Raw genomic sequence first — 57,671 nt, forward strand, 5'->3', positions numbered from 1 at the left:
CCTTCGCAGCCGTAATCATTATGACGTCCGTCTGCGGAGATTTATCACGAATACGGGGGAGCAGATGCGAACCGAGTTCATCCGGCATGTATACGTCAAGAAGGAGGAGGTCCGGCTGTTTTTCTTCTACAAGAGCGATTGTTTCTTCTGCATTCGCAGCTTTCGCAACGACCTCTATATCATCTATCGTATTCAGAAACTGTTCATGTAAATTCGCCACTCTGAAATCGTCTTCGCTGATCATTACTTTCATCATCTATCCCTCTCTTTCGGTAAAAATACGGAGAAAACAGTGCCTCCTCCTGTGTTATCGAGAATTTCAATAGTCCCTCCGAGTTTTTCAATGATCTGCTGCACGTTCCAAAGACCGTATCCCCGCATCACACCATCTTTGGTGGAAGAGCCTTTCTGAAAAATAGATTCATACATATCTTCCGGTATCCCCGGCCCGTTATCTGTCACAGAAAATATGATGTCGTTGCCGATATCCGTGATAAAAATTTCAACCAGCTTTTCTTTCTGATTCTGCACCGCTTCAAAAGCATTATCTACGATATTACCGAGAATCGTTATAAGATCCGCTTTGTTAATGTGCTCAGGCAGATGCTCCAGAGAAGAATCTTCGTCAATTTTGAATCTGACCTTTTTCTCGGATGCCTTACTGATTTTCCCTGTGAGGATGGCCTGCGTCGTTTCATCATGTATACGCTGGAATATGATTTTCTGCTGTGGCTCCGATTCTGTAAACTCCTGTTCTATCATTTCCGTAGCTTCTTTTGTATTACCGAGCTGCATCAGGCCAAGTAAAACATACATTCTGTTCGTGTATTCGTGCGTCTGAGCACGTAGACTTTCCGAATAACGCTTTACTTCGGACAACGTGTTGACCATTTCTCTGACTTCCGTTTTATCCCGGAGACTGGAGACTACTCCTACTGTCTCTCCCTTTTCCCGGATAGGAGTACGGTTTACGATCACCACTTTGTTATTCAGAACTATTTCCTCATCCTGCTCCGCTTTACCGCTTTGTAACGTACGAAGCATCCCCGTATTCGGAAAAATATCAATTATATTTGCACCGGCATCTGCATTTTCCAATCCAAGCAGGTCTATGGCGGACTGATTAATCATCGTCACACGCCCCTGACTGTCGATCGCTATGATCCCTTCTTTTACGGATGATAAAATCGCTTCCCGCGTCTGATAAAAAGAAGTCACTTCATAGGGTTCAAGTCCAAGGGTATCTTTTCGGATGCTGCGGGCCAGGAGTAAGCTTCCGATTACACCCAGCAGAAGAACGCCGGTGGCGATAAGTATGATGGTTTCCATTTCATTCCATACCATCGTACGTATATCTTCAATAAGGAATCCGACCGAAACGAGGCCGATGATCTCCCCGCTGTCGGAAATGATTGGTGCTTTCCCCCTAAGCGATGGTCCAAGCGTTCCTTCCGCTCTCGACGTATAATATTCACCGTCTTTGAGAGCCCGGCTGTTATCTCCGCCTACCATCTTTTTCCCGATCTTCCATTCGTCGGGATGAGCGTAACGAATCCCATCCTTATTCCCCACTACTACGAATTCTGCACCTGTCTCTCCCTGGACGCTTTTCGCTATAGGCTGGATGATTTCCGAAGGATTTTCCGATGCGAAAGCTTCTTTCACTGTCGGCATAAATGAAATGGTAGAAGCCACCTGTAATGCCAACTGCCCTACGTCCTGCTCCACTTCTTCTTTTTCCATAAAAGCGTAAGCACCCGTAAAAGTTACAGTAACCAGGAGAAGTAAAGACAGCACAAGGCCCAGAATCTTCGTTTGCAATTTTACATTCATGCCGGATCCCCCTCACGTGATCTCTCTTCGATATAGTAACATATGCATCTACGGGGACGGGTGATTATTATTAAAGAAGCGCTGGTAAGTCTTAGGGGAAGAAAAGCTGCTTGATAGTTTAATTCGCGAGGCTTTCGTTCCCTTGGGATGGAGTTTTGAGCCGTGAAGGGCACGATTGTTCAGTAATCGTTACTTTCGAAGGCTTTCAACAGGTGTGAAGGGAACGATTCGAGCCTTTTCCTTACCTTCGGCCGGATGAAGGGCTCCTGAAGGGCACGCAAATCCTGAAATCGACCATACAAAAAGTCTGCCTTATACTAAGGCAGACCCTCTTTTACATAATCATTTTTGAAGAAGTTCCATCAACTGTTGGATGACGTCCTGGGAAGTCGCCAATTCGGACGTTTCAGCCTTCTGGATGACGTTTTGCAAAACTTCCTTCAACTGTTCTTGCTGTTGCACAATACTCACCTTTTTCTTCTGATGTTTTTATCTTTATAAATCAGTAATCCGTGAGGACCCTTCTACAAATCTCTCACTGGAGTGCTCCATATCCCGGGGTGTATGAATCAGCCCGGAACTGGTCCGTTCGTTCAATATCATTTCACATTATATCATAAACCACTGCAAAAACCAGATATTTCCTCGTAAAAATTCCTGCCTCTGTCTTCCTATTACTGTTTCCTGGCTGTTTGTACTCTAAACATGTTTCTTTATTAAGAACATTATATTATTAATCACGAATGAAGTCTATAGTTTTTCACAAAAAAATAAGTGCCGCCTTGCCGGGCGCACTTATTCCTTATCGCTTTTATTCAACTTCCATTTATTGAATTCCAGATAGTCTTTGAACTGTTCCTTGGAGAGTCCCGAACTCATGGCGTCTTTCACCAGGTTCACCCATTCGTCATCCAGCGGCTCGTTGACGTCCTGCTGTTCTCCATGCAGAAGATAGTTCATGGAGACATCGAGTTCTTTTGAAATCTTCTCCAGGAATAAAACCGACGGGTTCTTCTGAATGTTGCGTTCAATCGAGCTTAGGTACGATTTGGCAACGTTCGCCCTTTCGGCGAGTTCAGACAGGGAGTACCCCCGGTTTTTCCTTATATGCTGTATACGATCGCCTATCATATCTCTCACCTTCTTTCTAAAAAAGTATAGCACATTATTTCATGATGTTCTATATAAAGTACCATTCAAGTTATAGATGAAATACTTCACAAAAAATCCGTGCATAGCGAATTACTTCACACTCTCCATAATTCCTTTATTAACAACCTTCAAAACCTTTTTGTAAATAAAATTTAATAGTCTTAAAAAAGAAGCCTTCCTTCAGTGAAGGAAAGCTTTATTCAACTCTTTTCTGAAAAAAGTTGTTGATTTTAACAGATAGGTCATCGAAATACGTATAGACGACCGGGATCAGCACCAGCGTAAAGAAGCTGGAGACCGTCAGTCCGAAAATGATGGTTACCGCAAGCGGCTGCTGGGCTTCCGCGCCCTGGCCGATTCCGAGAGCGAGCGGCACCATGCCGAGCACCGTAGTCACCGTCGTCATGAGAATCGGCCGCAGACGGTTAGGTCCCGCTTCCAGAATCGCATCGTACCGGCTGTACGAACGCCGCCTCAAAATGTTGATGTAATCCACGAGAACGATAGCGTTGTTCACTACGATTCCCGCGAGCATAATTATTCCGACGAACGCCGGCATGCTGAGCGGGAGACCGGTAACAAACAGGCCGACCGCTACACCGACGATGGTCGCGGGCAGGCTGAACATAATGATGAACGGAAACAGGAAGTTCTCGAACTGCACGGCCATCACCGCATATACGAGAAACAGCGAGAAAAGGAGCGCGACAGATAAGTCTCCGAAAGCCTCTTCCATATCCTGGGCCTGTCCGCCCACTTCATACGTATAGCCTTCCGGGAAGTTCAGCTGGTCGATTTCCTCTTCCACATCAGCCGTGACACTGCCGAGGTCCCGCTCCCCGATATCTGCCGTGACGTTCACCTGCGGCTGCTGGTTCTCCCGGTTCAGCGCTACCGGCCCCTGCACCTGTTCAATCTCTGCGATGGAGGATAAGGGAACCGTGTCTCCGGAAGCTGTCGATATCGGTGTACCTTCCAGTTCTGCGATGCCCGCACTCTCATCGAGCGGCGTGACGAGACGTACTTCAAGCTCTTCCCCGCCTTCACGGTAACGGGTGGCCGTCTGTCCCTGGAACGCCAGCTGCACCTGTGAAATGACCTGCTGTTCCGTAAGCCCGTATCCGCTCGCTTTGTTACGGTCGACCTGGATGTCGAGCTGTGGTTCGGAGTCTTCCGTCGACGAGGAGGGAGCGACTACCCCTTCGACATCTTTCATAATCAACACGATCTGTTCTGCCAGTTCGTTCAGCACCGCGTTGTCCTGGCCGTTAATCTGCACCTCGAGCGGAGCCCCGGTTCCGAGTCCGGCACTCATCTCCGTCACTTCGACCTCGGCTCCGACGACGTCACTGAGATCATTCTCCATATCTTCCATCACTTCCTGCGTGGACCGCTCCCGGTCTCCCGGGTCCACGAGCTGTACGGTATAACTGGCCCGGTCAGCACTGCCGCCGGCCAGCCCCATTTCTCCGCTGCCGATTGACAGGTAATGGACGTCGACAACGTCACTGAACTCATTCAGACGCTTGCTTATCTCCGAAGTAACGGTTTCTGTTTCTTCAAGAGATGTCCCACGCTCAAGTGAAACGTCGACTTCTATCTGCCCCTGATCGGATTCCGGGATGAAAGAAGTTCCGACGAGCGGGATGAGCGCTATACTTCCTCCTATGGAGAGAATCGTGAGCAGCACGGTCGTTTTGCGGAATTTCAGCACTTTCCTCAGCACCCGCTGATACCCCCGGTTCATTTTTCCAAGGAGCCGGTCAAACCAGTTCCGCTTCCCGTCGCGCATCGCTTTCGTCAAAAGTTTGGAGGACAGCATAGGTATAAGCGTCACCGAAACGGCGAGAGAAGCGAGCAGGGCGAACGAAATGGTCAGGGCGAGCGGCGTGAACAGCTCGGAGGCGATTCCGTCCACCAGCATGATCGGCAGGAATACGACGAGTGTCGTAGTGGCGGAAGCGATAACGGCCGGAGCCAGTTCGGAGGCCCCTTTCTCCGCTGCTTCCTTCATCGAGAATCCTCGCTGCCGGTAGCTGACGATATTTTCAAGGATCACGATGGAACTGTCCACCATCATCCCTATACCGAGCGCCAGTCCGCCCATCGTCAGAACGTTGAGCGTCTCCCCGGTAAAATACATGAGAGTGAACGTCGATATGATCGCGATCGGAATGGAGATTCCGATGACGAGCGTCGCCCGTATACTCTTCAGAAACAGAAGCAGTACCGCGACGGCGAACAGACCACCAATAATGATGTTCACGATGACGCTGTTGATTGAAACTTTGATGAACTCCGACGTATCGAGCACGGTTTTCATCTCCACGTTCTCCGGCAGTTCGGGAGCTACTTCATCCATCGCGGTCTGGATGTTTTCAGCCGTCTCCACCGTGTTCGCATCCGTCTTTTTCAGAGCGGACAGTACGACGGCCGTCTCCCCGTTCACTTCCGAAACAGTCCCGGTGTCTTCGATCCTTTTTTCCACCATGGCAATCTGGTCGAGCTTCAGACGATCTCCGGACTCCGTGGTCAGAACGGTGTTCTTGACGTCATCGATCGAATCGAATTCCCCGTTCACACGGATACGGAGGTTCTTATCCCCTTTATCGACGGACCCTGCTGTCGCCGCCTGATTGGAAGCGTTCAGAGTCTGGATTATCGTCTGACTATCGATGCCTAATCGGGCGAGTTTTTCCTTTTCGATTTCAATCTGAACTTCTTCGGTACGGCCGCCCTCGACGGAAATCGAGGCGACTCCTCCCTGCCGCTCCAGATAAGGAACGAGCTGGTCTTCGGCGATCTGCTGAAGTTCCGCCGGCGTATCCCCGGATAATCCGATGGTCATGATCGGCAGGGCCTGAGGGTCGAAGCGGAGGACGCTCGGCTCCCCGGCATTCTCCGGCAGCACTCCCGATACCCGGGAGACCGCTTCTCTCACTTCAAGAAGGGCACTGTCAAGATCCACTCCCGTCGAAAACTGCATGAAAATAAGCGAGGCTCCCTGCTGGGACTGGGACTGCAGCACTTCGAGTCCTTCGAGTGAGCTGACCGCCCCTTCGATTGGACGGCTGACGAGCTGTTCCACATCCTGCGGGGCCGCTTCCTCATAGGAAGTCGACACGACCGCAACCGGCAGGTCGATGTCCGGGTACAGATCGATCGTCAGGTTTCTGAGGGAGACGAACCCGAGAGCGAGGATGGCAGCGACGATCATAATGACACCGACGGGGCGCTTGATGGACGTCTGTACGAGCTTCATCTATTCATCCTCCCCGATGATGCGGATCTCCGCCCCGTCCGTCAGGGTGACCTGACCGGATGTGACGACGCTGTCCCCTTCGCTGACATCACCGGTGACAGCCGATTCTTCCGTCTGCGAGGACTCCACCGATACCGGCACTTTGACAGCTTTCTTCTCTTCCACTTTATAAACGAAAGTTTCGTCCGACGTCTCAACGAGCGCTTCCGTAGGAATGATCGTCGTGTTCTCAACGACCGTCTCCGGCAGCTGAAATACAGCCGTCGTGCCCGGCTTTATGGAACCGTCCGGGTTGGAGATTTCCGCTTCCACGCTGTAAAGTCCCGTATCCCCGGGCACGGTGGCGACATTCGTCAGCTGTGCTTCCACCGGCTCGTCGGATGCTTCCACGTCCACCTGATACTTCGCTCCTTCTTCGAAAAGAGATGTCTGTTCCGCCGTAATCGAAGCAGTAATGAGAGCAGGGTTCAGCGACACTACCGTTGCGAACGGCTGCTGGTTCGTAGCCATATCTCCGACGTTCCCCTGTATGGAGGTGACTACGCCGCTCCTCGGGGAGGTGAGCGTCTCCGGTCCCGACTGCTCCCGTGCCTGCTCCAGCTGAATTTCCGCCTGTTCCACCTGCAGCCGTGCCGACTCGACGGCGGAGCTGGCCTGACTGAGCTGCTGTTCGGCCTGGGCCACCTGACCTTCTAGTTCCTGTTCCGAAGGACCGAGCAGCCCGCTCAGTCCTTCCGGTGCTTCCTGATTCTTCGCTCTTTCGACAGCTTCTTCCGCGTCATCACGGGAGGCGATTGCCTGATCCAGCTGCTGTCGTGCCTGAGCCAGTGCGTTTTCCTGAAGTTCCACCTGAGACTCTCCCTGGCCGGGAGTAATTTCAGCCAGCGCATCGCCTCTTTCCACGCTGTCTCCTTCTTCCACACTGATAAACGTAATTTCTCCGGGGGCGCCGGGGACGACAGGGGACGTGGCAGAAGGCTCGGCCCGGGCGAGAATTTCCCGCTCCACGGTGAATGTGCCTTCCCTTATTTCCTCTGTTTCCACCGGGGTGACCCGTGTCTTTTCTTCTTCCGTTTCGTCACTTGAACAGGCTGCCAGCAGTATCAGCAAAAGCGAAAGTAAAATTCCTCGTTTCATGGGGGCATACTCCTTCAGTGTGAAAAATATTAAAACGCTCTCATTTTATCAGAAAAAAAGCTGCCGCCTGTACGCGACAGCTCACCATTGTTTATAGCGTAGAGCCCAGCTGTGATACGATCAGATCTATTTTTTTCTCGACGGGAAGCTGATACCCTCCGAACCGTTCGTCGAAATGATCGAACACCGGCTGCATTTCTTCGAGATCGATCAGTTTCTGGTACGTTTCGTACATGTGACGGTACTGATCGATGTACCGCTTCATCTTCTTGTAGAACCCGGACAGGTGGTACGCAGATGAGAAATCAAAAGCTTTGAATACCTGGGTATCATAGTGCGGGAAGGCCGGGTTTATCGCGTGCAGCATCGCTGTCGCCAGAGGGAACTGCAGCGTGTAAGCACCCTTGTGGTTCGCCACTTCGTACAGGCTTTTCGTAATGTGGTAGACATTCGGACGCGTCTCTCCGCGCACGCCTTCCATCAGATCGAAGAACCTGTCCTTGAAATCCTGAGTAAGGCTCGGGTTCTCCAGTCTGTAAAAATGACGGAACACAAACTGGTACAGCCCGTCTTCCGGCACGTATGTAGAATGATACATGCGGTTCGTGTACAGATATACTGCGACTTTCTCTTCCGGAATAGCATTGATCAACTCTTCATAATCACCAATGATCATTGATGTAAGTTCCTGTGATGCACGATATTTCATAATTATTCTCACCCCGACTTTAGTTTTCGAATCCTCTACTGTTCCCTATTTTACAGAAGGTTACGGGTTTTTCCAATCTATTTAGGAAATTTACCCCGCTGTGACAAAATTTCTGCCATTCGGAGCACGAATCGTGCCCTTCGGGTGCTTATTTTTTCGCTGAAGGTAACGTTTCTGCCGTAATCGTGCCCTTCGTGCCGGACCAGGCGCTCTGAAGGTAACGATTCCCGCTGTTTCGTGACCTTCGGACAGGAAAAGGGAAGCTGAACGGCACGATTCCACGCTTCAGGTGAACTTTCCGCACTCATTCCTTTTCCTTAAGGTATAATAATGAAGAAACATACAGAAAGGATGATGCATTTGATCAGAAAAAAACGGGACAAGCCGGTCCAGTTGAAGATTCTGCACGCGCTGGAGAAAAGAAAAACGCTGACGGAGCAGGAACTGCTGCAGAAAAGCCGGCTCGAGAAAGGATGGGAAGGGGAGCAGCTTTTCGACCGGATGACCGGGACCGTGTCCAAAGAGACACTTCAGCTTCACGACCTGCGGCTGACCTGCCGCGGTTCCACCTTTCAGCTGGATACGCTGCTCATCCGCCCGGATGCGATTTACCTGTACGAAGTGAAGTACTATAACGGCGAGTTCGTGTATGAGGATGGGGACTTCAAACTCTCCGGCGGTAAAGTGATCCTCAATCCCCTGCATCAGCTTCTGCGCGCCCGCACCCTGCTGCACCAGCTGCTCGAAGAACACGGATATTCTTTTCCGGTCCGGGCCTACGTCGTTTTCCCTCACCCCCATTTCTTCCTGTACCATGCCCCTGTAACCGATTCTTTTCTTTTTCTCCCGCAGTGGAAAAGTCATATCACCCGTCACGCTGCTGCCGGGGTTCTGACGGCCACCCACCACAAACTGGCGGACCTGCTTTGTTCTCTGCACAGAAAAGAGCCGTCTGCGACACAGGATGTTCTCTACGGGGAACTGCACAAAAATCTATTCTGTCCGGGCTGTGCCGGACCCGTGTGCCGCCAGTTCAAAACATTCTTCTGTCCGGACTGTGACAACCATTACCCGGCGGGCCGGCTCATTTATGAAGCGCTGAAGGAATTCCGTCTTCTCTTTCCGGAGATGCGTCTCACCCTTTCTTCGGCACGAAATTGGTGCCGCGTCGCTTCCGACAAACAGATCAGACGCGCGCTCGCTCGTCATTTTAACGAAAAAGGACAAGGGCGGGGTGTACACTACGTGTGAACCGTTTTTTTCCAAACAAAAACGACCTCCCTGAGAGAGGTCGCTTCCTTTTATTTCAGGGCGAACATGATTTCCGCTTCGCAGGCGACTTCGCCGTCTACGGAAGCAACAGCTTTCCCTTTACCCATCGGGCCTTTGAGCCGGACGATTTCCACTTCCAGCTTCAGTCGATCCCCGGGCTTCACCTGACGTTTGAAGCGGCACTTGTCGATGCCGGTGAAGAAGGCGAGTTTCCCCTGGTTCTCCTCTTTCTTCAGCATAGCGACAGCACCGGTCTGGGCCAGCGCTTCCGTGATCAGTACTCCCGGCATTACCGGATAGTCGGGGAAGTGGCCCTGGAAATACGGTTCATTGACGCTTACATTTTTATAAGCGACCGCCCGCTCGCCTTCTTCGAGCTCCTCGACTTCATCGATGAGCAGAAACGGGTAGCGGTGCGGAATGACTTCTTTGATTTCATTAATATCAAGCATATGTATACTCTCCTTTTTTTCTACATTATAAGTATGTTTTCTGTGGAACGCAAAAAGGTTTGCCGATTCTCCCAGTAAGGGTATAGAACGTTAAGAAGGAGGTGGAAAGATATGTTATGGACAATAATAGTTATTCTCCTGATACTGTGGCTGGTCGGCTTCGTCATCGATCTTGGAGCTATCATTCATCTGCTCGTCATCGCAGCCATCGTTCTTATCGTCATCAGACTTATTCAAATGGTTACAGGGAAAAAGTAGAGCAGAGTGATCCGTCACTCTGCTCCTGTCATGATATCGATGATCTGCTGCCACAGCGACCAGTCGAACACTTCAAGCGGATTGCCTCCGCCTATGACGCCGTAACCGATCATCAGCCCGACGACGAGCGCAAGCAGGCATAGAAGCACGACAATGATGAGACGCAGCCAGATCGGGAGTGCTCTCCGTCTCTTATTCCGTGTCTTCGCTTCGTTCGTTTTATTCTTTCTGTAGTTCTTTCTCGTATTTTCTACCATACATAAATCTCCTTATATTCAGGATCGCAACTGATTGACGAGTCCCATCATTTCATCCGACGTCGATAAAGCCCGGGCGTTGAACTGATAGGCCCGCTGCATCTGGAGCATCCCGGTCATCTGCTGTCCGGTATCCACGTTCGATGCCTCCAATGAATTGCTGCGGACGGAGCGATCTTCATTTTCCACAGCAGCAAGTATTTCCTCTTCGTTAAATCCGAGAGCCTCTGTATCAGGCAGACGGAAACGGTTCCCCTCCGTTGTCTCGAGCATGCGCGGACGGATGGCCTCCGCGATACCGATACTTGCTTCCGTCTCTTCACGGTCGCCTCTCTTCACGGAAATCGAGCCGTCTCCCCGGATCGTGAAGTCGTCAAAACCGTTATCGAGGCGGATCTCCTCCCCGTCCTCCCCGAGAACCGGGTGGCCTTCCCCCGTCGTCAGCATAAGCTGATCGTTTTCCACCGGCAAAAAATAAAAGTTCCCGGCCCGTGTGTACTGCGTTTCGTTTCCTGCCTCCGTCGGCACCTGAACACGGAACAGATGACGCTCTTTCAAAAGCGCGAGATCGAGTTCCCTGTCCGTCGTCCGGACCGTCCCCTGCTTCAGATCGAGGTTCGTATGTCCGAGCCGGGCACCTGATCCGAGACGGATTCCATCCGGCGTCCGGCGTCCGACAGCAGCTTCTTTATCTTTCAGGTTGTCTATGTTCTGAGTGAGAAGTGAAGTGAAATCGGCCTGCCTGGATTTGTATCCGGCCGTGTTCGCATTTGAAATGTTCTGTCCGATGATATCAAGCTTTCGCTGCACCTGGCCCATCGTTACGGCTGACTGCATCACTGCACGATTTACCACAGTTTCCCTCCTCCTCTATTCTTCCCCGGTTTCCCGTTCAATAAGTTCATCACTGGACTCTGCCGATTTCGGTGACGGCCGACTGTAGGTTCTGGTCGTAGGCACGCAGCACACGCTGATTCAATTCAAAGGACCGGTAGTTACTCATCATTTCGGTCATCGTGGCCTGAGCATCGACGTTCGACCGTTCAAGCATCCCCTGCCTGACTTCGAACTCCATATCCTCTTTCCCCCGGGCCTCTTCCGTTACAGCATCTTCCCCTGCCCGGAACAGGTCATCCCCTTCTTTTATAAACTGGGAAGCATCCGGCGTGTACGTAATGCCGAGAGGTTCTTCTTCTCCGTCTATTTCAACTGTACCGTCATTTCGTACCGTAAACTCCATGCCTCCGGTCTGGACCGGGTTCCCTTCGGCGTTCAGTACGTAGTTGCCTTTATTCGTGGTAAGAAACCCTTCCCCGTCCACGGTGAAATTTCCGTTCCGCGTATAGCGCGTCTCACCATCTTCATTCCGGACGTTGAAAAACGTGAACCCTGTTTCATCCGGCGCGCCCTTCTGGAGAAGAGCCATGTCTGTCGCGGTCCCTGTTTCCCTGAGCCCCCCCTGCGTAAAAGAAGGTACGGTTTCCTGAAGATACATTCCCGTGTGCATTGAGCCGATACCCCGGTCCTGCGGGAGGCTCAGGCCGCTTTTTACAGGAAGCTGCAGCCGGCCCGACTCTTTAATGAGCATTTCCGGGAAGGCCCGTTTCACTCCCTGATCCTGCTTGTACCCCGGCGTATTTGCATTTGAAATATTGTTGGTCAGTGTCTCCTGATATCGCTGATTCGCCACCATCGCCGATGCAGAATTGTAAAATCCACGAAGCATGAGCCTCCCCTGCCTTCCCTTTTTAAGTTTACGTCCTTCTATTTCTTCTGAAATTACCCTCAAGCATCATTCCGGCGCCTTTTGCTGCGCTATGGAGCGGATCTTCAGAGACAAATACGGGCATATTAAGTTCTTCCCGAAACCGGATCCCGAGTCCTTTCATCAGAGCTCCTCCCCCCGTCAGAACGATGCCGCGTTCTTTTACGTCAGTCGTCAGCTCCGGAGGTGTATCTTCCAGAACGGCTTTTATCGTGCGTGTAATCATCCCGAGCGACTCTTCGAGAGCTTCTGTCAGTTCACCGGAAGTGACCGTAATGACCCGGGGCAGTCCGGTGATGTTATCAAGACCTTCCACCTGTATATTATCGCTCTCACCGGCGTCCGCGTTTATAGCAATATTTTTCTTCACTTTTTCGATTGTATGCTCCCCTGTCTGAAGAGCGTATCGTTTGTTTATGTACGTAGTGAGATCGGTGCTGAATTTATCCCCCGCTCCTCTGATCAGACGGGCCGACACAATTTCTCCCATGGAAAGCACGGCGACCCCGGTCGTTCCTCCTCCAATATCGACGATCATGTTGCCATCGGGCTGAAAAATATCTATTCCGGCGCAAAGGGCTGCCACTTTCGGCTCTTCGGCCAGCTCGATCTTCTTCCCGCCGGCTTTTTCTGCCGCTTCCAGCAGGGCTTTCTTCTCTATTTCCGTTATATCGGCCGGATGACAGATGAGCACGCCGGGTTTGCTTAACAGACGCTGAACTTTTATTTTTTCGAGAAAATATCTGAGCATTTTTTCGGTTGTGTCAAAATCTGCAATGACCCCTTCCCGGAGAGGATGAATCACTTCAATATGCTCCGGCGAACGGCCGAGCATCCGCTGTGCGGGTTCACCTACTGCGATTACGGCATCCTTTCTCCGGTCCACCGCAACTGCAGAAGGTTCTTCAAGCAGAATCCCTTTTCCTTTCACATATATCACTGCATTGGCAGTACCCAGATCCACCCCTATCTCCTCAGCAAACATGAGTGAAGAACCTCCCAGTCTTGCCATACTGAACAACCATCCTAACCGAGCGACTGTTTATATGATATTAAGAACGCATCTATTCCATTATTTTATCATAATATAAAGAATTTCGTCTTATTTTTCCAAAAAAATAAACGTCCACCCGCAGATTATCGAAAAAAAGCACCGCCACGGGGGCGATGCTTCAGATTTGTTATGAATTATGATGTTGATAATGATTCCTGAGGCTCAGACTTTGGGACAGCAACACGTTCTATATCTGCTCCGAGACTTGCGAGTTTTCCTGCTAAATCAACGTAACCGCGGTCGATGTGACGAAGCTCCGTTACACGGGTGGCACCTTCGGCAACGAGTCCTGCGAGTATGAGTGCTGCTCCGGCACGAAGGTCGGTCGCTTCGACTTCCGCTCCCTGCAGGTTCGAAGGGCCATCAACGATGACACTTCTGCCTTCAATCCGCAGTTTAGCGTTCATACGGCGGAATTCTTCCACGTGCATGAAACGATTCTCGAATACCGTCTCCGTAATGACACTCGTACCTTCCGCCCTCAGCATGGCCGCCATCATCTGCGACTGCATGTCTGTCGGGAAACCGGGGTGCGGCATCGTTTTGATATCTGTCGCTTTCAGCTGTTCCGGTCCAATGACACGTAGACCGTCGCCTTCTTCTTCGACAGATACGCCCATTTCCTCAAGTTTTGAAATAACGGCTCTCAAATGCTCCGCTTCCGCACGCTCAAGCAGAATGTTTCCGCCCGTGACGGCCGCTGCGACCATGAAAGTCCCCGCTTCGACGCGGTCCGGGATAATCGTATGTTCCGCACCGTGGAGTTTTTCGACCCCGTCGATTTTTATCGTTTCCGTTCCGGCTCCGACGATGTTGGCCCCCATCTTGTTCAGGTAGTTGGCCAGGTCGACGATTTCCGGTTCTTTCGCTGCGTTCTCAATTACGGTCTTTCCATCCGCGAGAGCTGCTGCCATTACGAGATTCTCAGTGGCACCGACACTCGGGAAATCCATATAAATCTTCGCGCCTTTCAGACGGCCGTTTGTGTTCGCTTCGATATAGCCGTCTCCGACCGTCACCTCGGCGCCCATAGCTTCAAAACCTTTCAGATGCTGATCGATCGGGCGTGACCCGATGGCACATCCGCCGGGGAGAGCTACTTTAGCGTGCCCGTAGCGGGCAAGGAGCGGGCCGAGTACGAGTACGGAAGCGCGCATTTTACGCACGTATTCGAAAGGAGCTTCCGTCTTAAGCGGCTGGGACGCATCCACTGTCACCGTATTTCCGGAAGTTCTCACTTCGGCATTCATGTGAGAGATGACCTGATTAATCGTCGTTACATCCGCCAACTCAGGGACTTCATGCAATACACTTTTTCCTTCACTTGCAATAATACTTGCTGCGATCACAGGCAACACGGCGTTCTTGGCACCTTCTACTTTTACACTACCGTTCAGTTTGCCGCCACCGCGGACGATGATTTTTTCCACCATACATTCTCCTCTGCGTCGAGATTCTTAGTTATCATATTCACCCATCATTAATTACAGTTCCAATTTTCATCAAAAGTTTCTTCAATTCACATTAGTGACCTTTTTCACACAAACAAAACAACACTAATCGTATCACCACTGTCAACAAAAGCGCAAGGGCTAAAAGTGGGATATTTGGCGATGGGATGTAAAAATTGCTTTTTCCTTTAAATGTTGTTTAATAAACAGTTTCCCTACATGTTTTTCTGATAAACGCTTTTCTGTCAAAACAGATAAGTGAGACTATTCGACCACGAAAGAAAATCCAGGAAGAATCTGCTCACGGTCGTTCCTATTGCAATCGTAAGAAATATCACCAGTATTCTGGCTTCGAACACTTTCCCCTTCCGGAACAATCCATCCAGATTCAGCGACTGGAGAGCGTACCAGCTGATTACTATAAAAATAAGGTGAGAAGTCATACTCATCAGTGCTTCCTGGACAAACACATCTTCCATCGTAAATTTCCTCCTTCGACATTTCCCGGGAAATAGTAAATCATTTCGGGACGTACCCGCTCTTTCTTGGGGGTGTATGTTTTTCTTTCCGCATTGATGAGGAGAGAATCCCCGTTCCACACGGTCACGGTCATTTCATTAGCTTAGAGGATGTGAAGAGAAGTTGCAACAAAAAAAACTGCTCTCCCTCGGGAAAGCAGTTTAAAAATTATTATTGTATACATCCAGACGGTTCATTGCCCGTTTAAGTGCCAGTTCTGCCCGTCGAAAATCAATATCGTCCTGTTTTTCTTTCAGGCGGCGTTCCGCACGTTCTTTCGCTTTTCGGGCACGTTCCACATCGATATCCGAGGGAAGTTCTGCCGACTGCGCCAAGATCGTTACTTTGTCGGGACGAACTTCAAGAAATCCGCCGCTTACAGCTATTCTCCGGGAATCGCCGTCCCCTTTCAGTCGCACCGCGCTTATCGTAAGCGGAGCTACCATTGGGATGTGACCGGGCAAAATACCGAGTTCACCGCTTTCCGCCTTGGCACTGACCATATTGAAATCTTCCTCTAATACCGGGCCGTCAGGAGTAACAACACTCACTGTTAGTGTGCTCATGGATCTACCTCCTTCGGCAATGGAATAACAAGTGCCTGCTTAAGAGACACCTGTCATCCTTCCTGTACTTACTCCATGTTCTTCGCTTTTTCTACAACGTCCTCAATACGGCCGACAAGACGGAAGGCGTCTTCCGGAATATCGTCGTGTTTACCGGAAAGGATTTCTTTGAACCCTTTCACAGCTTCCGATACAGGAACGTAGGACCCTTTCTGACCGGTGAACTGTTCGGCAACGTGGAAGTTCTGGGAAAGGAAGAACTGAATGCGGCGTGCACGGGAAACCGTGAGTTTATCCTCATCCGAAAGTTCATCCATACCGAGAATGGCGATGATATCCTGAAGTTCATTGTATTTCTGCAGCGTCTGCTGCACCTCACGCGCAACGTTGTAATGCTCTTCTCCCACGATATCTGCGTCAAGGGCACGGGACGTGGAAGCAAGCGGGTCCACGGCAGGATAAATACCCTGCTCGGACAACTTACGTTCCAGGTTCGTCGTCGCATCGAGGTGGGCGAACGTCGTCGCAGGAGCCGGGTCTGTATAGTCATCGGCAGGTACGTAGATTGCCTGGATCGATGTTACGGAACCTTTGTCCGTGGACGTGATTCTCTCCTGAAGCTGACCCATTTCCGTTGCCAGAGTCGGCTGGTAACCAACAGCGGAAGGCATACGTCCAAGCAGGGCGGAAACTTCCAGACCTCCTTGGGTAAAACGGAAAATGTTATCAATAAACAGCAGTACGTCCTGCCCCTGTTCATCACGGAAGTGCTCAGCCATCGTAAGTCCTGTAAGCGCGACACGCATACGGGCGCCAGGCGGTTCGTTCATCTGTCCGAACACCATCGCTGTCTTCGAGATAACACCGGAGTCTTTCATTTCGTAGTAAAGGTCGTTCCCTTCACGGGTACGCTCCCCTACACCTGCGAATACGGAAATACCTCCGTGCTCCTGTGCGATGTTGTTGATCAGTTCCTGGATAAGTACTGTTTTCCCTACGCCGGCACCGCCGAAGAGACCGATTTTACCACCTTTTACGTAAGGGGCGAGCAGGTCTACGACTTTAATACCCGTTTCAAGAATCTCTGTTTCTGTCGCCAGATGTTCAAACGTAGGCGCCAGTCTGTGAATCGGTTCCCGGCGAACGTCACTCGCAAGCGGTTCGTCGAGGTCGATGTTGTTACCAAGTACGTTGAATACGCGGCCAAGCGTTACGTCCCCTACTGGTACGTTGATTGCACCGCCTGTATCTTTCACTTCAAGTCCTCGCTGCACTCCGTCTGTCGAGCCCATGGAAATGGTACGAACAGCATTGTCACCGAGGTGAAGAGCTACTTCGAATGTCAAATCTTCGCTGCCATCCCGTTCCACAACGAGAGCGTTGTTAATATCAGGGAGTTGGCCATCGTCGAAAGTGACGTCTACGACCGGTCCCATAACCTGTGTTATGCGTCCAACACTCATCTGCTATTCCCTCCTAACTTAACTTCTCCCCCGTCTTACTATTCGAGGGCGGATGCACCACCGACAATTTCGGTGATTTCCTGTGTGATTGCTGCCTGACGGGCACGGTTATACGTGAGTGACAAGTCGTCGATAAGATCGTCGGCGTTGTCGGTCGCACTTTTCATTGCCGTCATACGTGCAGCATGTTCACTGGCCTTACTGTCTATAAGTGCTCCGTAAATCAGACTTTCCGCATACTGCGGCAGAAGCACTGACAAAATTTCTTCCTGGTTCGGTTCATATTCGTAGGAAGCAGACGATGATTTCGTTGCCTGCTCAGCAGAGATATCGTTGAGCGGAAGTACTTTCGTCTTCTTCACTTCCTGGGTAATCGCACTGACGTAGTGGCTGTAGTAGACGTAAAGTTCATCGATGTCTTCTTCGGTGAAAAGATCGACCGTTTCGGAGGCCAGTTCTTTGATATCTTCAAAGTCAGGCTGGTCGGCCACACCGGTGATTTCTTTATCCACTGCCATATTCCGTTTCCGGAAAAAGTCCCGGCCGATCCGGCCGATGGCTATGATTCTGTACTCGTCGGCAGAGGTATGATTGTTCCAGATGTCCTGATAAGCTTTCCGCAGAATACTTGCGTTGTATGCTCCTGCAAGACCGCGATCCGAAGTGACGATAACGTAGCCTCTACGTTTCACTTCCCGCTCCTCAAGCATCGGGTGGGATGCATCTCCTCCCCCTTGAGCGATACTGGCGACGACTTCCTGGATTTTCTCACTGTACGGTACGAAGGATTTTGCGTTCTCTTCCGCACGGTTCAGTTTGGAAGCTGAAACCATCTGCATCGCTTTCGTGATCTGTTTCGTTTTTTTCGTGGAACTAATACGACCTTTAATCTCTCTAAGGGATGCCAAGCTGATTCACCACCCTTTCTTAAAAACTCTGTCCGTCCGTGCAGGAAGGAAGTGTGTTGCGGTCTTCCTTCCTTTTTTAAGACGAAGGTTTTCTGAATCCTTACTGTTTATTCGGCAACTACGAAGGTTTTCTTGAATTCAGTAACCGCTTCGGCCATCACTTCATCGTCCTGAAGTTTGCCTGTTTCGCGGATTTTTTGAAGAAGATCTTTACGGTTGTTATCGAGCCAGTCGTGGAACTCACGCTCGAAACGGGTTACTTCTTCAGTCGGAATGTCATCAATGTACCCTTTTGTAAGAGCATAAATGATCATTACCTGTTTCTCGACGGATATAGGCTGGTGCAGTCCCTGTTTCAGAACTTCCACCGTGCGTGCCCCGCGATTCAGTTTCGCCTGTGTCGCTTTGTCCAGATCCGAACCGAACTGGGCGAATGCCTCAAGCTCACGGAAGGAAGCAAGGTCCAAACGAAGTGTACCGGCCACTTTCTTCATAGCTTTAAGCTGGGCGGAACCACCTACACGGGATACGGATAGACCCGGGTTGATCGCCGGTCGTACACCGGAGAAGAACAGGTCGGACTGCAGGAAGATCTGACCATCCGTAATCGAGATGACGTTCGTCGGAATGTAGGCGGAAATGTCTCCGGCCTGTGTTTCGACGAATGGAAGTGCGGTAAGCGAGCCTCCGCCTTTGGCGTCACTCAGTTTTGCCGCACGCTCAAGAAGACGGGAGTGAAGGTAGAATACGTCTCCCGGGAATGCTTCACGGCCTGGCGGACGACGAAGGAGAAGGGAGAGTTCACGATAAGCGGACGCCTGTTTCGACAGGTCATCGTACACGACGAGTACGTGTTTTCCGTTATGCATGAATTCTTCTCCCATGGATACACCGGAGTATGGCGCCAGGTAAAGAAGTGGTGCCGGCTGGGAAGCACTGGCGGTCACGACGATCGTATAATCAAGTGCTCCGCGACGGCGGAGTGTTTCTACAGTACTGCGGACAGTCGATTCTTTCTGACCGATGGCGACGTAGATACAGATCATGTCCTGGTCGTGCTGGTTCAGAATCGTATCCAGTGCTACAGACGTTTTACCGGTCTGACGGTCTCCGATGATCAGCTCACGCTGGCCACGGCCGATCGGTACAAGTGCGTCGATCGCCTTAATACCGGTCTGAAGCGGCTCTTCCACGGACTTACGGTCCATAACGCCTGGAGCCGGAGATTCGATCGGACGGGTTTTCGTCGTTTCGATGTTCCCGAGGCCGTCAACCGGCTGTCCGAGCGGGTTGACGACGCGGCCAAGAAGTTCCTCGCCTACCGGTACCTGCATGATGCGGCCGGTACGACGGACTTCGTCGCCTTCTTTGATATCTGTGAACGGTCCCAATATAACGAGACCGACGTTACTTTCTTCCAGGTTCTGTGCAAGTCCCATAACACCGTTTGAGAATTCAACGAGTTCCCCGGCCATGACGTTATCCAAGCCATGAGCACGGGCGATGCCGTCTCCGACTTCAATGACGGTACCGACATCGGTAACTTCCATGTCTGCTTCATAATTTTCAATCTGTTGTTTAATCAGACTACTGATTTCTTCAGCATTGATGCTCATGCGGTTTCACCCCTATCCTCTATTGTTCGCTGAGAGCAGCTTACGTTCCATTTGATCGAGTTTGCCACGGAGGGATCCGTCGAAAATCCGGTTCCCGATACGTATACGCATTCCACCGAGAAGATCCGGATCCACGCGGTTATCGATAATAAGGGAATCCTTTCCTACTTTCGGTGCAAACGTTCTGGACAAACGCTGTTTCTCATCCTCCGACATTTCCCTTACTGTGTAAACGACAGCTTCCTGCACGCCCTGGTAATCGTTCACCCTGACAAGGAAACGGTCCGCAAGCGGAACCATAAGGTCCGTACGGTGACGGTCGATAAGAAGGTGAAGCGTGTGAAGCACTTCTTCGGAGAAACCTTTGAAGCTGTTCGTCATGACTTCCTTCTTACGGTCGGCCGGAATGCGTGGATGCTTGAGAACATTTTCTAACGAAGGGTTCTCGCGCGCCACTTTTTTCAATATGTTCATTTCTTCCTGAAAAACATCAAGTTTCGATTTTTCCTGTCCGAGCTCAAAGAGGGCATCTGCGTATCTTTTTGCTACGACTGTCTCGCTCATCGCTCTTCTCCCTGTTCATTCACGTATTGTTCGATAAGCTGTTTCTGATCCTCTTCGGACAGTTCTTTTTCGATAACTTTCGATGCAATCATGACGGACATGGAAGCGACTTGATCTTTAAGCTGCTGTACAGCTTTTTCTTTCTCCTGCTCGATTTCCTGTCGTGCCGATTCTTTCATACGGTCGGACTCGTTTCTTGCAGAAGCGATAATATCTTTCTCCTGTTTTGTAGCCGTCTGACGCGCATCTTCGATGATCTTCTGTGCATCCTGACGCGTCTGTTTCAATTCTTCGGAGGCTTCACGCTGAAGGCGTGCTGCTTCTTCACGGCTTTTCTCCGCTGTTTCTATCTCACCGGAAACGTAATCTTCCCGTTCTTTCATCATATTCATGAGCGGGCCCCACGCAAATTTGCGCAACAGTGCCAGCAAAATGATGAAGAAGAATAACTGGATAATCGCATCTCCGAATGCAAAACCACTTGCCTGAACAATCAGGTTATCAGTCAACCCGTACACAGCTCTCACTCCTTTCTTTCCTCAACATACCTAAACATACATAAGAATAGCGCCGACACCCGGCCCGTTCCCCGATTAACCGTCGGCTTAAAAAGGCGTCAGGTACAAGCGCTAGTGCCAGAAATATATCGTTTCCTACATGTTCTTACCGGGTACCAAACAGATATAAGAAAGGCGAAGATAGACTCCGCCCTGTTCAGATGGACGACATTAGCCGCCGATTACGATAAACGCGATTACAACACCGATGATCGGAACCGCTTCAACCAGAGCCACACCAATGAACATTGTTGTCTGAAGGGCACTGCGAAGCTCCGGCTGACGTGCAATTCCTTCTACCGTACGACTTACGATCAAACCGTTACCAATACCGGCACCAAGTGCTGCCAGTCCTACTGCGATAGCTGCTGCTAAAAGATTCATAATGTAAATCCTCCCCAAATATTTTATTAATGATTATTTGTTTCAAAAAAATATGTTAATGGTCTTCGCTCACTTTGTGAGACATATAAACCATCGTCAACATAACGAAAATGAATGCCTGGATAAAACCGATGAATGTACTGAAACCCATCCAGGCGACCATCGGCACTGACGCTCCAAGGAAACCGAAGAAACCGCTTGATGCCAGTCCCAGAAGCAGGCTGATAAGAATCTCGCCTGCGTAAATGTTCCCGTAAAGACGCAGACCGAGCGTCAAAGTGTTCGAAAATTCTTCAATGATATTGAAGGGCAGGAGGAACGGCAACGGACGTACATAATCCTTTGCGTACTCTTTGGATCCCTTCAGTTTGATCCCGTAGTAGTGGGTAAGCACCACTACCATGACAGCTAATGTCATCGTTATCAGAGGATCTGCAGTCGGTGACTTCCACCATAACGTGTGTCCGACAGTTCCGGTAACGATAACCCCCAGCATGTTTGAGACAAATATGTAGAGGAATAACGTTAAACCAAGCGGCAGAAACATCTTTCCTGTTCGCCAGTCCATGTTGGTACCGATGATATTCTTTATAAAATCGACGGTCCACTCAATCACATTCTGCATGCCTTTCGGGTGTCGCTGCAGATTCCTTGTTGCTGCAACGCACACAATAAAGACTATGAGAGACGCGACAAACATCATGAGGACGTTCGACAGGTTAAAAGTTAACCATGGTATGCCAAACGCTTCATTCCACATTGGTGCTTCGTGATCCAATCTCTTCACCTCTCTTCCATCTTACTATCCTTGCTAGAATTAATGAAGGCATCTATAAAAATGACAACCGTAGCTGTCATCAGGCCCGATACTACGCCAATTAAATGGAAGTATTCTTCGAATTGAAGGGCGACAACGACGGCGAGCGCTCCGCTCGCAAGTCTCGTGAACGTGCCGATCCCCTTCATCGACTTATTGGCGGCTACTGTTTCCCCGAGCTGCTTCATCTTGCGCTGCATCAACCACAGATTGTAGAAGCTGAGTACGGTGCCGAGAAGTGTCCCGAGGAAAAATGCTTTCCATGGAGTAAGTCCATAGGCGAGAACCAATAGTGCGAGAAGGTAGAACATCCATTTACGTTGACGGGTCGCCATAACATCAAAGTCTTTCAAGTTAATCGTCCCCCGTGTACTTCCTTACTAAATGAATCGTTCCGTATGTACCTGCTGAAAGACCGGTCAGGAGACCGAGAATCAGAAACAGCGGGTCACTCCCGAACTGTCCGTCCACCCATTTGCCGGCATAGATACCGACGAGGATGCCTCCTGCCAGCTGTGATGATATGGCGCTGACAAGACCGATTGTCCGGAACGAACCGTTCGATTTTCCCATACACCGTCTCACCCGTTCCCTTTGTGTGCAAGCTTTTCTTTGCATGAAAACCTTATCATTCCACACTATGTAAGATTACATTAGCACTGTTGTAGTGTCAATAATTTGTGGAATAAAAGTGTAAACAATAAACCCGGTTTTTTTCACATTTCTGCCACATTTCAGCAAGGAAATTTAAAAGGGTGTGCAAACGTTTGTTCCATAAGGGGTCATCCCTCCTGCAACAGGGGGGATCAGAGATAAACACCCGAACCTGTCCCGGGGTCAGACGGCTTTCATTCGATTTCGAACGGGGCCGGTTTTCTGTCGGTCTTTCCGAAGAAATACCGGAGTCCTTCCGCGATACGGGCAGACGCCTGGCCATCCCCGTACGGATTGGAGGCTCCTGACATTTTTGCATAGGCCTCCGGGTCCGAAAGTAACTCATCGGCCAGTCTGAATATGTTTTCCTCGTCCGTCCCGGCCAGTTTTATCGTGCCCGCATCTATCCCCTCCGGACGTTCCGTAGTATCACGGAGGACCAGTACAGGGACGCCGAGAGAAGGGGCTTCCTCCTGCACGCCGCCGGAATCGGTAAGGATAAGATGGGCCCGGGAGGCGAAATTATGAAAATCAATGACGTCGAGCGGAGAGATCAACTTGACCCTCTCCCAGCCTCCGAGAATATCTTCTGCGGTTTCCTGTACTTCCGGATTCAGGTGAACCGGGTATACGACTACCACGTCCTTATGAGTCTCAACGATCCGCTTCACAGCCCTGAACATTCTTTTCATATTCATACCGAGATTCTCGCGCCGGTGGGCAGTCATAAGTACGAGGCGACGTCCTTCCAGCGAATCGAACACTTTACTGGAATACGCCTCATCCACCGTCGTTTTAAGGGAATCAATCGCCGTGTTTCCGGTGACGAAAATCTGATCTTCCCTTTTGTTTTCAAGAAGCAGATTGTCCCTTGCCTGATTGGTGGGGGCAAAGTGGAGATCGGCGAGCACCCCGGTCAGCTGACGGTTCATCTCCTCGGGAAAAGGGGTCTTTTTATCCCAAGTCCGGAGTCCCGCCTCCACGTGTGCCACCGGAATCTGATTGTAAAATCCGGTAAGGGAGGCGACGAACGTCGTCGTCGTATCTCCGTGGACAAGTATGATATCCGGAGCTGCCTCCTTCATCACTTCATCCAGCCCCTCCATCGCACCGGTGGTAACGTGGGCAAGCGTCTGTTTCTTTTTCATGACGTTCAAATCGTAGTCGGGTCTGATATCGAAGATCGACAGTACCTGGTCGAGCATTTCCCGGTGCTGGGCCGTGACGGCCACTGACGTTTCGAAATCATTGCTCCGCTTTTTCAATTCAAGAACGAGAGGAGCCATTTTAATAGCCTCCGGTCTCGTTCCGAACACTGTCAGCACTTTAATCGGACGTGACATAGCCACTTCCTACTTCGTTCCGTACAGACGGTCGCCTGCGTCCCCGAGACCGGGTACGATGTATCCTTTTTCATCAAGCTTCTCATCGAGAGCCGCTAAATAGATATCCACGTCAGGGTGGGCTTCCTGCATCAGCCTCACGCCTTCCGGAGCTGCCACGAGACACATGAGACGGATCTGTTTCGCCCCGCGTTTTTTCAGGGAGTGAATAGCTTCGATTGCCGAACCGCCGGTAGCAAGCATCGGGTCGAGAACGATGAGTTCGCGTTCGCTGATATCACTCGGCATTTTCACGTAGTACTCTACCGGTTTCAACGTTTCCGGATCACGATAAAGTCCCACGTGGCCGATTTTAGCTGCCGGAATCATATTTACCATCCCGTCGACCATGCCGAGACCGGCACGCAGAATAGGTACCAGACCGACTTTCTTTCCGGACAGGACTTTCGCTTTTGCATCATCGACGACCGGAGTCTGGATATCCACTTCCTCGACCGGAAGATCCCGGGTAATTTCAAACGCCATCAGTGTAGCCACTTCGTCCACAAGCTCCCGGAAATCTTTCGTTCCCGTCTCTTTTTTCCTTATGTACGTCAGTTTATGCTGGATCAGCGGATGGTCCAGTACGTAAACGTTACTCATCGAAGCACTCTCCTTCGTTAATTTTATTCATATCTGTCTTATTGTACTGAATAATAAGCTGTTTTGCAACGAGGGACAAAAGGTTTAAAAATTCGTAATTAAACCGTGTCTAAGTGCTTACAGAACTTACGATTTTCCACACAAAAAGCCGCTCTCAGGCGAGCGACTTTTCGTTCATTCGTATTATTCATCCGCACTTTCCAGGGAGGGGTAAAGCGGGAAGCGGGACGTAAGCGCACGTACACGTTCCTTCGCTTCTTTCAGTTTCCCGGGCTCTTCATGGTGATCGAGGGTGAATGCGATCAGATCCCCGATCTCCTTCATCTCTTCCTCTTTGAAACCGCGCGTCGTTACGGCTGCCGTACCGACACGGATACCGCTTGTCACGAACGGGCTCTCCGGATCGAATGGAATCGTATTCTTGTTCGTAGTGATACCTACTTCGTCCAGCGCCTTTTCGGCCACTTTTCCTGTCAGGCCTTTATTGCGCAGGTCAAGAAGAAGGAGATGATTCTCCGTACCGCCGGAGACGAGACGGATATCATTCTGCTGCAGTGCTTCTCCGAGTTTCTTCGCATTACTGATGATCTGGCTCGAGTAGTCCTTGAAGGAACTGTCGAGAATTTCTTTGAATGCGACGGCTTTCGCAGCGATGATGTGCATCAGCGGGCCGCCCTGCATGCCAGGGAATACGTTTTTGTCGAGTTTCTTCGCGAATTCCTCCTTGCAGAGGATCATCCCTCCACGTGGACCGCGAAGAGTTTTATGCGTAGTCGTCGTTACAAAGTGAGCATGCGGAACGGGATCGGAATGATGCCCGGTTGCCACAAGTCCGGCTACGTGTGCCATGTCCACGAGCAGGTACGCGCCTACTTCGTCCGCGATTTCACGGAAACGGGCGAAGTCGATGTCGCGGGGATAGGCACTTGCTCCTGCAACGATAAGTTTCGGCTGAACTTCTTTCGCCCTTTCGAGAACGGCGTCATAATCGATCAGTTCCGATTCCTTATCCACCCCGTACTCTTCGAAGTTGTAGAGGGAGCCGCTGAAGTTCACCGGGCTGCCATGCGTCAGGTGACCGCCGTGGTTCAGATTCATTCCGAGCACGGTATCCCCGGGATTCAAAACGGTGAAATAAACTGCCATGTTCGCCTGGGAACCGGAGTGGGACTGGACGTTCGCGTGTTCTGCGTTAAAAATCTCTTTCGCCCGGTCCCGGGCCAGGTTTTCCGCTTCATCGACGAATTCGCAGCCGCCGTAGTAGCGTTTACCCGGGTATCCTTCGGCATATTTGTTCGTCATTACAGAGCCCATCGCTTCCATAACCGCTTCGGAAGTGAAGTTTTCGGATGCAATCAGTTCGATATTATAGTCCTGACGGTGGTGTTCCTTCTGGATAGATGCAAACAGTTCCGGGTCTTGCGATTTCAGTTGTTTCATCGATTCGTATTCCCCTTTCGTCTTTCCCTCGTTATTTTCTCTTCCTGGCTATGCCTCGTTTCATTCGTACTCCGCACGCGGTCCGCCTATCATAGGCGGTCTCGTTCTGGCAGCCCGGGCCCTCGCTTCTCCTACTGAGGTCTGATCGAGGCGGAGCGGTACGGCGACATGTTTCAAATGCATGCCGATCATCGTTTCACCGATATCCACACCGGCTTCCGCTTCCATACTCTCAACCAGGACAGGGTCCTCCATCTCGCGGTAAGCATGCGCCGCCATCGCCCCTCCTGCTTTCGGTACCGGTACAGCAGCGACGATACGGCCCCCGCAGCGCTCAGCCGTCTGCCTTTCAACGACGAGAGCGCGGTTCAGATGCTCACAGCACTGAAAGGCAAGCGACATTCCGGTTCTTTCCCTGAAACGTAAAAATTCCGTGTACAGGTCCCGGGCGACTTCCCCGCTGCCGGACGTGCCTATTTTACGGCCGTGGACTTCGCTTGTGGAACATCCGACCACGAGCGTGCCTCCGGTCATATATCCGGTGTCCGAGAGCTGCTGCAGGAGGGCGGTTATATCCTGTTGTATATTCATAAAGCTGTCCCTCCCTCTCCACGCGAAAGTGTATTGTTCCTTCTTCAAAAAAAGAGAAGCATGCGCTTCCCTATAAAACTTTCCTTTATTGTATTACTAATTTCTGTTTTCGGCAATGTTCGGGTTTTGGCATCATGCCGCCTGAACGGCTCTCTCCGGAACTTTATTTATCGCCGGTCTTATCAATAAGCAAGTCGATATACTTCTCCAGTTCGCGGTAGGTTTCCCTGTACATTTCCACATCCGCTCCGAACGGATCCGACACGTTCACATCCGGAAAAGAATCTTCCAGTTCCTCGATTTCTTCGAGCTCTTCACGACATGCTTCCTGCCATTTTTCACTTACATCTTCTGTTTCTTCCTGCCGAAGCTGATTTCTTTTCTCTTCCACCCGACTGTACAGTGATTTCAGACGGTCCCATTTCTCTTCGGGCACGAGAACGTATTCCTTCAGGGTGAACAGTTTATCTTCATACCCCTGATACTGCATGGCGATCGTCTGTTTGTGACCCTCCGTCATCGTAAGAACGAGATCCGCCCAGGAAAGGAGCTCCGGCGATACAGGCTGGGAAATGCCATCGGTACTTACTCCTTCTTCTTCCATCACCTGCATGGCTCCCCGGGACACAGGGGAACCGTGGCCGGCGAACATTCCGGCGGAACGGACGTCGTGTCCTGAGGTTTTATTTTTCAGAATGGCCTCAGCCATCGGACTTCTGCACGTATTACCTGTACAAACAAACAAGATATTCATCATATTTCTCCTCCCGTTCCTCGTAAATTCCGGCTGCGCGGTTACGGCTTCCTCACACGACAGTGTGGTCCGCCGCTTTCCGTAGACGGTTCATGACTGCCGTGCCCATCCCCGCTTCTTTGAACGTTTCACATAAAATAAGGTCGATCTCCGTATCGGAAAAAGAGCGGAGCGCGCTGTACAGCCCTCCGGCCACTTCTCCCATGTCCTCCCGGGAGCCGCACTCCACGAGTGGCTCATGATCCAGTTTCCGTGCCAGTTCCCGGCTTGCGATGACACCTATCTTTTTCTCTTCCTCTTTGTAATACTTCAGGGCAGTGACGAACCTCCCGTCATCCCCTTCCACGAGCCACAGCGGTACATCCGGCGCATAGTGACGATACTTCATGCCTGGAGATTTCGGCCGGTCCCCGGCTCCTTCCAGAGCAGGATCCACCTGCACCTCACCGAATACTCGCTCCAGATCTTCTTTCGTTATTCCGCCTGGACGTAAAATCACAGGGACCTCCGAAGTACAGTCCACAACTGTCGACTCCACCCCGACTCCCGTCGGACCACCATCGACAATGCCCGTGATTTTGCCGTTCAAATCTTCATACACGTGCCCTGCCGTCGTAGGAGAAGGCTTCCCTGAACTGTTGGCGCTCGGAGCAGCTATAGGCACTCCTGCTTTCGACAGCAGTTCCAGTGCGACCGGGTGATCCGGCATACGCACCCCTATCGTATCAAGGTTCGACGTGACGTTCGGTGCCGCCTCATGATTCGAGGGAACAATGACAGTAAGCGGACCCGGCCAGAACGCATCCATGCACTTCTCGGCCGTCTCCGACCAGGAAGAAGCGATTGCACTCAGCTGGCTGCGCTCACCGATGTGGACGATGAGCGGGTTGTCCGCAGGACGGCCTTTGGCTTTGAATATTTTACTTACCGCTTCTTCACTCGTAGCATCCGCCCCGAGGCCGTACACCGTTTCCGTCGGAAAGGCTACCGTTTCTTTCTGGCGCAGAGCCTCTACCGCTCCGCTCAATCCTTCCTCCATCGTCCATATCTTCGTACGCATTTTTTAATCCCCTTTATTCCGGTTTTCTCTACTATCCATTATGGACAAAGCTGAAGATACAGGCAAGCATGAGCACGCCGGGTGGTATAGCGTTCATCCACAGCTTTTTCCACAATAAACGAAGTTATACACAACTATAAATCAAATAATAATAACGTTATCAACTTTTTATACACACTATCCACAAATAACACCGGAGGTTTATCCACTTATCCACAGAATACAATCCGGAGGAAATGCCTTCCGTAAAAAAAAGCCCCTGTCCGAAAAGGGACAGAGGCTCAGGGAACTAGTGACAGGCGGTGACGAAGCGATCTTTTCCGTTCAGGTCTTTATGAACATGTAAACGGTACCCGGGCAGCGCTTCTCCGAGAAGCCGGGCTACCGCCTCCCCTTGAGTATGTCCGATTTCGAAAGCTGCCAGCCGCGGTTTTTGGAGGCGTTCCTTCAGCTCCCGGCACATCGCTGCGTATGCCGCCAGACCGTCTTCTTCCGCAAACAGGGCGAGTTCCGGATCGTAATCCCTGACCGTCGTATCCAGTTCTTCTTTTTCTCTCCAGGAGATATAAGGCGGATTGGAAACGAGAATATCCACATGTTCTCCTTCAAGCGGAGTAAGAAAACTCCCTTCAAAGAAGCGGACCTCTGCCCGGAGACGCTCCGAATTCTGACGGGCGATTTCGAGCGCGGCGGGCGAGATATCGGTTGCGGACACTTCCGCTTCCGTTTCCAGAGCAAGCGTAACGGCGAGCACACCGCTCCCCGTGCCGATATCAGCGATCCGCTCACCCGTCCCTGCACAGGATCTGACAAGATCCATCAGCTCCTCCGTTTCCTGACGCGGAATGAGAACGTCAGGGGTGACCGTGAAGTGCCGGCCATAAAAGTGGGCTTCCCCGGTGATATGCTGGTACGGTTTACCGGTCAGAGCGTGGGTTCTGACTGCTTCCATGAAGGAGTGCTGCTCTTCTGAGGAGAGTGGGCGGTCGCCTTCAAGATGAAGAGCCGGACCTTCGAGCTCCGTATAAAACTCGAGCAGGAGTTCCCCTACTCTCTCCTCTCGTCCGTACTCCCGTAAAAAAGAAGAAGCCCGGTGAAGAGCTTCTCTGATCGTCATCGTATCCATATTATTGCCCGATCTCTTCAAGCTTCTTCGCCTGTTCTTCCATGAGCAGCGGTTCGATGATCTGATCGAGGTTCCCCTGAAGCACCTGGTCGAGCTTCTGCAGCGTGAGACCGATGCGGTGGTCGGTGACACGCGTCTGCGGGAAGTTGTACGTACGGATCCGTTCAGAACGGTCTCCTGTACCGACAGCCGATTTACGGCTTTCATCATACTCTTCCTGTGCTTCCCGCTCGTACTTGTCGTAAATACGGGCCCGCAGAATCTGCATCGCTTTTTCCTTGTTCTTAATCTGGGACTTTCCGTCCTGACAGGAGGCTATGATACCCGTCGGTTCGTGGGTAAGACGTACGGCGGACATCGTCGTGTTGACACTCTGACCGCCCGGACCGCTTGATGCGAACGTGTCCACGCGTATATCTTTTTCGTGGATATCCACTTCGACATCTTCCGCTTCCGGCAGACAGACGACGGTCGCGGTCGACGTATGAATGCGGCCTCCGGATTCGGTTTCCGGCACACGCTGTACGCGGTGTGCTCCGCTTTCATACTTGAAGCGGGAGAACGCTCCTTCTCCCTTGATCATAAACGTAATTTCTTTGTAGCCTCCGACTTCACTCGCCGTGGAATCGATGACTTCCGTTTTCCACCCTTTTCCTTCTGCGTAGCGTGTATACATACGGTACAAATCACCCGCGAACAGAGCAGCTTCATCACCGCCGGCTGCTCCACGTACTTCAAGAATAACGTTTTTGCTGTCGTTCGGGTCTTTCGGCAGCATAAGAACGCGCAGTTCTTCCTCGAGTTCTTCTTTGCGGGAAGTGAGTTCGCTCAACTCTTCTTTCGCCATCTCTTTCATTTCCTCATCCGTTTCGTCTTCAAGCATCTCTTTCGTTTCGTCTATCTGTGAAGTCACACTTTTGTATTCCTGATAGAAGCGGACCGTGTCCGAAAGATCGGACTGCTCCTTCGAGTACTCACGCAGCTTCTTCGTATCGCTGATGACTTCCGGGTCACTCAGCAGCTCGTTCAGTTTATCGTATCGATCTTCCAATGTCTGTAACCGTTCGATCATTTTCTTCACCTCTACTTTTCTCTACCGATTGTCATTATATTATAGGGAGACCCCGGATACAACCGCGCCCCCGTCCTTTACAGTGGGGGATTCCCGTGACATTTACGACAGACCGGGTAGTACGCATCATTTCCGCCGATCTGGATCTGTTCTCCGGAGTAGACCGGCTTTCCGGCTTCATTCACCCGCAGGTTCATCACCGCTTTCTTCTCACAGAACCAGCAGATCGTTTTCATTTCTTCGATTTTATCTGCATACAAAAGGAAATACTTACTTCCGTCAAACAGCTCGTTCTGAAAATCGTTTTTGAGACCGAATCCCATGACCGGGATGTTCAGCCGGTCCACTATTTTCGTAAGCTGCAGTACGTGTTCTTTATCCAGGAACTGGGCCTCATCGACGAGGACACAGTACGGCTGTTCCTCTTCCTGCTTCACCGTTTCGTACAGATCGGTTTCTTCGAAAATCGGATAAGCTTTCCGGCGCAGACCGATCCGCGAAGAAACGTATCCGATTTCATCCCGGTCGTCGAGCCCCGGTGTGAATATGAGCACCGGTTTATTCTGCTCTTCGTAGTTATGGGCGACTTTTATGATTTCGATTGATTTTCCGCTGTTCATTGCCCCGTATTTAAAATACAGTTGTGCCATGTGCAGACTCCCCTTTTTTCTAAGCGCTTCTCCCATTATACACAAAAATAACGGTCGTGCAGATGTCCCCGTTTCTCTCAAAAATTTTTTCCTTCCCTTCAGCACGGTCCGGTGCGACCTGAAGGTAACGATTCTCCCCGAATCGTTACAATGGGTACTGAAAAATGGAGCCGAAGGTCACGATTTCTGCCTAATCCTTCCCTTCGGCTCCGTTTTTTTAAGCTCAAAGGCACGAAAAACACCTTCACCGGTCCTCCGCCAATAAAAAAACAGGCATATGCCGGAAGCGACATCTGCCTGTTCTCTGTAAACTTCCCAAAACGATCAGGAAAGGTTGTATTTTTTCTTGAAACGGTCTACACGGCCACCAGCTTTGTCCGCTTTCTGTTTACCTGTGTAGAACGGATGAGATGCAGAGCTGATCTCTACACGGATCAACGGGTACGAGTTACCGTCTTCCCATTCGATCGTCTCATCGGAAGTCTGAGTAGATCCTGTAAGAATCTTGTAATCAGAGCTTGTGTCTAGGAATACAACTTTCTGGTATTCTGGATGAATGTCTTTTTTCATTACTCTTCCACTCCTTTTTGCCCTGAGCCCTTTTTCAGCACAGAGTTATTGTAAGAGCCGTTTCGGGTGTAATCTGTCCCTTGACTGAAACTCACATAGAGTGATTATAGCAGGTCGCTGTCTGTAATGCAACCTGTGATTGCAGGCTTTACTTTTTAGATGTCTGATTCATCTCCTTATCCATCACGTCGAAGAATTCACGGTTGTCTTTCGATTTCTTCATGCGGCGCAGGAAGCGTTCGTAGAAATCGTGGGAGCTCGTCATCGCCTGACGGATCGCCCACATTTTCTCCAGCTGTTCTTTCGAAAGAAGCAGTTCCTCTTTTCGCGTGCCGGACCGTTTCAGATCGATCGACGGGAAGATCCTTCGCTCCGCCAGATTGCGGTCGAGATGAAGTTCCATATTACCGGTGCCCTTGAATTCTTCATAAATGACGTCGTCCATCTTCGAACCGGTATCCACCAGAGCCGTAGCAAGAATGGTGAGACTGCCGCCTTCTTCGATGTTACGCGCGGCTCCGAAGAACCTTTTCGGACGGTGGAAAGAAGCAGGATCGATACCACCTGAAAGCGTGCGCCCGCTCGGCGGAATCACCAGGTTGTAAGCTCTGGCAAGACGAGTGATACTGTCCATCAGTACAATCACGTCCCGTTTATGTTCCACGAGACGCATCGACCGCTCGAGGACCAGTTCCGAAACTTTGATATGGTTCTCCGGCACTTCATCGAACGTGGAGGAGACTACATCCACATCCGGAGCTACCGAACGTTCGATATCCGTCACTTCTTCCGGACGCTCGTCGACGAGAAGAATGATCAGTTTCGAGTCGGGATGGTTTTTGGCTATACTGTTCGCCATCTGCTTCAGAAGCATCGTTTTCCCGGCTTTCGGCGGAGCGACGATAAGCCCGCGCTGGCCGTACCCGACAGGAGCCATTACATCCATGATCCTCGTTGCCAGCTGATTTTGCGCCACTTCGAGATTCATGTGACGATCCGGATAGAGCGGGGTCAACGCCGGAAAGTGTACCCGCTGCTTGGCGGAGTCCGGGTCTTCCCCGTTCACTGCGTCCACGTGCAGCAGGCCGTAGTACCGTTCGTTCTCCTTCGGCGGACGGACTTTACCGGAGACTTTGTCCCCGTTCCTTAAATCGAATCTTCTTATCTGGGAAGCCGAAATATAGATGTCCTCCGCACTCGGGGAGTAGTTGATCGGCCGCAGGAAACCGAAACCTTCCGAAGGGATGATTTCGAGAATGCCGTCCATGAATAGATAGCCGTCCTTTTCGGCCTGTGCTTTCAGGATGGCAAATATAAGTTCACGCTTTGTCAGTTTGGAGTAATAGGACACTTTGTATTCACGTGCCTTGTCATAGAGTTCTTTCAATTTCAATGTTTCCAAGCTGGAAATGTTCAATTCCGCCACAAAATCACCACTTTAATTAATTTTTGAATCCGTACAATGTCTCGACAGCTTATGAATGTTGAAGAAATATAGAGAAGGTGCTGGAGTGATTGTTCTGAAGCTTACCGAGGCAGGTGTCTTTAAAACACATTCAGTTTACATCTTATCACATCTTCACTTCAATAGGAGGTTTGACGCACTTCCTAAAAAAATCGGGGTAGAAAAATGCTTTTCATAATAAAAAACTCAAAAGGGTAAGCGTACCCCTCTTGAGTTTCGTCAGTACTTCTGGAACTGCTCCTGCTTCGTTTCGCTGATTTCTTCGTACCACATATTGGCACCTATACTGTTCAGTTTCTCCACCATATTTTCGTAACCGCGCTCGATGTGTTCGACGCCGCGAATCTCTGTCACCCCGTCAGCCATCAGGCCGGCGATAACGAGCGCCGCTCCGGCACGAAGAACGGAAGCCCGGACCCGGGCCCCCTGAAGAGGGACCGGACCTTCCACAATTGCATACCCTTCATACTCTTTCACTTTGGCGTTCATCCGTCTCAATTCATCGATATGTTTGAACCGGGATGGGTAAATAGTATCAGTTACCACCGCACTGCCTTCGGCTTTCGTCAGAAGTGAAGTAAACGGCTGCTGCAGGTCGGTCGGGAAGCCGGGATATACGAACGTTTTCACATCCACACTCTTATATGTTTCAGGCGGACGTATGTACAGTTGATCATCCTTCTCTTCAATCGTCACCCCCGTCTCCCTCAGTTTGGCCAGCAGGGAGTCGAGGTGCTGGGGGATGACGTTATCAAGGATGACCCCGTTCCCCTGAGCCGATGCGAGAATCGCGTACGTCCCTGCTTCAATGCGGTCCGGAATGATCGTGTGCCGGCAGCCGGAAAGATGTTCGACACCTTCGATACGGATCACGTCGGTCCCCGCCCCTTTGATATTCGCTCCCATGCTGGACAGAAGGGTGGCGACGTCAATGATCTCAGGTTCTTTCGCCGCATTTTCGATGAGCGTCTTCCCTTCGGCCCTTACGGCTGCAAGCATAATATTGATTGTGGCACCGACGCTGGCCATATCCAGGTAAATCCGTGCGCCCTTCAGTTTCTCGGCCCGGATACAGATGGAGCCCTGTTCATTCGTGACTTCCGCTCCAAGTGCTTCGAAACCTTTAATGTGCTGATCGATCGGACGGGGACCCAGATGGCAGCCTCCGGGCATCCCGAGTACGGCTTTGTTGAAACGTCCGAGCATTGCTCCCATGAAATAATAGGAAGCCCGCAATTTCTTCACCCGGCCATTCGGAAGTGCGAGAGGAGCCATTCCGGAAGGGTCGATGTGAATGGTTCTTCCCTCTTCGGTCACTTCCCCGCCTATCTCCCGGAGCAGTCCGCTCAGCGTCTCAAGGTCCGAAATATCCGGCAGGCCTTCGATGGTCACCGGTGATTCAGCCAGGATGGCTGCCGGAAGCAGAGCTACGGCACTGTTCTTCGCTCCGCTGACACGAAGGGTCCCCTCCAGAGGCCTGCCGCCTTCTATCATTAGTTTATGCATATCGGACTCCTCACTTTACATATTCCTGTGCAACTTATTTATTTTGAGCACTGTTCCAGTCGTTCAGAAATTTCTCGATCCCCTGATCGGTGAGCGGATGTTTCACGAGCTGGTGAAGGACTTTGAAAGGAATCGTCGAAATATGCGCCCCGTTCAAAGCTGCTTCGTGGACGTGCATCGGGTGGCGAACGGAAGCTGCGATAATCTCCGTGTCGATGGCGTGACGGTCAAAAACTTCAGCAATCTGCGCAATCAGATCCATACCATTGTGTCCGATATCATCCAGACGACCGAGGAATGGGGACACGTAGGAAGCACCGGCCCGCGCTGCAAGAAGCGCCTGATTCACAGAGAAAACGAGAGTGACGTTCGTTTTTACGTTCAGGTCTGAAAGTTGCTTCACCGCTTTCAGTCCCTCCATCGTCATCGGAACTTTCACCGTAATGTTCGGGGCGATTGCAGCCAGTTCCTTGGCTTCTTTCATCATACCGTCCACGTCCTCAGAAACGACTTCCGCACTGACAGACCCGTCCACCTCCGAAGTGATTTCACGGAGACGATCGTGGAAGGAAACGCCTTCTTTCGCTACCAGGGAAGGGTTGGTGGTCACACCCGAAAGCAGCCCGAGGGCATTCGCTTCCCTTATTTCGTCTATGTTTGCAGTATCAATGAAAAATTTCATAACTGATTTCCCCCTTATAAGTGTGATTGCGTTTTCAAAATATGGAACACTCTTTTGTTCCACCTGCCAAACCGGCGGAGAGACTGTCGTTCCGTCACCCCGGCAGGGCTTGAACTGATACTTCTAAGAATACCAGTACGTTTATAAAGGTGCAACAGCTCGTGTTTATATCAGCGCTTACATATCAGAATTTTTTCATTTCTCTCACAGCTTCCGAATATAAAAAAAGACACCGGCCCCTTTAGTAAGGGACGGTGTCCTGACTATATGTTACCCGTTGAATGTCGCTCCGATGAAACCGGTGAACAGTTCCTGGGCGCGTGTCGGACGGGATTTGAATTCCGGATGGAACTGACTGGCTACGAACCACGGATGGTCTTTGACCTCGATGATTTCTACAAGGCGTCCGTCCGGGCTGGTGCCTGAGAAAAGGAATCCTTTCTCTTCCATCTCCTCACGGTAGTGATTATTGAACTCGAAGCGGTGACGGTGACGTTCGTAAATCACTTCCTCCCCGTATGCTTCCATCGCTTTCGTATCTTCTTTAATACGGGATGGATAGATACCGAGGCGCAGTGTTCCGCCGAGATCTTCCACATCTTTCTGTTCCGGAAGCAGATCGATGATCGGATCTTTCGTCGACGGGTCGATTTCCGCCGAGTGTGCGTTCTTATAGCCCAGCACGTTACGGGCGAACTCCACCGTTGCCAGCTGCATACCAAGGCAGATGCCAAGGAATGGTACTTTATTTTCACGTGCGTAGCGGATCGCTTCGATTTTCCCTTCGATGCCGCGGTGTCCGAATCCGCCGGGCACAAGTATGCCGTCGGTATCCGCCACGAGTTCCCCGATGTTGTCCTCAGTGACTTCTTCAGCGTTCACCCACTTCACTTCCACATCGGCGTTCTGCTGGTAGCCTGCGTGTTTCAGCGCTTCCACTACAGAAATATAGGCGTCCGGAAGCTCTACGTATTTCCCGACAAGAGCAATCGTACGCTTCTCTTCCAGATGCTTGACCCGCTCCACAAGCTCATTCCACTCCGTCATGTCAGCCGCCTGACAGTTCAGCCCGAAGTGGTCGCATGTAAGCTGATCGAGTTTCTGTTCCTGAAGCGTAAGCGGAACGTCATAAAGTGTTTCCGCGTCCACCATTTCGATGACGGCCTCTTTTTTCAGGTCGCAGAAAAGGGAAATCTTCTCTTTCATATCATCGGAAATTTCCGTTTCGGAACGCAGTACGATCACATCCGGCTGTATGCCGAGGGAGCGCAGTTCTTTCACGCTGTGCTGCGTAGGCTTCGTTTTCAGTTCGCCCGCGGCCCGGATGTAGGGAACGAGAGTACAGTGAAGATACATGACGTTATCGCGGCCGATGTCACTTTTGATCTGACGGATCGCTTCCAGGAAAGGAAGGGACTCGATGTCTCCGACCGTACCGCCGATTTCCGTGATGACGACATCTGCGTTCGATTCGTGTCCGGCACGATATACCCTTTCCTTGATTTCGTTCGTAATATGCGGAATCACCTGAACCGTACCGCCCAGATAGTCGCCGCGACGTTCTTTTTTGATCACGTTCGAGTAGACTTTACCGGTCGTTACGTTTGAGAACTTATTCAGATTGATATCGATGAAACGTTCGTAATGACCAAGGTCAAGATCCGTCTCCGCTCCGTCGTCCGTCACGAATACTTCTCCGTGCTGGTAAGGACTCATCGTTCCCGGGTCCACGTTCAGGTATGGGTCGAACTTCTGGATCGTTACGCTCAGCCCCCGGTTTTTCAGTAGACGGCCCAGTGATGCCGCCGTAATTCCTTTTCCTAATGAAGATACAACACCGCCGGTAACAAAAATGTACTTTGTCACGTTCATCCCTCTTTCCTTGTTTGTTAGTAATGACTTCTTCTGTTTCGGAATAAATATAGAAAGGGCGGCTGTTGCACCGCCCGTCACCGAAGAAAATCCGTTATACTTCCCTGCTGGAATCCGGAACAGGTGCGTCCCGGACCTCCTGCAAAAAAGAAAAGCTCCCCAATCGTAATTGGGGAGCTTCTGTTAAGGTCGTCCTTTTTTAAGAGCCCACATAGAATTATAAAAAGGTTCACCTGTAAAGTCAAGAACAGGAAAAAATTACTTTTCTTCTTTTTCTTCTTCGTCCTCGTCGCCGATAAAGCTGGTGTCTTCATCTACCATTTCTTCCTCTTCGTCGTCAAGGTCGTCCTCTTCATAATCGCCCTCGAAGTCATCGTCGTCTTCGAGATCCAGTTCTTCGTCCGTCAGGTCAAGTTCCTCTGTATTCTCGTCTTCTTCGTCGGCATCGTAATCCGAAATGCCGAGTTCATCTTCAAGCAGCTTGGAAGGCTTCTTTTTTTTCTTCTTCTTTTTCTTCTTGCGCATTTTCGGAAGGTTGGCGATATCTTCTTCCATCTGTTCAATCGGGTACCACTTACGAAGTCCCCAGTGGTTCGTACCGGTCGTCGTAAAACGGCCGTCAAGATTCATATCCGTGTAGAACTGGGCGATGGCCTCTTCTTTCTGCGCTTTCGTATACTTCTTCCTGTCGGCGATCTGTTTGAACAGTTCGTTGAAATCGTACGTCTGATGCTCGTCTTCCAGAATGGTATAAGCCATTTCAAGCATAGAGGTTTCGTCTATCTGTTGTTGGGTCATTTCTTCAAAACTCAACGTCAGCACTCCTTTTTCTCAATTCTGTTCCGACCGTCCCTACCCTTCCATAAGCGGAGGAGACCGGACAGACTTTCGCTTTTTTCGTCAATTACACACGTTTCTCACTGTAACCATACCCTTTATTATAAAAAGAACGGAGAAAAAAATCAATAACAGAGAATTTCTTTGGAATCCCCTCCCGTTTTCCCGTACAATATAAACAGCTATCGAACGAAGGAGAGAGACCGATGAAGCTTAAAGAACTGCACCCTGTGACCTGGGTCATTATCGCCCTGATTCTGATTTTCGTGCCTTCCTGGCTTTATATGAATTACGGGCTCATTCATGAGGAACATGTTAAAGAAGCCACCATCTCGGAAAAATATCACGAAAAGGACGAATATTATATCGTCGCGGATGGTAAAGATATCAAATTGTCCGATTCCAGCCAGTGGATGCTCATCGAACCTGAGGAGAAATATGAAATCACGTATGAATGGTACGGGCAGAAAGAGCCCGAAGTCGTCTCCATCAACCAGGCCCACGATGATGACAGCACCGGCGGCGGTCACTGACAACAGAAACTGCATGATACACACAGAAATCCGAACATTGATGTTCGGATTTCTGTTTTTAAGCTGTCATAAAAGGATAGGGGATGAAAATTACGTCATTCCCCGCCTGCCGTTTTTTACATATTTCTGCGGTACTGACCGCCCACTTCGTAAAGAGCGTGGGTAATCTGGCCGAGACTTGCAACGCGGACGGTTTCCATCAGTTCGGCAAACACGTTTCCGCCTGAACTGGCCGTTTCTTTCAGTCTGTTCAGTGCTTCCTCTGCCTTATCTTCGTTGGACTTCTGGAAGTTACGAAGCTCTTTGATCTGGTGTTCTTTTTCTTCTGTGGAGGCACGGGCAAGTTCCATCGAATCAATATCCTCTTCCGACTGCGGATTAGGGTTAAGATACGTATTCACCCCGATGATCGGCATTTCACCGGAATGTTTCTTACTTTCATAATACAGGGACTCTTCCTGAATCTTACCACGCTGATACTGGCGCTCCATAGCCCCGAGTACTCCGCCGCGGTCGTTCATATTTTCGAACTCCTGCATGACCGCTTCTTCGACGAGATCGGTGAGTTCTCTGATTACGAAGGACCCCTGCAGGGAGTTTTCGTTCTTCGTAAGACCGTATTCCTTGTTGATGATCATCTGGATCGCCATAGCCCGGCGTACGGATTCCTGCGTCGGCGTCGTAATCGCCTCGTCGTAGGAGTTTGTGTGAAGCGAGTTACAGTTGTCCTGGATAGCCAGCAGAGCCTGCAGCGTCGTACGGATATCGTTGAACTGGATTTCCTGAGCGTGCAGGGAACGGCCGGATGTCTGAACGTGATACTTCAGCTTCTGACTGCGCTCGTTCGCTCCGTACTTATTCTTCATCACGATTGCCCAGATGCGGCGTGCGACGCGCCCGAGTACGCTGTATTCGGGGTCCAGACCGTTCGAGAAGAAGAAAGACAGGTTCGGTGCGAACTTGTCGACGTCCATACCGCGGCTCAAATAGTATTCCACGTAGGTGAACCCGTTTGCAAGCGTGAAAGCGAGCTGCGTAATCGGGTTCGCTCCCGCTTCCGCGATGTGATACCCGGAAATCGACACGGAGTAGTAGTTGCGCACGTCGTGGTCGATGAAGTACTGCTGGATATCTCCCATCATACGGAGGGCGAACTCTGTCGAGAAGATACATGTGTTCTGTCCCTGGTCCTCTTTCAAAATGTCAGCCTGGACCGTTCCGCGCACTACGTGGATTGTGTCTTCACGGATCTGCTTCGCTTCCTCGGCAGACGGTTTCCTGCCCTCTTTCTCTTCAAATTTCCGAAGTTCCTTATCGATAGCCGTGTTGAAATACATGGCAAGGATGATCGGAGCCGGTCCGTTGATCGTCATGGATACGGAAGTTTTCGGATCGACGAGATCGAATCCTTCATACAGTTTCTTCATGTCTTCGAGCGTACTGATGTTCACACCGCTCTCCCCGACTTTTCCGTAGATGTCCGGACGCTCGCCCGGGTCTTCCCCGTAAAGTGTTACGGAGTCGAAAGCGGTACTGAGTCTTTTCGCTTCTTCGTTTTCGGAGAGGTAATGGAACCGGCGGTTTGTTTTCTCCGGCGTCCCTTCCCCGGCGAACTGTCTCGTCGGGTCTTCCCCTTTCCGTTTGAAAGGAAACACACCGGCCGTGAACGGGAAAGCTCCCGGAACGTTCTCTTTCCGAAGCCACTCGAGACGGTCGCCCCAGTCCGCATACTTCGGAAGGGCCACTTTCGGAATTTTCGTTCCGGATATGCTTTCTGTCGTCAGATCCATCGTAAATTCCCTGTCCCGCACTTTGTATGTGAACGTTTCTCCTGAGTAGTTCTCATGGAGCGTATCCCAATGTTCGAGCTTTTCTTTCACTTCGCCGTTGATTTCTTTCACTACTTTTTTCTTCGCTCCCGTGATGGTTTCATTCTCGCCGACGATTTTCTCCGTGCCTTCGAGCTGGTACCACTGGCGGGCTTTTTCTGCCTGATCTTCCGTGAATTCATGATAGCCGCGCACTTCTTTCGCGATATCCCGGAGGTACTGCTTCCGGTCGTTCGGAATGATAACGTTCTGCTTTTCGACTTTGGATACCCGTTCAAGCGACGTTTCCGTATCCCAGCCGTACCGCTCATTTATTTCATCAAGAAGGGCAGCGAAAAGGGTGTTCGTCCCCGGATCGTTGAACTGGCTGGCGATGGTGCCGTAGACAGGGAACGATTCATGATCTTCGTGGAACAGCATGTGACTGCGTTCATACTGCTTTCTCACCTGTTTCAGCGCATCCTCCGAACCTTTCTGTTCGAATTTGTTGATAGTGATGAAGTCGGCGTAGTCGATCATGTCGATCTTCTCGAGCTGGGACGGCGCCCCGAACTCGGCGGTCATGACGTACATGGAAAGGTCGGTGATTTCCGTAATTTCGGCATCCCCCTGGCCGATTCCGCTCGTTTCGATGATGATGAAGTCGTAGCCTGCTCTTTTCAGAATCTGTACCGCGTCCGTCACCGCTGTCGATATCTCAGTACGCGCTTCTCTCGTCGCAAGAGATCTCATGTATACGTTCGGGTGGAAGATGGCGTTCATACGGATTCTGTCCCCGAGGAGAGCACCGCCGGTTTTCTTCTTCGTCGGATCCACCGAGAGAATCCCCACTTTTTTATCCGGTACTTCATTCAGGAAGCGGCGTATCAGTTCGTCCGTCAGGGAACTTTTCCCTGCCCCGCCGGTACCGGTGATACCGAGCACGGGTACGTCTTTATCCGTCTGCCACTGCTTCCGGTAGCTTTCAAGTTTTTTCTCATCTGCGTTCTCCGCCTGCGTGATCATTCTTGCGATCGTAACCGGGTCCCCGGCTTCCAGATCCATGTTATCTTTCACCGGCGGAAGGAAGTCGGCTTTTTCGACCATGCTGTTGATCATACCCTGCAGGCCGTGTTCCCGTCCGAACTCCGGAGAGAAGATGTGCGTCACTCCGTATTCATGGAGCTCCTTGATTTCCCGGGGCAGAATGACTCCCCCGCCTCCTCCGAACGTCTGGACGTGCTCTGCACCTTTTTCGTTCAGTAGATCGATCATGTATTTGAAGTATTCCATATGACCGCCCTGATAGGAGGAGATGGCAATCCCCTGGGCATCTTCCTGTATGGCAGCGTTGACTACGTCTTCCACAGAGCGGTTGTGCCCGAGATGAATAACCTCGGCACCTGTCGCCTGCAGAATACGTCTCATAATGTTGATTGAAGCGTCGTGACCGTCGAACAGACTGGAAGCGGTTACAAATCGCACCGCATGTTTCGGTTTATATACTTCCACAATAATTTCCTCCTTTATGGCTATCTGTAGGTTGCAACTCCTTCAAGCAAAAGACTGACCTGATGATCGATGTACTCTTCCAGTGTGAAGGACCTCTGAAGAATCCATCTGCGGAACCCCCACATCTGACCTTCCACGAACACGTTGTTGGCAATGACCGATATTTTACCGCGTGATGCTCCCGGAAGGCTGCACGCCAGTAATTCCTCCAGCATAGCCACCATTTCCTGTTCCTTCTCAAGGATATAATCTTTCGCCTCTTTCGGCAGTGCCTTCACTTCCTGGTAAAGAACGATCACTTCCTCCTGCAGATCATCCATCAGACGGAAATAGGAGCGGACCGCTTCTTCAAGAGGAGCACCGTCCGGCACGGAGGTGTCCACCACTTCTTTCATCCGCTCATTCACCTGTTCGTAGATGGAATCACATACAAGGAACAGCACATCTTCTTTCGTCCTTATATACTCGTAAAGCGTACCGATACTGAAACCGCTCGCTTTCGCGATTTCACGCGTCGTCGTTTTGTGGAACCCTTTATCCCGGAAAAGAGAGACAGCACCGCGGATCATTTCCTGGCGCCTCTTCTCCACGAGAGCCCTGTTCTTAATGGAAGATGGAACCTGTTTACTTCCCACCATCGGCTTTCCCCTCCTGCTTCCATTCACCGAACCACTGTTTCGCGAGTGCATAAGGATCATATTCCTCACGCTCGAGATTTTTGCTGCGGTCGCCGGATTCAATCCAGCGCCTGACGTCCCGCCATATTTCTTCACGGATGAGCTCGTACACTTCCATTTCCCGCTGCATCCGCTTTTTCTCCTGACCGGAAGCCGTTTCTTCGAGGTAAATGCGGTGTTTCTTCATTTTCTCCCACATTTTCAAAATACCCTGCTTTTTCGTCGATACCGTTTTGACGATCGGCGGCTGCCACCCTTTCGGATCGGCGATCATCATGTAGTCTTCGAGTGTAAGTTTCAGTTTCTCGACGTCCGGCAGGTCCGCCTTGTTGATAACGAACAGATCGGCGATTTCCATAATACCGGCTTTGAAAATCTGAAGAATATCTCCGCTGTTCGGCGTAAGTACAAGTCCGGTCGTATCCACCACTTTCATCACGTCGAGCTCCGACTGTCCGACTCCGACTGTTTCCACAAGTACGATGTCAAAACCGGCAGCATCACACATACGGATCGCGTCTTTCGTCGCCCTGGCAAGACCGCCGAGACTTCCTCTCGTGGCCATACTGCGGATGAAGATGCCGGGGTCGACGAAATGCTGGTGCATCCTCGTCCGGTCCCCTAAAATCGAGCCTCCGCTGAACGGACTCGTCGGATCAATGGCAATGACCGCCACACTGAGATGCTGTTCCCGGAGAAGATGAAGGAGCTCGTTGATAAGCGTGCTCTTACCGGCGCCGGGAGAGCCTGTAATACCGATATAGTGAGCCTGTTTTTTAATGGAGAATATATCACTCATCAGCGTGAGTTTTTCTTCGTCTTCCCGTTCTGCCAGCGTAATGGCTCTTGCGAGTGCCCGACGATCTCCGTTATGAATTCTTTCAGCCAGCGAATGCATCGAATCGTCCTTTCTGTATTCCGGTACTTTTACTTCTTATAATCGGTTTACGGTACCGAAAGACCTTTTACTGAACGAAAGCAGTCGCCCCCGCGAAGACGGGAGCGCACAACTTACGCTATCAGCTGGTGACCATACGTCCGATTACGAGACGCTGGATTTCGTTGGTACCTTCATAAATCTGAGTGATCTTCGCGTCACGCATATAGCGCTCTACCGGATAGTCTTTTGTATATCCGTAGCCGCCGTAGACCTGTACGGCTTCTGTCGTTACTTCCATTGCAGCGTCGCCGGCGAAAAGTTTCGCCATTGCGGAAGCTTTTGCGTACGGCTTTCCTTCCGATTCGAGAAAAGCTGCCTTATACGTAAGCAGACGGGCCGCTTCCACGTCTGTCGCCATGTCTGCCAATTTGAAGGAGAGACCCTGGTGTTTGGCGATCGGTTTGCCGAACTGTTCCCGCTCTTTGGCATAGCCGATGGATTTATCGAGAGCACCCTGGGCGATTCCTACAGCCTGGGCAGCGATACCATTCCGTCCTCCATCGAGAGTCTGCATAGCGATTTTGAATCCTTCCCCTTCTTCTCCGAGGAGGTTCTCTTTCGGTATGCGGCAGTTTTCGAAAATAAGTTCCGTCGTCGGCGAAGAACGGATGCCGAGTTTCTTCTCTTTCTTACCGAACGTGAAACCATCCGTCCCTTTCTCCACGATGAAAGCGCTGATGCCTTTATGGCCGGCATCCTGATCCGTTTTGGCGAAAACGAGGTAAATGTCCGCCACGCCGCCGTTCGTGATCCACACTTTGTTACCGTTCAGAATATAATCGTCTCCGTCTTTTTTCGCCTGAGTACGCATGGAGGAGACGTCACTTCCTGCGCCCGGCTCGGACAATGCATAGGCTCCAAGAGCTTCCCCTGTGGCAAGACGTGTCAGGAAGTTTTCTTTCTGTTCCTTGTTTCCGAACGTGTAAATCGGCCAGCTGGCAAGGGAGATGTGGGCAGAAAGCGTCACACCGGTCGATGCACAGACGCGGGAGAGTTCTTCCACCGCAATCGCGTAGCTTACGAAATCGGATCCGATTCCGCCGTATTCCTCCGGCCACGGAATGCCTGTAAGACCGAGCTCGGACATCTGATCGAAAATATTGCGGTCAAACCTTTCCTCTTCGTCCCGTTCCGCCGCTGTCGGCTCTACTTCATTCTCCGCGAAGTCACGTACCATTTTTTTGAGCATCTGCTGTTCTTCTGTCAATTGAAAGTTCATACCTGTTCCCCTTTCTTCGGTTCGACTGCTTATTATTTCATCAAGTGCGTTCCAATGACCATCCGCTGAATTTCACTTGTACCTTCATAAATCTCACAAACTTTGGCATCACGGAAAAACCGTTCTACCGGGTAGTCTTCCGTATAACCGTAGCCGCCGTATACCTGGACAGCTTCAATACTAGTATTAACCGCAGCACGGGAAGCATAAAGTTTTGCCATCGACACTGCTTTGCCGCATGGCTGCTGTGCCTGCTGCAGACGGGCCGCTTCATACACCAGCAATTTGGCGGCTTCGACATCCGTAGCCATATCCGAAAGTTTGAAAGAGAGACCCTGGTGTTTGGCAATCGGTTTGCCGAACTGTTCCCGTTCTTTCGCGTAACCTACCGCATGCTCCAGAGAAGCCTGCGCTATCCCGAGTGCCTGAGCGGCGATGCCGATTCTTCCGGTATTGAGGTTGGCCATCGCAACGTCGAACCCTTTCCCTTCTTCCCCGAGCAGGTTCTCTTTCGGTATCCGGCACTGCTCGAAGTTGATGGCACACGTGCTCGATCCGTGCAGCCCCATTTTTCTTTCCACTTTTCCGACAGTGAAACCGGGAGTGTCTTTTTCCACAATAAAAGCGCTGATGCCTTTGCTCCTCGATTCTTCCGGGTTGGTACGGGCGAATACGATGAAAGTATCTGCCGCCTCGGCGTTAGTGATGTACGCTTTAGAGCCGTTCAGGATGTAGGAATCCCCGTCTCTGACCGCTTTCGTTTTCAGACTGGCAGCGTCTGAACCTGCGCCTGGTTCCGTGAGGGCAAAAGCTCCCAGATACTCCCCGCTTGCCAGTTTCGGAATGTATTTCTTCTTCTGCTCTTCCGTTCCGAAGTAAAGAATCGGGTTCGTGCCCACTGAAGTGTGAACGGACAGAATCACCCCGACTGTCGCGCTGACCTTCGACAGTTCATTGATGGCGATAATGTACGAGGTGAAATCCATCTCGGAGCCGCCATATTCTTCAGGGATCGGTATGCCCATCAGGCCGAGTTCTCCCATCTTTTTGACTACTTCTATCGGAAAGCGGTCTTCCGCTTCCATGCGTTCTATGGCCGCGGCGACTTCGTTCTCAGCGAAGTCCCGGACCATTTTCTTCATCATCTGCTGTTCATCAGTTAAAAACATTCGGTTCTCTCCTATTCATAAACGTAAAAACCGCGCCCGGATTTCTTCCCGAGCCAGCCGGCTGCTACATATTTCTTGAGCAACGGACATGGACGATATTTCGAATCGCCGAATCCGTCGTAAAGTATTTCCATAATGGACAGACACGTATCAAGGCCTATAAAATCCGCCAGCTGGAGCGGTCCCATCGGATGGTTCATGCCGAGTTTCATAACGGTATCCACGTCTTCTTTTGAAGCCACACCTTCGTAAATAGTGAAAACCGCTTCGTTGATCATCGGCATAAGAACCCGATTGGCCACGAATCCCGGGTAATCGCTCACGTCCACCGGTGTTTTGGCCAGCTGTTCCGCCAGCTGTTCCACCCGTTCGAACGTCTCATCACTCGTCTGAATCGCACGGATAATTTCCACCAGTTTCATCACCGGTACGGGGTTCATGAAGTGCATACCTATAACCTGTGACGGACGATTCGTTACCGCCGCCACGTCCGTGATCGGAAGAGACGAGGTGTTCGTCGCAAGAATGGCATGGTCCGGCATAATGTCATCGAGCTGACGGAATACTTTTTCCTTCACATCCATCCGCTCTACTACGGCTTCGATTGCAAAGTCACAATGGGCAGCGTCTTCCATACCGGAAGCGGTCTCGAGGTGAGCTTTCGCCTGCTCCGCGCCTTCCTTTGTCATACGTTCCTTTTCGACAGCACGGTCAAGACGCTTATAGATTCCTTCGATCCCTTTTTTCAACGCTTCTTCGTTTACATCAAACAACTTCACGGAGAAATTGTGCGAAGCAAATACCTGTGCAATTCCGGCGCCCATCTGACCGGCACCTATAACGAAAATATTCTTCATGATTAAGCTCCCTCCACTTCGATCATAACCGCATCACCCTGGCCTCCGCCGGAGCAGATAGCAGCGATTCCGGTACCGCCGCCGCGACGACGAAGTTCGTAGGCAAGTGTAAGAATGATTCTGGCACCACTTGCACCGATCGGGTGACCAAGCGCCACGGCACCGCCGTTGACGTTCACTTTATCCGTATCAAGTCCTGCAATCTTACCGCCGGCCAGTGACACGACCGCAAAAGCTTCGTTCACTTCGAACAGAACGATATCTTCCATTTTTTTGCCTGTTTTTTCAAGAATTTTGTTAATGACGAGTCCCGGTGTTTCAGGAAAATCCTGAGCTTCCACTGCAATTTCATCGTGGGCGATGATTGTGGCAAGCGGCTTAACGTTCTGCTGCTTCGCTTTCTCATCACTCATCAGTACCATTGCGCAGGCTCCGTCATTCACACCAGGTGCGTTGCCTGCCGTAATACTGCCATCCGGGTCGAAAGCAGGTTTCAGCTTCTTAAGTTTCTCCGCTGTCGTATCCAGTCTCGGTGCTTCATCGGTATCGACACTGATCGGATCACCTTTTCGCTGCGGTACTTCAACCGGTACAATCTCTTCTTTCATCACGCCGGATTCGATCGCTTTACCGGCAAGTTCGTGACTGCGCGCCGCCCATTCGTCCTGGGCTTCTCTGGAAATGTCGTGCTTATTAGCCGTACGGTTGCCGTAGCTTCCCATGTGGATGCCCTCGAAAGAGCAGGTAAGACCGTCGTGAAGCATCATATCTTTCACGGCACCATCGCCCATACGATAGCCGAACCTCGCTTTTGGAAGGAAATACGGAGCACTGCTCATACTTTCCATGCCGCCCGCGACGATGATCTCCTCTTCTCCGAGACGGATGAACTGATCACCCATCGTTACACTGCGCATACCGGAAGCACAAACTTTGTTGACGGTTTCCGTCTTCACATGCCACGGTATATTCGCATTCCGGGCCGCCTGTCTTGAAGGCAGCTGTCCCTGTCCGCCCTGAAGTACGCTTCCCATAATGACTTCTCCAATATCCTTACCTTCTACGCCGGCACGCTGCATAGCTTCCGCAATGACTTTTCCGCCAAGATCCGAAGCAGATAAAGAAGAGAGACTTCCTCCGAGTTTGCCAAACGCGGTACGTGCTCCATCAACAATCACTGTTTTTACCATTAATTATTCCTCCTCTGTAGCGGTAACGCTTTCAAACAATCCTATTGAACGCTCGCTCAATTTCCTCTCATAAGGAAAGTCTACAAAACTTTCTGTACACTTTCCGCAATTTTTTGACTTTTTATTTTACGGATCGGACATTTTTCGCTTTAGTGTTTCCAAGCGGAAGCTCCCGCTTTATCTTTTTCATGCCAGCTCACGGGCTTCCAGAAACTCACGTTATAAGCCCTCCGGACCACCGGAAGGAAAACCTCTTCCGGATGGCCGGCCTGCTTATTCCGGTGTTTCTAAGCGGAAGCTCCCGCTTTATCTTTTTCAAAGATGGATTTTGCAAGTATTTCCGCGATGTCCATCGTGCTGACTGTTTCTTCGACTTCCTTCGCTTTCGTACCATCGGAGAGCATAGTCAGGCAGAACGGACAGCCACTGGAGATCATAGTCGGTTCCACTTCAAGTGCCTGTTCGGTACGGGCTTCGTTGACGCGGTTTCCGGTCTTCTCTTCCATCCACATCATTCCACCACCCGCTCCACAGCACATGCCGTTGGAACGATTACGCTGCATCTCCACAACTTCTACACCCGGAATCATTTCAAGTACTTCACGAGGCGGTTCATACACCTCGTTGTATCGACCGAGGTAACAGCTGTCGTGATACGTAATTCTTTCATTGACCGGTGCTTCCGGTTTCAGGCGGCCTTCTTCAAGCCACTCTGCAAGCAGTTCCGTGTGGTGATACACTTCCGCTTCGAAACCGAAGTCCGGGTACTCGTTTTTGAAAATGTTGTAGGCGTGAGGATCGATCGTGACGATCTTCTTCACGTCGTTCTTTTCGAATTCTTTGATGTTCTTCTCCGCAAGTTCCTGGAACAGGAATTCGTTCCCCATGCGGCGGGCCGTATCTCCGGAGTTCTGTTCCTTGTTTCCGAGAATAGCGAATTTGATGCCCGCTTTGTTCATAAGTTTAGCGAAGTCCATAGCTATTTTCTGACTGCGGTTATCATATGATCCCATAGAGCTTACCCAGAACAGATACTCGAATTCTTCGCCTTCTTTCTTCAATTCCTTCACCGTCGGAATGTATGCTTCTTCATCAAGGTCACGCCAGTTTTCGCGTTCTTTCTTGGAAAGTCCCCACGGGTTCCCCTGACGCTCGATATTCATAAGAGCACGCTGACCATCCTGATCCATTTTCCCTTCGGTCATTACGAGATAGCGGCGCAGGTCGATGATTTTATCGACGTGTTCGTTCATGACCGGACAGGCGTCTTCACAGTTCCGGCACGTCGTACATGCCCAAAGTTCTTCTTCGGTGATGACGTCCCCGATCAGGTTCGTTTCGTTCACGCGGTCGACAGCATCGTTCTGTTCATTGCGGGCCATCGACGCGAGCATATTACCTTCGGTTCCGGAGAATGCGTAGGATGGCACCCACGCTTCGCGCCCTGTGACCGCTGCCCCTTTTTCGGTCAGGTGGTCACGGATCTTAACGAGAAGGTCCATCGGAGACAGCATCTTCCCGGATACGGAAGCGGGACAGACGTTCGTACAGCGCCCGCATTCCACACACGCATACAGATCGATCATCTGAAGCTGGTCGAACTCTTCCACTTTTCCGACACCGAAGGACACATCTTCCTCGTCCGTTTCATCATCAATGTCGAAATTGATCGGCTTCAGCTTCCCAGGTGCATCCTCACGACTGAGGAAGACGTTGACCGGAGCTGCAATAAGGTGAGCGTGTTTCGACTGAGGTACATATACAAGAAAGCTGAGCAGAGTAATCAGGTGAATCCACCACATAACGAAAAATACTGCGGCTGCCGCTGTTTCCGGAAGCCATCCGAATCCGAGTGCGATAGCACTGGCCACCGGTTCCCAGACGCTTGCTTCATGGCCATGCCAGATAATGTTCATACCGTTTCCGGCCAGTACCGTCACCATCAGTGTTCCGATGAAAATAAGTACAAGACCGGCTTTCCAGCCGCGCTTCAGGCGGACGAGCTTCTCTATGTAACGACGGTAGAAAGCCCAGACGACGGCAACGATGATAGTGAGTGTTACGAGTTCCTGGAAAAACGTAAAGGCAGGATACAACGGACCCAGCGGCAAGTGTGAATCAGGCGCCAGCCCCTTCCAAATAAAATCGATCGCTCCGAACTGTACAAGTATAAATCCATAAAACATCATGACGTGAATTGCTCCGGATTTCTTATCTTTGAGCAATTTTTTCTGACCGAAAACGTAAATACCTATCTTTTGAAGACGACGTTTGATCTTTCCGTCGAATTCAAACTTCTTCCCCATACGGATATAAGCAATTCTCGTCTGAACGATACGCGCGAACAGATAAAGCGCATAAATCGTTATTCCGAGAAAAAACAACCAGTTCACCAACAGTAAAGGATCCATCCTTTTCCCCCTCTTTCCTATTTTCTGTATTGAAACCCCTTTCATGTTCCAGTTAACTCTACTATAAAACTGAATGAGCATTCAGTCAACATGTTTCGCTTTTTTTCTTCCTGTATTTGTGAATGGAGATACGTGTATATCTCTATAATTTCAGTTACAATCAAGGTATGGATTTTTGGAGGTGGAGAGTTGCGCACTATTAAAATTATCATTTCACTTTTACTATGGATCGTGCTCGATCTGATCCTCGGTAGGAGAAGTCAGCGCAAACATAACCGTACGCTTGCGTTCGAACAGACGAGAGGGAACTACCGCTTCTACAAAAACGGTACTCCGCTTTTTGAGGATCTGTTCGAAGAGATTTCCCAGGCCCAGGAACAGATTGACGTATACTACTATCTCGTACGCCGGGATATCATCAGCCGCAAGTTTATGACACTCCTCAAAATGAAAGCGGAGGAAGGTGTAAGGGTCAACCTTCTCGTTGACCGGCTCGTAAGCGCGCCGCTTCGCCGGGAATACCGATCTTTGAAGAAAGCGGGCGTGGACGTAGCCTTCGCTGAAACGCCGAAGTTCCCTTTTTTCTTCTATACGTTCAACCGGCGGAACCACCGGAAAATGGTGGTCATCGACGGAGTGATCGGCTACGTGGGCGGTTTCAACGTCGGCCGGGAGTATATCGGAAAAAGTTCCCAGTTCATCGACTGGCGCGACTATCATTTGCGGCTGACAGGTTCGATTGTCCGCGATCTGCACCGGATCATCGCGAGTGACTGGACGTACAATACCGGGGGGGCTCTTCCTTCCGTCGCTTACCGGGAAGGAGGAAAACACCCCTTCCAGCTTGTAGCGTTCGACGGAATAGGAGTAGAGAATACTTTCCTTACGATGATCAGGCGGGCCCGGAGGGAAATTCTCATCGGCAGCCCCTACTTCATCCCGACCAAAAGGATTCACCGGGAACTGCTCAAGGCGCTGGAGCGCGGGGTGGACGTCCATATTCTGCTTCCGCTGAAACGCGATCACGCTTTCGTAAAAGAGGCCGGTTTCCCGTCTCTTCAGAAACTTGTCCTTAGCGGAGCCAACGTCTACCACTACAACGCAGGCTTCTATCATGCGAAGCTCGTTCTTGTTGACGAAGAAGCTGCCGATATCGGTACGGCGAATTTCGATAAGCGGAGTATGTTTCTGAATAAGGAAGTGACTATCTCCATTTTCGAAGAAAGTTTCGTCCGGCATCTGCGTTCCGAGTACTTCAAAGATACAGAAAACTCTCTCGTATACGATAAGGAACAGGCTGCTAACCCTTCTGTAGCCACGAAAGTGAAAACGCAGCTCGTCAAACCGTTCCGCTGGATGCTTTGACCTTCTTTCTGTAAAAAACAAAAAGAGTGATGTTCTTCTATAAATCGAAGAACATCACTCTTTTTTTATATTATCATTTACGCCCGGACGGAAGGCTGGCGGTTGTGCCTACATTTTTTCGGGGGCTTCGACGCCGACGAGAGCAAGAGCGTTTCTAAGCGTCTGCTTTACAGCTTCCATCAGCTTGATTCGGGAAGCCGTACGCACAGGATGTCCGGCATCCAGAACTTTTTCCGCATTATAGAAGCTGTGGAGGTTCGATGCAAGATCGAACGCGTACTGAGTGACGCGGTGAGGCGTCCGGTTCACTGCAGCATCTTCCACAATCTGCGGGAATTCCCCGAGACGCTTCAGAAGATCGATCTCCTTCTCCGAAGTGAGCAGCGTACCGTCGAACTCATCAGAGCGAAGATTCTTCTCCTCGGACTGTTTCAGCATCGTTGCGATACGTGCGTGCGCGTACTGTATATAGTAGACCGGGTTTTCGTTGGACTCGGAACGGGCCAGATCCATGTCGAAGTCGAGGTGTGAATCACTCGAACGCATTGCGAAGAAATAGCGCATGGCGTCCACTCCGACTTCATCCATCAGTTCGCGCAGCGTAACGGCCTTGCCGGTACGTTTGCTCATCTTCACTTTTTCCCCGTTTTCAAACAGGTTGACCATCTGGATGATTTCGACCTCAAGCGTCTCTTTGGCATAGCCGAGCGCCTGGACGGCCGCTCTCATCCGCGGGATATACCCGTGGTGGTCGGCGCCCCAAATATTGATGAGGGTGTCAAAACCGCGGTCAAGCTTATTTTTGTGATAAGCAATGTCCGGAGCCAGATACGTATAGGTGCCGTCGTTTTTCACGAGGACACGGTCTTTGTCGTCTCCGTACTCCGTAGTTCTGAACCACGTCGCCCCTTCCTGCTCATACACAAGACCCCGCGCTCTCAGTTCTTCGACAGCCGCTTCGATTTTGTTCTCCTCGTACAGGGACGTCTCGGAGAACCATTCGTCGAAAGTGACGCGGAAATCACCAAGGTCCTTCTCTATACGGGAGAGTGCGTACCGGAGGCCGGATTCACGGAAATGACGGTGTCTCTCTTCTCCGGAGACCTCCGTCCACCTGGCACCTTCTTCTGCGGCAAGCTGCTTCCCGAGCTCAATGATGTCAGCTCCGTGATAACCGTCTTCAGGCATCGCGTATTCTTCTCCGAGCGCCTGCATGTAGCGGGCTTCTACAGATTCTGCGAGTTTTGAAATCTGATTCCCTGCATCATTGATGTAGTATTCCCTCTCCACGTCGTACCCGGCCGCTTCAAGGATATTACAAAGCGCATCTCCAATGGCTGCTCCACGGGCGTGACCCAGGTGCAGCGTTCCTGTCGGATTCGCAGATACGAACTCCACCTGTATACGCTCCCTGCGGGCTTCTCCGCTTTTACCGTAGCTTTCTTTTTCTTCGAGGATAGATGGAACGAGTTCTGCGAGATACGTATTGTTCATGCGGAAGTTGATGAACCCGGGACCGGCGATTTCCATCTCCTCTATCGAAGCTTTCGACTTATCGAAAGCCTCTACGATGTCCCCTGCGATCTCTCTCGGATTCTTTTTTGCGATCCTCGCCATTTGCATAGCCATATTCGTGGCATAATCCCCGTGCTGTTTATCTTTCGGCTGCTCGAGCACCACGTCGGGGATTTCTTCGGAAGAAGCAAGCCCCGCTGCTTCCACGGCGCGGACGATCTCTTCTTTGATCTTTGCTTCCGTCTTTTCTGCAATGTTCATTCCGTTTCCTCCTTAAGCGTTAATTTCAGCTGGTGATTCTGTGTGACATCTTCATTGACCGTCATCTTATAGACAATGAACAGCTCACCGTTTCCTGAGTCGCCCGGGGGACGGTATTCCAGCTGTTCCGTCCAGGTGCTCATGAAAAGTTTTCCGTATTCATGTACGTACGTGTTCTCGGTTTCCGTGTTGACCTCGAACAGCTGGCGCATTTCCACGCCTCCGGAGCGTTTAATGCTTACATGACCCGGTTTGATGGTCACCATCGTATCCACCGGCTCTCTTCCTTCCGGGTGTTCCCTGAAAGTCACTACGTCCATATTCCCTTTTCTGAAAAAGCGCCCCTTTTCCGACAGGGACATCTGCTCGGAGTCCGAACCGTCCCGGATGTGCGTTTCTAACGTAACAGCTACGTTTGTCATGCTGTAATCGCTCCTTTTTTCGTCCCGTTTATAACTAATCCATTATAAGAAGAGTGCAGTAAAAACTCAAGTTGTTTCCCGTAAATAGTCGATCGTCTCCTGCAGTTCCGCATGGATATCCACGTGCGTCGTAATGCTGAAGATACTGTACAGTACCACCGCACCCGCTATGATGCCTGCATACCACTTGTAGGGCACTCTATTGCGGAAGGGACGGTAATTTTTATGAAAAGCGAAGAGAATAAACGGCAGCAGTGCTCCGACGGCCACGATGTCCCGGGTCCACTGCTCCTTTTCCCTGTTGCTGATGACAGAAGCCCGGAGTGCTTCGTTCACGTGCTCTTCTGCACTCGTCTCCCACGTTTCCCCTTTGTACTCAACTTTCCACGTATTGTTTTCTATCGAATGTTCGTAAAGAACAGGTGTAAAAGAATATCCGATGGTCGCCACCAGAAGCGTTCCCATAACAATCGCATAAACTACAGGTATCCATAACAGTTTTTTATTCATAAAGCCTTCCCTTTCTCTGCCCCCGGCTTTTGAACGAAGCGACGGGGTGCATCCGGATCATTTCACTTTCATCCCACCTATTTTAGCACGAGTTATCGGTTCCGCCAAAGCCCCCGGGTTACGCTTGTGCGCCCTCTGAAGCACTTGCGTTTCGTCATTCGAATAGAAAAAAGACCGGCTGACGATTCAGCCGGTCCTCTTTCTGTCTTAGTAAAAGCATTTTCCATGCTACTTCAAATATATTACTGCGGGTGATATTTTTCAAGTCGGGAGGGCCTGGAAAAGTGAACATTTTGTGACACAGGCGGCCGATAAAAGCTCCCGGACCGTACTTTCCTGTTCACATCGATACGTCGGTAACTTCATCGCGACTGAGTCGCAGCAGCCGGCCGCCGTGGATATCACGGCACTCCAGCTCACCGCTTCGTCTGTGGAAACGAAGCGGCACCACCTCATGCACATCCCCGTCCATTTCAATACAGACAGGAATCTGCCCGTTCATTGCGTGCTGCAATAAAAAATCGATCCCTGCCGCCTGCTGTTCTTCCATATGCCCCTGTTCAACCCGCTCGTCCTCTTTCCAGAGATTACGGAGCATCTCGATGTGCTCCGGCAGCATGAGTGAAGTCCATTTGATGGAGCCGCGATCTTTCGGTTCCTGATTCATCATCATCCCTCCAACACGAACGTTTGTTCCTATTTTATCACACTACTTGTTTTTGTGCACGGGGATATCAGGAAACAGGACGCAATTCCCGGATGAAAGCCCACGCTTCCTCCAGTTCTTCCTGTTTGTAATTCTGTCTGCTTTTCACCGTATATACCTTCTCTTCAATTTCCTCTTTCGGCAAGTGTTCAAAAAAGAGCATCGTCGACACCAGTTCAAGGAACCTGGAACTTTTTTCATTCATTGCACTGATATATCCCCCGAGTTCCGGACGTTCAATATCTGCATGTTCCAGAAAATCGTGTCCGGAGTCCGTAAGGTTATAGCGGTACTGGTAATAATTCCGCTTTTCCTCCATCGCTTCCGAAATGAAACCGAGGTTGCACATTTCTTCTATACGAAGCGTCAGTTCCTCCGAATAAGGACCGTAAAAATGGAACTCATACTTTTCTTCAAAAGGAACCCCGCATTTTTTCATAATGAATATCATTTTCTGAAGACGCTTTCGTCCCACTACTTCCTCACAACTGTTTAAAAAGTGCATTAGTCTCGCATGTTTCTCGAGCATTACTGTTCCTCCCTGCCATACAGAATTCCTTTAATCCGCTGCTTCGTTTTCTCATCACTGATCTGCTCAATCGTATCCGCCGGAAAATAGAGTTTATGGTCCGTCCGTTTTTTTCCGGAAATCGATTCGACGATTTCGGAGAGCCGGGACAGTTCCTTCAGTCCCCCGTCCGGCTGCAGAAGATGAATCGGCAGTCTTTCTCCTTCTTCTCCCGGACGATAGAAATCGTAAGGAAGATCGGAGCTTGAATCCACTTCAAGATAAAAGCGCGGATCGACTCCCGCCTCTTCAAATAAATCGTACAGTTCCCGCCAGGCGTTCATCTGCAGATTCGGGTTGAATTCAATATATTTGAACAGCTTCCTGTTTACGAACCGTTCACACAAATCGCTCAGAATCGGGTCTTTCTCCCTGATCCACATCTGGAAGTAGTACATCACTACGTTCTCATCCAGATCCAGATATTCTTCGAGAGAAGGCGCCTCTTCAAAAAAGGAGAAGAAGTGTACCGGTTTAAGCTCAAACTCGTAGCCGTTTTTATACAGCTCCTTGGCACGCTTCAGAATCTTCGACAGGATCACTTCCGCACTGCGGGTCACGGGGTGGAAATAAATTTGCCAGTACATCTGATAGCGGCTCATTATGTAGTCCTCCACCGCATGCATACCGCTTTCCTTGATCGCCACCTGATCCTCGAGCGGGCGCATGACGCGGAGTATTCTTTCCATATCGAAATGACCGTAGCTGACCCCGGTGAAATAAGCATCACGCTGGAGGTAATCCATGCGATCGGCGTCGATCTGGCTGGAAATGAGGCTGACGACGAGCTTATCCGTGTACGTCTTGTTGATTACATCCGCCACTTTCTTCGGGAACCCTTCTTCCACTCCGGACAGCACCCGGTTCACTTCCGTATCACCGAGCAGAATCGACTGCGTGTAGTCTTCGTGATCGAGCCTGAAAGCTTTCTCGAACGAGTGGGAAAAAGGGCCGTGGCCGAGGTCGTGCAGCAGGGCCGCACATAGGGAAAGCAGACGCTCGTCTTCATTCCAGTCTTTGTGATCACGGAAGTTCTCAAGGATGCGCCGGACGATTTCATATACCCCGAGAGAGTGGCTGAAGCGGCTGTGTTCCGCTCCGTGGAACGTAAGGTACGTGGTTCCGAGCTGCTTAACGCGGCGCAGCCGCTGGAATTCCCGGGTACCGATCAGATCCCAGATTACACGGTCCCTGACATGGACGTAGCGATGGACCGGATCTTTAAATACTTTCTCTTCGTCTAATTTTTCATCACGATAAGCCATGTGTCTGCTCCATTCCTTTTTTGTCCAGTATAGCCTTTTGCGGGCCGGAAAGAAACGTCTTGACAATACGGGAGAGCCGTGAAATCCGCTTTTCCTCCCGTTCTACAAACACAAAAAAAATTTGCTATAATGGTGGCAGTCTGAATGCAAAAGGAGACCGACCAATGATTTCATCCATACTGCAGCAACCGGAATACAGGCTCGTGGACCACAGCGACCCGGAACTTCATACATCCGCCCTGCCGTCCTTCGCCTATGATGATGCGCTGGCGACATCTGTCGGGGCAGGGACGAGCCCGGCCACTGCCCGTCTGTGGGTACACCCGAAAACCGTCGTCCTCGGCATACCCGACGCGCGCCTTCCCTACATCTCCGAAGGTATCGACTACCTGGAAGAAGAAGGGTACAGCGTCGTCGTCCGAAACTCCGGAGGTCTCGCCGTCGTACTGGACGAAGGAGTACTCAACCTTTCCCTCATCTTTC

At 50.7% G+C, this 57,671-nt stretch carries 57 protein-coding genes (2 of these 57 cut by a window edge); 5 read left to right on the forward strand and 52 right to left on the reverse strand.

Annotation, left to right across the window (positions count from 1 at the left end; genetic code table 11):
- The 6 genes from BLU03_RS06390 to BLU03_RS06415 form a co-directional block, all read right to left on the reverse strand.
- A protein-coding gene (locus BLU03_RS06390) for a response regulator (protein ID WP_176765429.1) crosses the window boundary here: on the reverse strand, positions 1-256 show its beginning. 413 nt of this gene lie to the left of the window's left edge; 256 of the gene's 669 nt are visible here — the first part of the coding sequence; it begins with the start codon at positions 254-256; the stop codon falls past the left edge of the window.
- Positions 253-1,833 carry an ATP-binding protein gene (locus BLU03_RS06395; RefSeq protein ID WP_093106500.1) on the reverse strand — a complete coding sequence of 527 codons (1,581 nt, stop codon included), beginning with the start codon at positions 1,831-1,833 and terminating at the stop codon, positions 253-255. Before BLU03_RS06395 ends, BLU03_RS06390 begins: the two co-directional genes overlap by 4 nt.
- 795 nt (positions 1,834-2,628) lie before the next feature.
- Positions 2,629-2,964, reverse strand: a complete 336-nt coding sequence (locus tag BLU03_RS06400) for a helix-turn-helix domain-containing protein (RefSeq protein WP_008590432.1) — start codon at positions 2,962-2,964, stop codon at positions 2,629-2,631.
- Positions 2,965-3,181: 217 nt separating this feature from the next.
- A complete protein-coding gene (locus tag BLU03_RS06405; RefSeq protein ID WP_093106503.1) occupies positions 3,182-6,247 on the reverse strand; it encodes an efflux RND transporter permease subunit in 3,066 nt (1,021 codons plus the stop codon).
- Positions 6,248-7,384 carry an efflux RND transporter periplasmic adaptor subunit gene (locus tag BLU03_RS06410; protein WP_093106505.1) on the reverse strand — a complete coding sequence of 379 codons (1,137 nt, stop codon included), beginning with the start codon at positions 7,382-7,384 and terminating at the stop codon, positions 6,248-6,250.
- A gap of 91 nt (positions 7,385-7,475) precedes the next feature.
- The gene (locus BLU03_RS06415; protein WP_040609424.1) at positions 7,476-8,093 is read right to left on the reverse strand and encodes a hypothetical protein; all 618 of its coding nucleotides are present in this window, start codon (positions 8,091-8,093) and stop codon (positions 7,476-7,478) included.
- 360 nt (positions 8,094-8,453) lie between these two features.
- On the opposite strand from BLU03_RS06415, the gene BLU03_RS06425 reads away from it, so the two are divergent.
- Positions 8,454-9,344 carry a nuclease-related domain-containing protein gene (locus tag BLU03_RS06425; protein WP_008590442.1) on the forward strand — a complete coding sequence of 297 codons (891 nt, stop codon included), beginning with the start codon at positions 8,454-8,456 and terminating at the stop codon, positions 9,342-9,344.
- Between the two features lie 50 nt (positions 9,345-9,394).
- Here BLU03_RS06425 and fabZ read toward each other — a convergent pair whose 3' ends face one another.
- Positions 9,395-9,817 (reverse strand): 3-hydroxyacyl-ACP dehydratase FabZ, encoded by a 423-nt coding sequence (gene fabZ / locus BLU03_RS06430; RefSeq protein ID WP_093106510.1) that lies wholly within the window; start codon positions 9,815-9,817, stop codon positions 9,395-9,397.
- Between the two features lie 111 nt (positions 9,818-9,928).
- On the opposite strand from fabZ, the gene BLU03_RS13530 reads away from it, so the two are divergent.
- Positions 9,929-10,075, forward strand: a complete 147-nt coding sequence (locus BLU03_RS13530) for a lmo0937 family membrane protein (protein WP_143023826.1) — start codon at positions 9,929-9,931, stop codon at positions 10,073-10,075.
- A 14-nt stretch (positions 10,076-10,089) separates the two neighbouring features.
- Here BLU03_RS13530 and BLU03_RS06435 read toward each other — a convergent pair whose 3' ends face one another.
- The 31 genes from BLU03_RS06435 to rpoE form a co-directional block, all read right to left on the reverse strand.
- The gene (locus tag BLU03_RS06435) at positions 10,090-10,332 is read right to left on the reverse strand and encodes a DNA-directed RNA polymerase subunit beta (RefSeq protein ID WP_008590447.1); all 243 of its coding nucleotides are present in this window, start codon (positions 10,330-10,332) and stop codon (positions 10,090-10,092) included.
- 18 nt (positions 10,333-10,350) lie between these two features.
- Positions 10,351-11,187 (reverse strand): flagellar hook-basal body protein, encoded by an 837-nt coding sequence (locus BLU03_RS06440; protein ID WP_093106513.1) that lies wholly within the window; start codon positions 11,185-11,187, stop codon positions 10,351-10,353.
- Between the two features lie 49 nt (positions 11,188-11,236).
- Positions 11,237-12,058 (reverse strand): flagellar hook-basal body protein, encoded by an 822-nt coding sequence (locus BLU03_RS06445; protein ID WP_093106515.1) that lies wholly within the window; start codon positions 12,056-12,058, stop codon positions 11,237-11,239.
- Between the two features lie 28 nt (positions 12,059-12,086).
- Positions 12,087-13,082: a rod shape-determining protein gene (gene mreB / locus BLU03_RS06450; protein ID WP_093106518.1), complete on the reverse strand. Its 996-nt coding sequence runs from the start codon at positions 13,080-13,082 to the stop codon at positions 12,087-12,089.
- A gap of 203 nt (positions 13,083-13,285) precedes the next feature.
- The gene (murA, locus tag BLU03_RS06455; protein WP_076571804.1) at positions 13,286-14,581 is read right to left on the reverse strand and encodes a UDP-N-acetylglucosamine 1-carboxyvinyltransferase; all 1,296 of its coding nucleotides are present in this window, start codon (positions 14,579-14,581) and stop codon (positions 13,286-13,288) included.
- A gap of 266 nt (positions 14,582-14,847) precedes the next feature.
- On the reverse strand, positions 14,848-15,081 hold the full coding sequence (locus BLU03_RS06460; protein ID WP_008590456.1) for a DUF1146 family protein: 234 nt from the start codon (positions 15,079-15,081) through the stop codon (positions 14,848-14,850).
- A 201-nt stretch (positions 15,082-15,282) separates the two neighbouring features.
- The gene (locus tag BLU03_RS06465; RefSeq protein WP_008590457.1) at positions 15,283-15,687 is read right to left on the reverse strand and encodes a F0F1 ATP synthase subunit epsilon; all 405 of its coding nucleotides are present in this window, start codon (positions 15,685-15,687) and stop codon (positions 15,283-15,285) included.
- A 68-nt stretch (positions 15,688-15,755) separates the two neighbouring features.
- Positions 15,756-17,150 carry a F0F1 ATP synthase subunit beta gene (atpD, locus tag BLU03_RS06470; RefSeq protein WP_008590458.1) on the reverse strand — a complete coding sequence of 465 codons (1,395 nt, stop codon included), beginning with the start codon at positions 17,148-17,150 and terminating at the stop codon, positions 15,756-15,758.
- A 38-nt stretch (positions 17,151-17,188) separates the two neighbouring features.
- Positions 17,189-18,058, reverse strand: coding sequence for a F0F1 ATP synthase subunit gamma (locus BLU03_RS06475; protein WP_008590460.1), 870 nt, complete (start codon positions 18,056-18,058; stop codon positions 17,189-17,191).
- A gap of 107 nt (positions 18,059-18,165) precedes the next feature.
- Positions 18,166-19,674, reverse strand: a complete 1,509-nt coding sequence (atpA, locus tag BLU03_RS06480) for a F0F1 ATP synthase subunit alpha (protein ID WP_076571680.1) — start codon at positions 19,672-19,674, stop codon at positions 18,166-18,168.
- 12 nt (positions 19,675-19,686) lie between these two features.
- The gene (locus BLU03_RS06485; protein ID WP_093106520.1) at positions 19,687-20,238 is read right to left on the reverse strand and encodes a F0F1 ATP synthase subunit delta; all 552 of its coding nucleotides are present in this window, start codon (positions 20,236-20,238) and stop codon (positions 19,687-19,689) included.
- Positions 20,235-20,756, reverse strand: a complete 522-nt coding sequence (gene atpF, locus BLU03_RS06490) for a F0F1 ATP synthase subunit B (protein ID WP_076571677.1) — start codon at positions 20,754-20,756, stop codon at positions 20,235-20,237. The genes BLU03_RS06485 and atpF overlap by 4 nt, the downstream gene beginning before the upstream one ends.
- Positions 20,757-20,966: 210 nt before the next feature.
- A complete protein-coding gene (atpE, locus tag BLU03_RS06495) occupies positions 20,967-21,179 on the reverse strand; it encodes a F0F1 ATP synthase subunit C (protein ID WP_008590466.1) in 213 nt (70 codons plus the stop codon).
- Positions 21,180-21,234: 55 nt separating this feature from the next.
- Positions 21,235-21,957, reverse strand: coding sequence for a F0F1 ATP synthase subunit A (atpB, locus tag BLU03_RS06500; RefSeq protein ID WP_008590467.1), 723 nt, complete (start codon positions 21,955-21,957; stop codon positions 21,235-21,237).
- 5 nt (positions 21,958-21,962) lie between these two features.
- Complete coding sequence (locus BLU03_RS06505) at positions 21,963-22,349, reverse strand: ATP synthase subunit I (protein WP_008590468.1); 387 nt, start codon at positions 22,347-22,349, stop codon at positions 21,963-21,965.
- 1 nt (position 22,350) lies between these two features.
- The gene (locus BLU03_RS06510) at positions 22,351-22,569 is read right to left on the reverse strand and encodes an AtpZ/AtpI family protein (RefSeq protein WP_008590469.1); all 219 of its coding nucleotides are present in this window, start codon (positions 22,567-22,569) and stop codon (positions 22,351-22,353) included.
- A gap of 275 nt (positions 22,570-22,844) precedes the next feature.
- Positions 22,845-23,993, reverse strand: coding sequence for a non-hydrolyzing UDP-N-acetylglucosamine 2-epimerase (gene wecB, locus BLU03_RS06515; protein WP_008590471.1), 1,149 nt, complete (start codon positions 23,991-23,993; stop codon positions 22,845-22,847).
- Between the two features lie 9 nt (positions 23,994-24,002).
- On the reverse strand, positions 24,003-24,635 hold the full coding sequence (gene upp / locus BLU03_RS06520; protein WP_008590474.1) for a uracil phosphoribosyltransferase: 633 nt from the start codon (positions 24,633-24,635) through the stop codon (positions 24,003-24,005).
- Positions 24,636-24,818: 183 nt separating this feature from the next.
- The gene (locus BLU03_RS06525) at positions 24,819-26,075 is read right to left on the reverse strand and encodes a serine hydroxymethyltransferase (RefSeq protein WP_008590476.1); all 1,257 of its coding nucleotides are present in this window, start codon (positions 26,073-26,075) and stop codon (positions 24,819-24,821) included.
- 60 nt (positions 26,076-26,135) lie between these two features.
- Positions 26,136-26,666: a TIGR01440 family protein gene (locus BLU03_RS06530; protein WP_008590478.1), complete on the reverse strand. Its 531-nt coding sequence runs from the start codon at positions 26,664-26,666 to the stop codon at positions 26,136-26,138.
- Positions 26,667-26,829: 163 nt separating this feature from the next.
- Positions 26,830-27,423, reverse strand: coding sequence for a low molecular weight protein arginine phosphatase (locus BLU03_RS06535; RefSeq protein ID WP_233129701.1), 594 nt, complete (start codon positions 27,421-27,423; stop codon positions 26,830-26,832).
- Positions 27,424-27,472: 49 nt separating this feature from the next.
- Complete coding sequence (locus tag BLU03_RS06540) at positions 27,473-28,480, reverse strand: L-threonylcarbamoyladenylate synthase (RefSeq protein ID WP_093106523.1); 1,008 nt, start codon at positions 28,478-28,480, stop codon at positions 27,473-27,475.
- Between the two features lie 289 nt (positions 28,481-28,769).
- A complete protein-coding gene (prmC, locus tag BLU03_RS06545; RefSeq protein WP_245698752.1) occupies positions 28,770-29,627 on the reverse strand; it encodes a peptide chain release factor N(5)-glutamine methyltransferase in 858 nt (285 codons plus the stop codon).
- Positions 29,608-30,678 carry a peptide chain release factor 1 gene (gene prfA / locus BLU03_RS06550; protein ID WP_076571667.1) on the reverse strand — a complete coding sequence of 357 codons (1,071 nt, stop codon included), beginning with the start codon at positions 30,676-30,678 and terminating at the stop codon, positions 29,608-29,610. Before prfA ends, prmC begins: the two co-directional genes overlap by 20 nt.
- Before the next feature lie 77 nt (positions 30,679-30,755).
- Complete coding sequence (locus tag BLU03_RS06555) at positions 30,756-31,328, reverse strand: thymidine kinase (RefSeq protein ID WP_008590487.1); 573 nt, start codon at positions 31,326-31,328, stop codon at positions 30,756-30,758.
- Positions 31,329-31,652: 324 nt separating this feature from the next.
- Positions 31,653-31,898 (reverse strand): type B 50S ribosomal protein L31, encoded by a 246-nt coding sequence (locus tag BLU03_RS06560; RefSeq protein ID WP_008590489.1) that lies wholly within the window; start codon positions 31,896-31,898, stop codon positions 31,653-31,655.
- 148 nt (positions 31,899-32,046) lie between these two features.
- Positions 32,047-33,324, reverse strand: coding sequence for a transcription termination factor Rho (rho, locus tag BLU03_RS06565; protein ID WP_008590492.1), 1,278 nt, complete (start codon positions 33,322-33,324; stop codon positions 32,047-32,049).
- Positions 33,325-33,582: 258 nt separating this feature from the next.
- Positions 33,583-34,869, reverse strand: coding sequence for a UDP-N-acetylglucosamine 1-carboxyvinyltransferase (locus tag BLU03_RS06570; protein WP_093106528.1), 1,287 nt, complete (start codon positions 34,867-34,869; stop codon positions 33,583-33,585).
- Between the two features lie 34 nt (positions 34,870-34,903).
- A complete protein-coding gene (gene fsa, locus BLU03_RS06575; protein ID WP_008590497.1) occupies positions 34,904-35,551 on the reverse strand; it encodes a fructose-6-phosphate aldolase in 648 nt (215 codons plus the stop codon).
- Between the two features lie 270 nt (positions 35,552-35,821).
- The gene (locus BLU03_RS06580; protein ID WP_008590500.1) at positions 35,822-37,417 is read right to left on the reverse strand and encodes a CTP synthase; all 1,596 of its coding nucleotides are present in this window, start codon (positions 37,415-37,417) and stop codon (positions 35,822-35,824) included.
- Between the two features lie 264 nt (positions 37,418-37,681).
- Positions 37,682-38,236 (reverse strand): DNA-directed RNA polymerase subunit delta, encoded by a 555-nt coding sequence (gene rpoE, locus BLU03_RS06585; protein WP_093106531.1) that lies wholly within the window; start codon positions 38,234-38,236, stop codon positions 37,682-37,684.
- Between the two features lie 230 nt (positions 38,237-38,466).
- Between rpoE and BLU03_RS06590 the strand changes: the two genes are divergently transcribed.
- Positions 38,467-38,793: a hypothetical protein gene (locus tag BLU03_RS06590; protein ID WP_076571663.1), complete on the forward strand. Its 327-nt coding sequence runs from the start codon at positions 38,467-38,469 to the stop codon at positions 38,791-38,793.
- A 116-nt stretch (positions 38,794-38,909) separates the two neighbouring features.
- Here BLU03_RS06590 and icmF read toward each other — a convergent pair whose 3' ends face one another.
- From icmF to BLU03_RS06630, 8 genes are all read right to left on the reverse strand, one after another.
- Complete coding sequence (icmF, locus tag BLU03_RS06595) at positions 38,910-42,113, reverse strand: fused isobutyryl-CoA mutase/GTPase IcmF (RefSeq protein WP_093106533.1); 3,204 nt, start codon at positions 42,111-42,113, stop codon at positions 38,910-38,912.
- Between the two features lie 20 nt (positions 42,114-42,133).
- Positions 42,134-42,751, reverse strand: coding sequence for a TetR/AcrR family transcriptional regulator (locus BLU03_RS06600; RefSeq protein WP_093106536.1), 618 nt, complete (start codon positions 42,749-42,751; stop codon positions 42,134-42,136).
- Positions 42,738-43,688, reverse strand: a complete 951-nt coding sequence (gene meaB, locus BLU03_RS06605) for a methylmalonyl Co-A mutase-associated GTPase MeaB (protein WP_093106539.1) — start codon at positions 43,686-43,688, stop codon at positions 42,738-42,740. The genes BLU03_RS06600 and meaB overlap by 14 nt, the downstream gene beginning before the upstream one ends.
- 121 nt (positions 43,689-43,809) lie before the next feature.
- On the reverse strand, positions 43,810-44,949 hold the full coding sequence (locus BLU03_RS06610; RefSeq protein ID WP_093106541.1) for an acyl-CoA dehydrogenase: 1,140 nt from the start codon (positions 44,947-44,949) through the stop codon (positions 43,810-43,812).
- Between the two features lie 32 nt (positions 44,950-44,981).
- Positions 44,982-46,118 carry an acyl-CoA dehydrogenase gene (locus BLU03_RS06615; RefSeq protein WP_093106544.1) on the reverse strand — a complete coding sequence of 379 codons (1,137 nt, stop codon included), beginning with the start codon at positions 46,116-46,118 and terminating at the stop codon, positions 44,982-44,984.
- An 11-nt stretch (positions 46,119-46,129) separates the two neighbouring features.
- Positions 46,130-46,975 (reverse strand): 3-hydroxybutyryl-CoA dehydrogenase, encoded by an 846-nt coding sequence (locus BLU03_RS06620; protein ID WP_008590512.1) that lies wholly within the window; start codon positions 46,973-46,975, stop codon positions 46,130-46,132.
- A 2-nt stretch (positions 46,976-46,977) separates the two neighbouring features.
- On the reverse strand, positions 46,978-48,165 hold the full coding sequence (locus tag BLU03_RS06625) for an acetyl-CoA C-acetyltransferase (RefSeq protein ID WP_093106547.1): 1,188 nt from the start codon (positions 48,163-48,165) through the stop codon (positions 46,978-46,980).
- 287 nt (positions 48,166-48,452) lie between these two features.
- Positions 48,453-50,576, reverse strand: a complete 2,124-nt coding sequence (locus BLU03_RS06630) for a heterodisulfide reductase-related iron-sulfur binding cluster (RefSeq protein ID WP_093106550.1) — start codon at positions 50,574-50,576, stop codon at positions 48,453-48,455.
- Positions 50,577-50,765: 189 nt separating this feature from the next.
- Here BLU03_RS06630 and cls point away from each other — a divergent pair, with 189 nt between their 5' ends.
- A complete protein-coding gene (gene cls, locus BLU03_RS06635) occupies positions 50,766-51,941 on the forward strand; it encodes a cardiolipin synthase (protein WP_176765430.1) in 1,176 nt (391 codons plus the stop codon).
- 108 nt (positions 51,942-52,049) lie between these two features.
- Here the strand turns inward: cls and argS are convergent, their stop codons facing one another.
- The 6 genes from argS to BLU03_RS06665 all read right to left on the reverse strand — a co-directional run bounded on the left by argS (position 52,050) and on the right by BLU03_RS06665 (position 57,188).
- On the reverse strand, positions 52,050-53,717 hold the full coding sequence (gene argS / locus BLU03_RS06640; protein WP_093106555.1) for an arginine--tRNA ligase: 1,668 nt from the start codon (positions 53,715-53,717) through the stop codon (positions 52,050-52,052).
- Entirely contained in the window at positions 53,714-54,139 is a 426-nt protein-coding gene (locus tag BLU03_RS06645; protein WP_008591547.1) for a DUF1934 domain-containing protein, read from the reverse strand. Before BLU03_RS06645 ends, argS begins: the two co-directional genes overlap by 4 nt.
- Positions 54,140-54,205: 66 nt before the next feature.
- On the reverse strand, positions 54,206-54,649 hold the full coding sequence (locus tag BLU03_RS06650; protein ID WP_093106557.1) for a hypothetical protein: 444 nt from the start codon (positions 54,647-54,649) through the stop codon (positions 54,206-54,208).
- Between the two features lie 340 nt (positions 54,650-54,989).
- Positions 54,990-55,316, reverse strand: a complete 327-nt coding sequence (locus BLU03_RS06655) for a YolD-like family protein (protein WP_245698753.1) — start codon at positions 55,314-55,316, stop codon at positions 54,990-54,992.
- A 67-nt stretch (positions 55,317-55,383) separates the two neighbouring features.
- Positions 55,384-55,884 (reverse strand): YwgA family protein, encoded by a 501-nt coding sequence (locus BLU03_RS06660; protein WP_008591541.1) that lies wholly within the window; start codon positions 55,882-55,884, stop codon positions 55,384-55,386.
- The gene (locus BLU03_RS06665) at positions 55,884-57,188 is read right to left on the reverse strand and encodes an HD domain-containing protein (protein WP_093106562.1); all 1,305 of its coding nucleotides are present in this window, start codon (positions 57,186-57,188) and stop codon (positions 55,884-55,886) included. Before BLU03_RS06665 ends, BLU03_RS06660 begins: the two co-directional genes overlap by 1 nt.
- A 164-nt stretch (positions 57,189-57,352) precedes the next feature.
- Between BLU03_RS06665 and BLU03_RS06670 the strand changes: the two genes are divergently transcribed.
- Positions 57,353-57,671, forward strand: the beginning of a protein-coding gene (locus BLU03_RS06670) for a lipoate--protein ligase family protein (RefSeq protein WP_008591536.1). The gene runs 494 nt beyond the window's last position; the window shows 319 of its 813 coding nt (coding positions 1-319); its start codon is at positions 57,353-57,355; its stop codon lies off the right edge, out of view.

The organism is Salimicrobium album, from assembly GCF_900107115.1.
In the GTDB taxonomy this organism is placed as follows: domain Bacteria; phylum Bacillota; class Bacilli; order Bacillales; family Halobacillaceae; genus Salimicrobium; species Salimicrobium album.

What these genes read in the sequence shown, in the direction of transcription:
- BLU03_RS06395 (WP_093106500.1), bottom strand. Translation starts at nt 1,833, where the DNA reads ATGAATGTAAAATTGCAAACGAAGATTCTGGGCCTTGTGCTGTCTTTA.
- BLU03_RS06400 (WP_008590432.1), bottom strand. Translation starts at nt 2,964, where the DNA reads ATGATAGGCGATCGTATACAGCATATAAGGAAAAACCGGGGGTACTCC.
- BLU03_RS06405 (WP_093106503.1), bottom strand. Translation starts at nt 6,247, where the DNA reads ATGAAGCTCGTACAGACGTCCATCAAGCGCCCCGTCGGTGTCATTATG.
- BLU03_RS06410 (WP_093106505.1), bottom strand. Translation starts at nt 7,384, where the DNA reads ATGAAACGAGGAATTTTACTTTCGCTTTTGCTGATACTGCTGGCAGCC.
- BLU03_RS06415 (WP_040609424.1), bottom strand. Translation starts at nt 8,093, where the DNA reads ATGAAATATCGTGCATCACAGGAACTTACATCAATGATCATTGGTGAT.
- fabZ (WP_093106510.1), bottom strand. Translation starts at nt 9,817, where the DNA reads ATGCTTGATATTAATGAAATCAAAGAAGTCATTCCGCACCGCTACCCG.
- BLU03_RS13530 (WP_143023826.1), top strand. Translation starts at nt 9,929, where the DNA reads ATGTTATGGACAATAATAGTTATTCTCCTGATACTGTGGCTGGTCGGC.
- BLU03_RS06435 (WP_008590447.1), bottom strand. Translation starts at nt 10,332, where the DNA reads ATGGTAGAAAATACGAGAAAGAACTACAGAAAGAATAAAACGAACGAA.
- BLU03_RS06445 (WP_093106515.1), bottom strand. Translation starts at nt 12,058, where the DNA reads ATGCTTCGTGGATTTTACAATTCTGCATCGGCGATGGTGGCGAATCAG.
- mreB (WP_093106518.1), bottom strand. Translation starts at nt 13,082, where the DNA reads ATGTTTGCTGAGGAGATAGGGGTGGATCTGGGTACTGCCAATGCAGTG.
- BLU03_RS06460 (WP_008590456.1), bottom strand. Translation starts at nt 15,081, where the DNA reads ATGGAAGATGTGTTTGTCCAGGAAGCACTGATGAGTATGACTTCTCAC.
- BLU03_RS06465 (WP_008590457.1), bottom strand. Translation starts at nt 15,687, where the DNA reads ATGAGCACACTAACAGTGAGTGTTGTTACTCCTGACGGCCCGGTATTA.
- atpD (WP_008590458.1), bottom strand. Translation starts at nt 17,150, where the DNA reads ATGAGTGTTGGACGCATAACACAGGTTATGGGACCGGTCGTAGACGTC.
- atpA (WP_076571680.1), bottom strand. Translation starts at nt 19,674, where the DNA reads ATGAGCATCAATGCTGAAGAAATCAGTAGTCTGATTAAACAACAGATT.
- BLU03_RS06485 (WP_093106520.1), bottom strand. Translation starts at nt 20,238, where the DNA reads ATGAGCGAGACAGTCGTAGCAAAAAGATACGCAGATGCCCTCTTTGAG.
- atpE (WP_008590466.1), bottom strand. Translation starts at nt 21,179, where the DNA reads ATGAATCTTTTAGCAGCAGCTATCGCAGTAGGACTGGCAGCACTTGGT.
- BLU03_RS06510 (WP_008590469.1), bottom strand. Translation starts at nt 22,569, where the DNA reads ATGGGAAAATCGAACGGTTCGTTCCGGACAATCGGTCTTGTCAGCGCC.
- wecB (WP_008590471.1), bottom strand. Translation starts at nt 23,993, where the DNA reads ATGTCACGTCCGATTAAAGTGCTGACAGTGTTCGGAACGAGACCGGAG.
- upp (WP_008590474.1), bottom strand. Translation starts at nt 24,635, where the DNA reads ATGAGTAACGTTTACGTACTGGACCATCCGCTGATCCAGCATAAACTG.
- BLU03_RS06525 (WP_008590476.1), bottom strand. Translation starts at nt 26,075, where the DNA reads ATGAAACAACTGAAATCGCAAGACCCGGAACTGTTTGCATCTATCCAG.
- BLU03_RS06530 (WP_008590478.1), bottom strand. Translation starts at nt 26,666, where the DNA reads ATGAATATACAACAGGATATAACCGCCCTCCTGCAGCAGCTCTCGGAC.
- BLU03_RS06535 (WP_233129701.1), bottom strand. Translation starts at nt 27,423, where the DNA reads ATGATGAATATCTTGTTTGTTTGTACAGGTAATACGTGCAGAAGTCCG.
- BLU03_RS06540 (WP_093106523.1), bottom strand. Translation starts at nt 28,480, where the DNA reads ATGCGTACGAAGATATGGACGATGGAGGAAGGATTGAGCGGAGCGGTA.
- prfA (WP_076571667.1), bottom strand. Translation starts at nt 30,678, where the DNA reads ATGATCGAACGGTTACAGACATTGGAAGATCGATACGATAAACTGAAC.
- BLU03_RS06555 (WP_008590487.1), bottom strand. Translation starts at nt 31,328, where the DNA reads ATGGCACAACTGTATTTTAAATACGGGGCAATGAACAGCGGAAAATCA.
- BLU03_RS06560 (WP_008590489.1), bottom strand. Translation starts at nt 31,898, where the DNA reads ATGAAAAAAGACATTCATCCAGAATACCAGAAAGTTGTATTCCTAGAC.
- BLU03_RS06570 (WP_093106528.1), bottom strand. Translation starts at nt 34,869, where the DNA reads ATGCATAAACTAATGATAGAAGGCGGCAGGCCTCTGGAGGGGACCCTT.
- fsa (WP_008590497.1), bottom strand. Translation starts at nt 35,551, where the DNA reads ATGAAATTTTTCATTGATACTGCAAACATAGACGAAATAAGGGAAGCG.
- BLU03_RS06590 (WP_076571663.1), top strand. Translation starts at nt 38,467, where the DNA reads ATGAAGCTTAAAGAACTGCACCCTGTGACCTGGGTCATTATCGCCCTG.
- BLU03_RS06600 (WP_093106536.1), bottom strand. Translation starts at nt 42,751, where the DNA reads ATGGTGGGAAGTAAACAGGTTCCATCTTCCATTAAGAACAGGGCTCTC.
- meaB (WP_093106539.1), bottom strand. Translation starts at nt 43,688, where the DNA reads ATGCATTCGCTGGCTGAAAGAATTCATAACGGAGATCGTCGGGCACTC.
- BLU03_RS06610 (WP_093106541.1), bottom strand. Translation starts at nt 44,949, where the DNA reads ATGAACTTTCAATTGACAGAAGAACAGCAGATGCTCAAAAAAATGGTA.
- BLU03_RS06615 (WP_093106544.1), bottom strand. Translation starts at nt 46,118, where the DNA reads ATGTTTTTAACTGATGAACAGCAGATGATGAAGAAAATGGTCCGGGAC.
- BLU03_RS06620 (WP_008590512.1), bottom strand. Translation starts at nt 46,975, where the DNA reads ATGAAGAATATTTTCGTTATAGGTGCCGGTCAGATGGGCGCCGGAATT.
- BLU03_RS06625 (WP_093106547.1), bottom strand. Translation starts at nt 48,165, where the DNA reads ATGGTAAAAACAGTGATTGTTGATGGAGCACGTACCGCGTTTGGCAAA.
- BLU03_RS06630 (WP_093106550.1), bottom strand. Translation starts at nt 50,576, where the DNA reads ATGGATCCTTTACTGTTGGTGAACTGGTTGTTTTTTCTCGGAATAACG.
- argS (WP_093106555.1), bottom strand. Translation starts at nt 53,717, where the DNA reads ATGAACATTGCAGAAAAGACGGAAGCAAAGATCAAAGAAGAGATCGTC.
- BLU03_RS06645 (WP_008591547.1), bottom strand. Translation starts at nt 54,139, where the DNA reads ATGACAAACGTAGCTGTTACGTTAGAAACGCACATCCGGGACGGTTCG.
- BLU03_RS06650 (WP_093106557.1), bottom strand. Translation starts at nt 54,649, where the DNA reads ATGAATAAAAAACTGTTATGGATACCTGTAGTTTATGCGATTGTTATG.
- BLU03_RS06655 (WP_245698753.1), bottom strand. Translation starts at nt 55,316, where the DNA reads ATGAATCAGGAACCGAAAGATCGCGGCTCCATCAAATGGACTTCACTC.
- BLU03_RS06660 (WP_008591541.1), bottom strand. Translation starts at nt 55,884, where the DNA reads ATGCTCGAGAAACATGCGAGACTAATGCACTTTTTAAACAGTTGTGAG.
- BLU03_RS06665 (WP_093106562.1), bottom strand. Translation starts at nt 57,188, where the DNA reads ATGGCTTATCGTGATGAAAAATTAGACGAAGAGAAAGTATTTAAAGAT.